This window comes from Natronolimnohabitans sp. A-GB9 (assembly GCF_030848565.1).
Taxonomy (GTDB): Archaea; Halobacteriota; Halobacteria; order Halobacteriales; family Natrialbaceae; genus Natronolimnohabitans.
Genome location: NZ_JAVDDV010000001.1, coordinates 1 through 56,231, shown reverse-complemented (window position 1 = coordinate 56,231; position 56,231 = coordinate 1). Strand labels below are relative to the sequence as shown.

Here is a 56,231-nt window from a genome sequence, read left to right as displayed (position 1 = left end):
CGCGAGAGGTCCCACTCGAGGGCGACGAGAGCTACGCCGACGCCGCCACCGGCGACGTCGACGGCCTGCAGATCGGCGTTCCCACGGAACTGCTCGAGGGTGCCGACGAAGGCGTCGTCGAGACGTTTTGGGACGCCATCGCCGACCTCGAGGACCGCGGCGCGGAGTACCACGAGGTCTCGCTGCCGTCGGTCGAACACGCCGTCGAGGCCTACTACGTGATCGCGATGTCAGAGGCCTCCTCGAACCTCGCCCGGTTCGATGGCGTCCGGTACGGCCTCTCCGCGGGCGAAGCGAGCGGAGACGAGTCTTCCGGTGACTCGGCCGCCGCCGGCAACTGGAACGAGACGTTCGCTCGGACCCGCAAGGAAGGGTTCGGCGACGAGGTCAAACGTCGGATCCTGCTTGGCACCTACGCGCTGTCGGCAGGATACCACGACAAGTACTACAAGAAAGCCCAGGACGCCCGCGCCTGGGTCAAACAGGACTTCGACGAGGCCCTCGAGGAGGCAGACGTCCTGGCCTCGCCGACGATGCCGGTCCCGCCGTTCGAACTCGGTGAGAGTCTGGACGACCCCCTGCAGATGTACCTGGCTGACGCGAACACCGTCCCCGTCAACCTCGCGGATCTGCCCGCGATCTCGGTCCCTGCCGGCGAGACCGACGGTCTCCCCGTCGGTCTTCAGCTCGTCGGCCCTGCCTTCGGAGAGAAACGGCTGATCCGCGCCGCGAGCGCACTAGCCTGATAGCAGGACCTGAAAGCGACGCAACCGCAGTGAGACAGGTTTTTATAATCACTTTTCCAACAATACGGCTAGCACGTTCGGTGATTTTTCCAATGAAGGGCACGCAGAATCAGGACGGCGGATTCGGGGAGTTCGCTCGAGCGTACGATCTCGTCGAGGAGTACTTCGACGAGACGCTCGACGACGTTGCGTTACACACGCCGGTCTCGCGGCGCCAGCTCGTCACTGCCCTCACCCGGGTCCAGCTCTCGGGTCGAGCGCTTGCCGACGAGGCGCTGACCCAACGGGGCGAGATCGTCTATCAGTCCGACGACGAAACGTTGTACTGGCTCGAGAGCGGGGTCTGGGGGTACATGCGCGGCCACCTCGGGTTGACGCCCGACGAGGTCCGGGCCGCACGCGAAGTCCACCGGCGGCTCATCGAGATCCTCGACGACGCACCCACAGACGACGACCACGGACGCGAACCGTTCGTCTGCATCGATCGGGCCGAACCCTATCGGACGGACTAACGCGCCGGCTCCCGTCACCGGTCGCTGCTCGCTTCGTCTCGAAACCGACCGAAAAACTACGTCGCTCGAGTCCGTTCTCGCGGCGATTCCGTTACTCCTCGTAGGCGAGGTTCATGATCCACTGCGAGAAGGCGTCGCTGTTGGGATCGACCTCCTCCTCGCCGATGAACGGCGACAGCATATCGCCGGCCATCAGAAGCGTGAAATCCAGGTCGCGAGCGGTCGGTGTGATGTAGTAGGTGTTGTGACCGTCGTAGATCGTCTCCTCTCGGTCGACGAGTTCCTTCTCGACGAGCGATTCGACGATGCGGCTTCCCTTTCGCGAAGAGACGTCCAGTTCCTTCCAGAAGTCGCTTTGGTGGATCCCACCGGTCTCACGGACGAGTTCGAGGCCGGCGCGCTCGGCCTCGGAGAGTTCGGCTTCGGTTGCAGAAACGCTCACAGTGACCACCTCTCCGTACTCGTCGCTCGGGCCAGGAGTGCGTCCATATACGTATGAGATGCATCGAGGCGCTTAAACTTGCCCTTCGACATCGCAGTCGACATCCGTCGACGCCGCGCCGTCCTCGAGGACGACCGGTTCGTACGCCGTCTTGCAGGGCGGACCGGGCGCGAACCGGTGGCGGACTCCGTCGTCACCGAGCGCGAGCAGCGACGACGAGCGCGTCCCGTAACCGTTCCGGTGGAGACAGACGCCGTACTCGTGGTCGCCGAGGACCTCGCCGGCGCGCTCGAGCCAGTCGTCGACCGACCCACCGCGCTCGGTGGACAGCGCCTCGCGGACCGCCTGCGCGTTGTCGGCCTGCTCGCGGGCGATGTCGGGACGGACCGCGGGGATGTCGACGGTCTCGTCGACGGCGACGTTGACGACGACGTGGACGCCGGGATCGAAGTCGGTCAGCGAGAGCGTCCCGTCCCACCGGTAGCAGTAGGCGTTCGACGCGTCGGCGATCACCAGATAGAAGCCGTCGTACTCGTCGGCCTGGACGGCACGCTCGACGATCGATCCCGCCTCGGAAGCGGTTTCGGCCTCGAGGGCGTCGGCGACGAGCAGCCCGCGCGATCGCTCGGCGGCGAGATCGGCGTCGGTCCACCGGTTCGTGATCCCGACGAAGACGCCATGTTCGTTGTAGCCGATCCACGTCCCGCCGGCCTCGGCATCCCGCGGAGCGACGATCCGGGGGTCCTTACGGTAGACCGACGGTGGCGTCGACGCGCGGTCGACGGACTCGTCGCGGTTCGCGGCGACGGCGACCGGCGCGTCGTCGAAGACCTGCCAAGCGAGCGTCAGTGTACACACGACGTCGGATAGGGACGCCAGGGTCTTAACTTCGGTTCCAATAGAGTAACCACTCTATAGATGCCGGAGATCACCGCAAGTCAGCGACGTCGACCCCTGTCTCCCGAAGCCGCTCTCGAATCGCCTCGCGGTCGACGGTCCCCGACGCGGTGCGGGGCAACGAGTCGGCCACGCCGATCGTCTTCGGTCGCTTGAATCCGGCGAGCCGATCCTCGCAGTGGGCGAGCAGCGACCCGAGGTCGATATCGACGTCGTCGGTCGGGACGACCAGCGCCGCGACGCGTTCGCCCCATTCGGGATCCTCGAGTCCGACGACGGCTCCGTCTTCGACGTCGGGATGTGCTCGCAGGGCCGCGAGCACTGCACCGGGATCGACGTTCTCGCCGCCGGTGACGATCCGGTCGCTCCGGCGGTTGAGCACCCAGAGCCGGCCGTCGTCGTCACGATAGCCGATATCACCCGTCTGCAGGCCGTGTTCGTCGAACGCGGACTCGGTCGCCGCCGCGGAGCAATACCCCGGCGTCACCGTCGGCCCCGAGACGACGAACTCTCCCGTCTCGCCGGCCGGCAGCGGATCGCCGTCCTCGTCGACGACGGTCACGTCGGTGGCGACGAGCGGCCGGCCGACCGTCCCCTCGTGGCTCGCGGTCTCGGCCGGCGTCGCCGTCGCGATCTGGGAGGCCGTCTCGGTCATCCCGTACGTCGGATAGACGGGAACGCCGGCGTCCCGACAGCGCTCGAGTAACTCGGTCGTCGCGGGCGCACCGCCGAGCAGGACGAAGCGCAACGCGTCGGTCGGCTCCCAGCCGGCCTCGAGCAGCCGTTTGCACATCGTCGGGACGAGCGAGACGCCCGTACAGTCGTACTCCGCGAGGACGCGCTTGGTCTCGTGGCGGTCGAACGTCCGCTGGAGGACGACCGTCGTCCCGTACAGTGTCGACCGGACGACGGGCGCGAGCCCGCCCATGTGATACATCGGGAGACAGCAGAGCCAGCGGTCGGCCGGATCGACGCCGAGCCGGAACGCGGAGGCGGTCGCACTCGCGACCAGGTTGCCGACCGTCAGTCGGACGGCCTTTGGCTCACCCGAGGTCCCCGAGGTAAACAGGATCACGAGCGTCTCCGCGGGCTCGAGTGCGACGGGATCGACTGCGACTGCTGTCGACGACTCGCCCGTCGAAGACGCCTCGGTCGGCAGTTCCGCGACCGTGTCCGTCGCGGGTGTATCGACGCTCAGGACGGGAACCGAGTCCGTCGACCGCGAGACCTCGAGGGCGGCCGACTCGGTGTCGCATTCGCAGACGAGAACCGACGGGTCGGTTCGATCGACCTTCTCGGACAGTTCGGCGACCGTCTCGCGGACGTTCAGCGGGACGACGGTAACGCCGGTCCGCATCGCGGCGAAGAAGACGGTGACGAACGCGGGTCTGGTGTCCATGAGGATCCCGATCCGGACCGCCTCCTCGTCGGTCTCGAGAGCTGACTCGAGGTCGGCGGCGGTCCGATCGACCCGCCGATCGAGGTCGCGATACGTCCACGTTCGTCCCGTCTCGTCGTCGATCAAAGCCGTCCGGTCGGGCGTCGTCGCCGTTCGATGCGAGAGGAGGTCCCGCGTCGGCCAGTCGTTCGAGGGGCCGATCACGTGTCCCACACCCCTTCGACGCCGAGGCCCTTCGCCTGCGGGACGACCGCCGCTCCACGCTCGAGGAGCACGGGATCTCGCCCGAGGTCGTCCGCGAGGAGGTCGCCCGTGGCCAGTCCGCAGGCCGGGACGTCGGGGATCGAAGCGGCCAGGTGGACCGCGCCCGTTCTGGCGACGACGCCGTCTATCGTCGTCGTCACGATCGGTGTGATCTCGAGTTCCTGGACCCACGCCGCGATCTTGCGTGCGACGTCGATCCCGCCGAGGGCCATGGGTTTCAACACGAGGGCGTCGGCCGCCTCCGCCTCACAGATCGCGTCGACGCCGTGCTCGAGCAGTCCCTCGTCGAGGGCGATCGAGACGCCGTCGCCTCGCTCGTCGGCCCGCAGGTCGGCGTGGCCCTCGAGAGCGCCCGCGGGCAGCGGTTGCTCTACGACCGCGACGTCGAGGTCGGCAAAAGCCACGAGCGCCGTCGTCGCTTCCTCGTAGGTCCAGGCCTCGTTGGCGTCGACCCGCAGTTCGACGTCGTCGCCGACGGCTTCGCGAACCCGCCGGACGCGATCGATATCGTCGTCGACGCTCCGCCGGCCGGCTTTCAGTTTACAGGTGTCGAAACCGCGGTCGACGGCCTCGCGTGCCGCGTGTGCGGTCTCGGCCGGCGGCCCGTCGCCGATCGTCGCGTTGACCGGGACCCGTCCGACCATCGGACCCTTGCCGACGTAGCGATACAGCGGCGTCGCCTCACGGCCAGCCTGCAGATCCGCGAGCGCGAGCGAGACGGCGTGTCTGGCGGCGACCTGCTCGTCGACGGCCTCGAGCGCCGCAGTGGGTCCCTCCTGGATCGCCTCGCCGGCGCGTGCGAGGGCTGTCTCACAGTCCGCGGGCGACTCCGTCCAGCCCGGCAGCGGCGTGGCTTCGCCGTAGCCGACCTGTCCGTCGGCCGCGGTCAGCCGGACGAGAAAGCCGTCGCGGCTCTCGATCGTCCCGTCGGCCGTCTCCAGTGGCGTCTCGAGTGCCAGCGAGAACGGGCGGTACTCGAGTTCGAGGTCGAGATCGGAGCCGTCGTCACCCCCAGGCATGTTACGCGACCACCCCCACGGCGAACAACACGGCATAGAGCGCGAGAAGTTTCCCGGTCCCCTCGAGTGCCGGGTTGAGCGCCTCGCCGTCGGTCCGGGTCAGAACGGTCTGGGTGACCACCGCGGCGTAGGGCAGCGAGAGCAACGGGAGCAAGACGGTGACTGAGAATCCCTCGCCGAACCAGAGCCACAGCGGGACGAGATAGGCGAGTGCGAGCATCGCGACGTACTCGACGCGGCTCCAGCGGTAGCCCAGTCGTACCGCGAGCGTTCGCTTGCCGGCTTCGGCGTCGGTCTCGAGGTCACGGACGTTGTTCACGACGATGATCGCCGTCGAGATAGCGGCGATCGGGAGACTGGCGAGGAACGCCTCCCAGGTAACCGTCCCCTCGGGGATCGTCGTCGTCAGCGGCTCGGCTACCGTCGCCGCCGCCTGGACGTAGAACGTCCCCATCACGGCGACGATGCCGAAGAAGACGAAGACGAACAGGTCGCCGAGACCGTGATAGCCAAGCGGGTAGGGGCCGCCGGTGTAGGCCCACCCACAGACGACGCTTACGAGCCCGATCACGAGGATCGGCAGCCCGCCGACGTAGACGAGATACGTCCCCGACAGGATCGCGAGCCCGAAGGTCACGATCGTCGCCAGCTTCACCTGTTCGGGCGGGATGATCCCCGCCTGTGTCACTCGGGTGAACCCCTCCCGGTCGTCGGTGTCGGCACCCTTGATCGCGTCGTAGTAGTCGTTCGCGAAGTTCGTTCCGATCTGAATCAGCGCCGCGCCGACGAACGCAAGCAGTGCCTCCAGCGGGGCAAATACCCCTTCGTGGACCGCAAGCCCCGTGCCGACGATCACCGGTGCCGCCGCCGCGGGCAGCGTCTGTGGGCGTGCTGCCATCACCCACGCTTTCGTCCGTGAGATATCGACTTCGGCCGTACTCATTGCTCGAGTATCCAACTCGGGGCCGTGTCAACGTTGGCATTACGATCGACGATCGCACTGGCACAATGGGTGAGCTATGAAAGACGAGAGCAAAGGTCCGTTCGAGGTTACCGGCGATACAACAGCCAGAGCGCCACAGCGAGTCCGACCACCGCGGTCAGCGGGACGAATCCGGGAACGGCGTCGTCGGTACCCTCGATCGAGAGCTCGAGGTCCCGGTCGACAGGCGTCAGCGAGTAGTCGCTTGGGTACGACGCAGACGCGTCGGTGATCTCGAGCGTTTCGGTCGTCGACGGCGCGTCGTCGTCGATCTCGAGAGTAAGCGTTACCACGGTATCGGTCGCTTTCGCACCGCTTCCGGACGGTGTCCGTTCCTGGTCGATCGTCACCGCTCCGGCGTCGTCGTCGATCTCTGCGGTCGCATCGACCGTCGCGTCGTCGTCGCCTGCCGCCAGCATCGGGCCGTGTTCGACGTCGGCGACCGTGATCACGTCCGCGTCGTACTCGATCGTCGCCGAGAGGTCGTCGATTCCGTTGCCGACGGAGTTGCCGTGTGTACTCGCCACGAGGTCGACCGTCACGGTCTCGCCAGCCTCGGCCTCGAGTTCCTCCCGATCGAAGTTCAACAGCATCGAGCCGTCCATCGCCGCCGCCGGTGTCGCTGCGAGTAGTCCGAACGCGAGTGCGAGCGTGAGGGCGGCCGTACGTCTCGTCTCGCCGTTCATTGCTCTTCGGGGACGGTCAGTTCGATCGGCTCCATCTCGAGGAAGGCCGTCTCGTACCCCTGGTGGCGGGCGACCTGTGGGGGCGAGACGACCGTAACTGTCACCGTATCGCCCGGCTGGACGTCCGCGAGCGACGCCCCGTAGTGGTGACCGTACTCGTCGTCGATCGTCTCCTCGAGATCGATCGCATCGGCGACCGACTCCCCGTCGCGTTCGATCACGACCTCGATGTTCATCGCCGGCAACGGGACGCGGTTGTACGGCGTCCGCGGCGAGACGAGCAGGTAGCGGTCGTCGCCGTCGGCGAGCCGGAAGCCCGACTCGAGCAGCGTCGCGAGAACCGCCGCGTCGCCGCTGCGGGGGAGTTCGGCCGTCTCCGCCGGCCGGTCGGCGTCGGGTTCGACGAGGATCGTCCCGGGGAACGCCTCGACTTCGGGGAGCTGTGAGTAGGGAACGTCGTGGCTGTGGTCATGATCGTGGTCGTGGTGATCGTGTCCGTCGCCGTGATGCTCGCCGTGCTCGCCGTGGGAATCGTGATGGCCGTCGTCGGCGTGGTCACCGTGGTCGTGATCGCCGTGTCCCATCGGCTCGAGCGCGCCTCGTTCGCCCCACTCCTCCTCGTCGAGGTAGTCGACGTCGGAGACGCGATCTCGAAACGCCTGGTCGTACTCGAACTCGACGGTCACGGTCTCGGTGTCGGTGAATCGGCCCTCGAGGTCGCCGGTCGTCCGCACCGACAGCGCCGGGAGGGTGACCTCGACCGTGTAGGTGCCGTCGTCCTCGAGAGGGACGTTGTCGCCGAAGTGAAAGCCCATCTCCTGGGAGATCATCGACCAGGCGGACTGCGTGGTAACCGGGTCACCCTCGTACGCGAGTTCGAGTTCGATGCCGTCGTCGACGGGCAAGACGGTGTCAGTTTCGTCGTCCCAGAGGGTAAACATCAGGTGGACGCCGATCATCTGCTCGGGTGTCTGGCGTTCGATCTCGTCCTCGCCGCTCCCGGTGACGAGCCAGAACGGATGGGGATACGACAGCATCGGCGCGAGCGTGTACTCACCGGCCTCGACTGGCTCGAGCATCTCCATCGACTCGCGGTGTGTCGGGAGATACACTGCGTCCGGTGGGTTCTCGACCCGCGTCAGGTCCTCGACGTCCAGTGGCATGCTGGCGTCGGTGTCGTCGTCCGACTCGTCGCCGTCTTCGTCGCTATCGTCACCGAATCCGAGACAGCCCGCAAACGCGAGTGTCCCGGTTGCCGTGCCTGTCCACTTGATAAGCGTCCGTCGATCGAGATCGCTGTCGTTGTCGTCTTCGTGCATGTGTATCTCGTTCCGTAGAGTCGCGTTCAGCTCGGATCTGCCGGCGGCAGCGCTCGTCTCGAGCGGGGCGGAAGCAGGTAGTTCCCGCGTCGGTCGACGAAGATGTAGCCGGTGATGCCGTTGTTCAGGTTCGTGACGTCGAGGTCGTCTCCCTCCATCGCTTTGCGAACGCGGGCGAACTCTTCGATTCCGCGTTGTAACGAGACGAAGTGGACGCCCGGTTGGTCGCCGTCGACGGTGTTGAAATCCCGCCGTAACAGCAGCGGCTGCCCGTCCTCTCTGGCGCGGGCGGCCTTCTGGGCATGGCCGACGACGCCGCTTCTGGCGTCGTCTTCGGTCGCCGCGATGCGCTCGTCGGTGAGCTCGGTCGCGGTGTCGAGTTTCTCACCGACGTCGCCGACCAGCTCCGACTCGGCGTGTTCCGGGCTGAACATCTTCTGGACCCGCATGTAGTGGTTGTCCTGTTCGAACCACTGCCGGAGGTTCGTCCGCATCGAGGAGACGTGTCCAGTCGTCCCACCGGCGAAGGGACCCTCCTCGATCGTCACGCGATCCTCGGTCGCCTGACTCTCCGAAAAGCCCGAGCGAAAGCCCATGAAAAACGGCGCTTCGTCCGGGATCGAGTCGGGGACGCCGTCGACGTCGGTGTGGTCGGCCGGAAGCCCCTCGCCGACGAACCCGGTCCGACGTCGGTCGTCGACGCGTTCGAAGATGCCGGTCAGGTCCGTCCCGACGTCGATCCCGTTGAGTTCGTCGTGGTCGCCGAACAGCCCCTCCTCGGCCTCGAGGACGACCTGTGAGTGGTCGCTGGCCAGGTGGAGCAACGCGTCGAACTCGTCGAACGCATCGGCCTCCCCGACGATCGGCGCCGGTTCCGGAAGGTCGACCGACTCGGACAGTGACCCGTCGAACCGATCGAAGTACGCCGGCGTGTAGCCGAGCGTGAACACGAGCCCCTCGTTGCTCCACTCGTAGGCGTACTCGAGGGTCCGTAGTGCGTCCTCGACCTGCTCTCTTGTGTCGTCGTCGGGCTCGGTCTCGGTCTCGAGTGATAGCGCCACCAGCACGTGGTGTTCCGGTGGCTGGACGTTTCCGTCGTCGTCCCGTGCGAGGAACTCGTTCCACGCGTGCTGTCGCTCCGGGAGCGAGTCGGGGTCGTCGGTCCCGGTGGGGATCTCGACGCCGTCCTCGGAGGTACACGCGCTGAGTGCGGTCGCTCCGCCGACGGCGACCAGTGCCCGGAGGTAGTCCCGGCGGGACAGCGACGAACGGTCGGGGACTGTCACTGGATACGTGTCCGGGCCGGTATCGCCAAAGTGTTACCGTTCTCGCCGATCCTACCGCCACCGTCGACTCGCCGTTGGGCCGGCGAACAGACGATCGATCGGCGGTTCGAACGGTGTCGCTGCCGATCGGTACCGCTCGAGACGATCCTCCCTGACGTAGATAGCGGAAACTGTTGCCGGCGAACGGTCAGTAGTGCCAGGGATAGTCGTCGAACTCGGGCTCGCGACCTTCGACGAAGGCGTCTCGACCCTCTTTTGCCTCGTCGGTCATATATCCCAGCCGGGTCGCCTCGCCGGCGAACACCTGCTGGCCGACCATGCCGTCGTCGGTCATGTTGAACGCGTACTTGAGCATCCGCATCGCCGTCGGACTCTTGGAGTTGATCCGTTCGCCCCACTCCAGTGCCGTCTGCTCTAACTCCTCGTGGGGGACAGCCTCGTTGACCATCCCCATCTCGGCGGCCTCCTCGGCGTCGTAGGTTTTCCCGAGGAAGAACACCTCGCGGGCTTTCTTCTGGCCGATCTGTTTCGCCAGATACGCGGAGCCGAAGCCGGCGTCGTAACTGGCCACGTCGGGATCGGTCTGGAGGAACTTGGCGTGTTCCTTGCTTGCAAGCGTCAAGTCACAGACGACGTGCAGCGAGTGGCCACCGCCGACAGCCCAGCCGGGGACGACACAGACGACGACCTTCGGAATGTGACGGATCAGTCGCTGGACCTCGAGGATGTGGAGTCGCCCTTGCTCTGAGGCACGTTCTTCGTCGCCCTCGTACTGGTAGCCGTCCTCGCCGCGGATCGTCTGGTCGCCGCCCGAACAGAACGCCCAACCGCCGTCTTTCGGCGATGGACCGTTCCCCGTCAGGAGCACGCAGCCGACGTCGGTCTGGCGTTTGGCATGCTCGAGAGCGTCGTATAGCTCGTCGACAGTGCCGGGGCGAAACGCGTTGCGTACTTCTGGCCGGTCGAATGCGATCCGGACCGTCCCGGAGTCGACCGCCCGGTGATACGTGATGTCGTTGAACTCGTCGTGTAACTCCGCGATCGGTTCCCACTGCTCCTCGTCGAAGAGTTCCGAAACCATTGCCCGAATGTGGTCGGCGTCGGGTGAAATAGATTCGCGTCATGGCGCCGTGTCGACTCGAGGCAACCGAGCCAGGCCCTTCTCGTTTCGACCGAGAACTCATACCCGTCGGTGCCGTGTCTTCTCCCGATGGCACCCGACGACGAGGCCACCGACTCGAGCACCGACGCCGACAGCGAAACCGACGCCGAGCGAACGACGATCCGCGCCGGGCGAAACTTCGAACAGGAGTATCGACTGGATGCAAGCGACGCGGGCGAGTTCCTCGTCGCGCTGGGCGAACAGCTCCGTGACGGCGACGAACTCACGATCAGCGACGACGAGTGGGAACTCCCGTTTGCCTTCGGGGAACCGGTCTCTCTCGAGATCGACTTCGAGGGGACCGACGAGCCGGAACTCGAGATCGAACTCGAACTCCCCGGCCGAACCGACGAGACGGGCCCGCGTGTCAAGTAGGCGACCTGGAGACGGGTCGGTATATCTGCGAACGGTTGTCGGAACCGTTCGGACCAGGGACATTCGATATAGCAAAATAGAGTTTAGCAGTGGCAAACCGACCACTATCGGCTTCGACGGTACGAATGGCAACCGATAACGATCGTCACCGTTCCGACTTCGCGGTCTCGAGCAAAATCCGTACCCGTCGGTTTCGTCCGAAAGACGGACCGAAACGAGGTCAGTCCCGATTCGGGACAGCTGCTACCGAGTATCGTCGTCGATCGACTCGCGAACTGCTGTCTCGAGTGTGTCCCGTCGCCGGTGGTTCGCGTCGGAATCGAACTCGAGGGCAAGTACCTGTGTACCGTCGCGCTCGAGCGACCGTCGGTAGGCACTCGCGAAGTCGACGGGATCGACGCGTTCGAACTCGAGGTCGTAGAACTCGGCCAGCGAGTCGAACTCGAGGCCGTGGGGCGTCTTGAACTGGTCGGTAAACGGCGGCTCGAACGCCTCGATCGGGAGTTTGTGGAAGATCCCGCCACCGTCGTTGTTCAACAGGACGATGGTCGCGTCGACGTCGCAGCGATCGACCGCGAGCAGGCCGTTCGAGTCGTGATAGAAGGCCAGATCGCCGGTAACGAGCACGAGCGAGTCGTCGGTCGCGCTGCCGGCACCCAGTGCGGTGCTTGCGATCCCGTCGATACCGCTTGCACCTCGATTGGCTAACACGGTGAGGTCGGCACTGCGAGGGCGGCCAAACCTGTCGGCGTCCCGGATCGGCATGCTATTGGAAACGAAGACGGTCGCCGGATCGGGGGCGTCTTCGAAGATCGTCGCGAGGACGGCACCTTCGAAGGGGTCGGCCTCGAGCGTGTCCGTCTCGAGTGCCTCGTCGCGGACGGCCCAGTGTCGTCGCTCGGCAGCGTCGAACCGGGCTCGCCACGCCGTGGGCGCTTGCGAGTCGTCGGTCGCCTCGAGTCGCTCGCACAGGCCCTCGAAGACGGCAGCAGGTGACGCCGCGAGCAACTCGGTCGCCGTAAAGGTCGCCTCCCGCCAGGCGCCGGCGGGGTCAAAGAGGAACTGACGAGCGTCCGCGTCGCGTAAGGCGTGTCGAAGCGGTTTCGAGGTCGGCGACGCACCGAATCGGAGGACGACGTCGGGATCCGGAAGCTCGTCGATGTAGACGTCGTAGCCGCCGTAGACCGGAGTGCCACCGTCGCTGGCAGCTTCGGCAGCACGCTCGACGTGTGGTCCGAACCGCAGGTTCGAAAGCGGGTCTGCGAGGATCGGCGCGCCGATTCGGTCGGCGATGTCGACGACGGTTCCGGGATCGAGTGCCGACAGATCGGCTGGATCGGCCGGTCCGGCGACGATCAGCGGCCGTTCGGCCTCGGTAAGCGCCTCGAGAAGGGGGTCGTACTGGTCTGCCGTAAGCGTCCGCGTGCCCGAGTCGGTTTCGACGAACGCACCCTCACGGCCGCGGCCAGCGAGCGTCTCCGCGAACGCATCGGGAACGGCGTCGGGAACCTCGAGTGGCTCGAGCGGTTTCCGGAACGGACAGTTCAGGTGGACGGGACCGGGGTCGGTGCCAGTCGTCTCGGCGAGGGCCCGCGCCGCGGTCGTCCGGAGGTTCCGGACCTTTCGCTCGTCGGCCTCGGGGTCGGGGAGTTCGGCGTACCACCGGACCGCATCGCCGTAGAGTTTGACCTGGTCGACAGTCTGGTTCGCGCCGCTGTCCCGGAGTTCGTGGGGCCGGTCGGCGGTGAGCACGAGCAACGGCACCCGGGCCCGATCGGCCTCCATGACGGCGGGATGGAAGTTCGCCGCAGCCGTCCCGGACGTACAGACGAGCGCCGTCGCCTCGCCGGTACGGCGCGCGCGGCCGAGCGCGAAGTACGCCGCCGAGCGCTCGTCGAGATGCGAGTAGACGTCGATCTCCGGATGGGCGGCGAAGGCGACGGTCAACGGAGTCGAACGACTGCCCGGAGCGATACAGACCGCCTCGAGGCCGCCGCTGGCGAGTTCGTCGACGAGAGTGCGTCCCCACAGCGTCGAACGGTTCGGTGCCGACATGGGTCACTCGAGTTCGTCGAGGATCGGTCGGAACTTCAACTGTACTTCGTCCCACTCGTCGTCGGGGTCGCTGTCGGCGACGATACCGCTGCCGGCAAAGAGCGTCACCGTGTCGTCGTTTGCGACTCCGGATCGGAGGCCGACCGCGAACTCGCCGTCGCCGGCGGCATCGAACCAGCCGACGGGGGCCGCATACCAGCCGCGGTCGAAGGCTTCGGTGTCGCGGATCGTCTCCCAGGCCGCAGTCGGCGGGACGCCGCCGACGGCAGGGGTCGGATGGAGCGCTTCGACGAGTTCGAGGACGTGCCGGTCGCCCTCGAGCGTTGCCGCGATCGGCGTCTGCAGGTGTTGGATGTTCGCCAGCCGCCTGATCGTTTGCTCCGCGATCGTCAACTCGTCTGCGAGGGGGTCGAGCTGGTCACGGATCGCGTCGACGACGAGCCCGTGTTCGTGTTGGACCTTCTCGCTGTCGCGCATCTCGTCGGCGTAGGCATCGTCCGTCGCAGGCGTCTCGCCGCGCTGAATCGAGCCCGCGAGTGCCTCCGTCTCGATCCGGTCACCGTGTTTACAGACGAGCCGTTCCGGCGGCGCGCCGAAGAAGGTGCCACCGATTTCGCGATCGATCAGGAACCGATAACAGTTCGGATACTGACGGCGCAGTCGCTCGAGCGTGGCAGGAACGTCGACCGGCTCCTCGAGATCGACGGACAGCGACTGTGCGAGGACGACCTTCGTGAGTTCGCCCCGTTCGATCCGCGCGATGGCGGTCTCGACCTGGTCCCGCCAGGCCGCAGGCGACGTGGTTCGACGGGTCGATTCGACGCCGGGACCCGTTCCGCTCGGCTGCATCGAGGGGAGATCCTCGATGTGATCGTACCAGTCCGCGAGGCGCTTGGCGGTCTCGTCGGCCGTCTCCCCGACGGCCGTCAGCCAGGTCTTCGCGTCGCTGCGGACGACGAGCACTTGCGGGACGACGAACGAGGCCGCGTCGAACCCGGTCCAGGGACTGTCGGGCTCGTGACCGTCGTGAAACGAGACCCCGCCGAACGCTCGCGGCCGGGCGACGTGTGGGCCGTCGTACTCGAGTCCGTCGAACACCCGTGTCGTCCGTTCCCGAATTCGGTCGAACCGATCCGGTCCGCTGGCGGTCACGTTGGCTGCGACGCCCAGTCCGACGATCTCCAGTCCGTCGGGTGGCGCCCAGAGAATCCGCGACTCGCTGGCGCTGTCGACTACTGCGCCGAACGAGACGTCCTCGAGTTCGCGGCTGCGGCCGACGAGATCGGGCGTCTCGTCGACTGGCCGTACGGTCGAATCAGCTGCCAGTCGATGCTCCCCCGACGATCGATCCATTGAGCGCAGTTCAGGACCGGCGTGCCTTCAGCCTAACTATCCCGGCCCCGATACCGTGGCGTCGGCACGACTAACTGTACCGCTCTTCCTGCCACGGATCCGCCGTCCGCGAATAGCCACGCTGTTCCCAGTAGCCGCGTTCGGGCTCGGTACAGAACTCGACGCCGTCGACCCACTTCGCGCCCTTGTAGGCGTACTTGTGGGGCGTGACGACGCGGAGCGGGCCGCCGTGGTCCTCGGGGAGGGGTTCGCCATCGTATCCCCACGCGAACAACACCGCTTCGTGCATACAGTCGGAAAGCGGGAGGTCGGTGGTGTAGCCGTCGAGCGCGGAGAACACGACGTGGACGGCGTCGTCCTCGACGCCCGCGCGCTCGGCGAGTTCGGGGAACGGAACGCCCGTAAACTGACAGTCGAACCTGCTCCAGCCGGTCACACAGTGGAAGTCCTGGCGCTGGGTCTCGCTTGGCAGGTCGCGAAACTCCTCCCAGTCGAAGGTGAGTTCCTCCTCGACGGCGCCGGTAACGGTAAACGCCCACGTTTCGGGATCCCAATCCGGTGTCGGACCCTTCGAGAGGACCGGAAATTCGTCGGTCTCACGCTGGCCCGGCGGCAGTCGGTCGTCGCCGAACTCACGGTAGAGGTCCGTAACGTCGGTTGCGTCGTCGCTCATACTCGTTTCCTCTGTGTCGACTGACGTAGGCCTGGCGTCTCGAGTGCGGTCGGCCGCGTCGTCTAGGCCGTTCGAGGAGGCACTCGCGATCGCCTGCCAGAGAACCAGACAGTGCTGCCGGTACTCTACTCGAGTGAGACGAGTCGCGTCCCACAATCAGGAATTACCGGAACGGGGCGTCGACCGAAACGATCCGTAATAGTCGGATCAGCATCACAAGTCGCGGAATTCCCGTCGAAACCCTCGCCAGCCATTAGTACGGTCTCGGCGATTCCCATACCGTATGGCGAGTAGACAGCAGATGCAGGAACGAGAAATGTCCGGACAGGCAGCGGAAGAAGTCAGCGAACAAGCCCTTGGCCCAGCCTTGATGGCGTCGGCCGCGTCGGTCGGGCTCTCGTGGTACTACTTCTTCGTGCGCGGCGATCGACAGCGAGGACTGTTCGTCGGCCTCTGGCCGCCGACTATCCTCGCGTTCGCGAGTTACTTCAACCAGCGCAAGATGCGCCAGCAGCTCAACTCGCTCACCCAGCCCGGGACGACGCTGAAGAACGCGCTCGACTCGATGATGGGCAATAAGTAACACGGAACGCAGGCCACGATTTTACGCTCTCGCGCTGGTCCGGCCGGCCACAGCCGATTTTCGCATCGGTCGGATCGGCGACGTGCGACCGTTCCCACAGGTATGACACGCAGTCACAACAAAAGTACCGGATCCGTTTTCGAGTCAGCAGAGTCCCCGTCAAACCTAAATACCCCCTCGCCGAAAGCCGAATCAGATGCCGAAAGTAGAGATCACCATCCCGGAACACCTCGAGATGCAGATCGCTCAGATGGTCGAACGCGGCGAGTTCGTCAATCGTGAGGAAGCGATCGAAGACCTCCTCTCGACCGGGATCAAGGCCTACAAAACGAGTGGACCGATGGACGAAGAGGAAGGCGGAACGACCGGCGGAACCGGCCTCGAAGACGACGGGATGATGGGCCACGACGACGAGTACGTCTTCTAACTCCCGATTTCCTTATCGCGCGCCTACAGCGCTAGCAGCGGGATTCCGAACGCGAGGACGGCACCGATCAGCATCACGACGATTCCGATCCCGACGTCGCGAGCGGTGTACTCGCTCATCGGCGCGGTCGTCCGTTCTGCCTCGAGGTCGTGTCCGACGTCGGCTGCCGAGCCGTGATCTGCCGCTGGTTCCGTATCGTCTGCCATAGTCGTACGTTTCCGGCTACAGACCTTAAAGACACCTGCAACGGCTCCGGATCGTGGAGACACTCGGCACGACAGATCGTACCGGTCGTGTGACCGGTCAGTTGCCGGAAAATATTTGTCGATCGGTTGGATTATACTGTGCAATGCCCTCCATCGACCGCTCCAGACGGCGACTGTTAGCCGCCGGTGGTTCTCTCTCCGCAGTGATCGCGGGCTGTACGGGGTTCAGCGAGTCGGAAAGTATCGAGCACAACGTCACCGAGGGCGGCGAGCCGATGCCGTCCGACGAGTACGAGTCGCTGACGCTGCGGGCCGACGGCGCGGAGCCGTTCGTCTATCCCGACGGCGAGCCTCCGGAGGACGGCGAAAAGACGGGTTCGAGACCGTACGAGCGATCGGTCGAGTTCGTCCTGAGCGACGACGAGGCGTCGGCCATACGGATCGACGCCGACGACGAGGACGTCGACGACGCACGGACCTTCCTCGAGGCGACCGACTTCGAGACCGAGTCGGTCGTAATCGACCAGCGGGAGATCGAAGACTGCTATCGTCGCCACCTCCTGAGTGTTCAGGCCAATCCAGACGAGTTTCGAACGCAGTTCTGCCAGTCGCTGAAAGCACCGACGACGCCCTGTGAGGCCGACGTGACGGTCATGGAAGCGGTCTTCGTTCGCGTCCAGCGTGCGTACGAGGCGGCCCCGTCGAGTCGTGCAAGCAGCGAGAGCAGGTCGTGTCCGCCGTCAGAACGCGCCGTCACCGACGGCGAGCGGACGTCGACCAACGACACCGCTACCGACGAGGAGGGTGGTCGATGACGGGGGAACGTCCCCGTTTCGATCGGCGACGACTCCTCGTGGGACTCGCAGGCGGCGCCGCCGTCGCTGTCGCCGGCTGTAGCGCTCCCGGAAACGACGACGTGACGACGGCGACGACGTTCACCCGGGCGGAAGCCGAGTCGATCCTGACCGAGAGCCCATCGGCGCCGACGGTCGATCGGCCAGTGCCGATCGAGCCGGCAAAGACCGCCCTCGAGGCCGAACGGTATCGCGTAGACGACCTCCTCGCGGCCGTCCCGGAGCCGATCACCGCCGACGAGGTCCCAAACGGCGTCGTTCGAAACGCGATCGCCGACCGACGCGACGGCGCGATCGAGTCACTCGAGGAGACGGTCGACGCGACCGGCCCCGAGCGATACCACGCGCTGCGAACGACGCGGGACGCTCGCGACGACGCCCGGACGGCGACCGTGACCTGGTCCGCGATCGACGCCGATCGCGAGACCCTCCTCGACGATCTCGGTGACGAGCGTCGGTCCGCTCGGTCGACGCTTGCAGACCGACTCGACGGGGTCGCGTATCGCGGCGAAGACGGCGAAGACGGCCGGCTCCGTGCGGCGCTGTTCTACGCCGAACTCGAGGACGACCTGGAGACGGCGACTCGACGACTCGACCGCTGGAACGTCGACGAGGCGTCGGCCGTCGTCGACCTCGGTGAGGCCGCCGGCGACCTCGAGTTCGCCACGGCGACGACGGCCGTCTGGGACCACTGTCGCGGACGGTACGCCGACGAAACGGGCGACCGCGCCGACCTCGAACCCGTCTTCGCCGACGCGCTCGAGGCGTCACGCGATCGAGTCGCCGACGTCGACCTGCCCGACCAGGACGGGGACGACTGGCTCGCCGACCTCGTCGCGAGCGAGGTCGAACAGGGGTTCGACCAGACGCTCCTCTGGGACGCTGTCAGACCGGTCTATCGTGCCGCGGACGGACTGGAAGACGCCCTCGAGGACGGTCGCTACGGACCCGGGCTGTCCGCAGCGCTCCGGTTCGAACACGAGTATCGGGCCTTCGAGGACGTCCGCGAGCGATTCGAATCGGGAGCGGTTACGGCCCCCGAGTCGATCGACGAGATCCGAGCCCAGCGAACGGCGACGGTCGAAGCGGCCGAATCGGCGATCGAGTCGGTCACGCGGCCGTCGCTCGGGATGGCTCGTCTCGCAGACACCGTTCGCGACCTCGGCTGGACCGACGACGCGATACGCCGCAGTGCCGACGGCGACCCCGAGATGAACGTCACGCTTGGCGACGAGTACAGCGAGTACGTCTGCCTCGAGGCCCGGTTTACGGTCCTCCCGGACGCGCTCGCGGCGTTCCGGAGTCGGCTGCTCGAGGCGTAACCGGAAATCGCCCGATCCAGACGCCTTTATACTGTCGGACAGCAGGCAGTGAGACGTCGGTCGCGAACTCGCGGCCGTCACCCGCGGGACGGCCGCAGTCGCGCGACCGATCGTCGAACAGTGCTGTCCAACAGTATTACTATCCTCGGTGCGAACGGTCGGACAGTAAATGGCACTGACCAAGCGAATCATCCCGTGTATCGACGTGGATTTAGACGAGGACGGGAACCCGGCCGTCTACACCGGCGTTCACTTCGAGGACCTCGAGTACACCGGTGATCCGGTCGAGATGGCCAAGGCGTACAACGAATCCGGCGCCGACGAGTTCGTCTTCCTCGACATCACCGCCTCCGCGGAAGGACGCGAGACGATGCTCGACGTCGTCCGCGACGTCGCCGACGAGGTCTTCATCCCCCTCACGGTAGGCGGGGGTATCCGCACCACCGAGGACATCAAGGAGACGCTGCGGGCCGGCGCTGACAAGGTGTCGATCACCACCGGTGCCCTAGAGCGACCCGAACTGATCAACGACGGCGCGGCGGCCTTTGGCAGCCAGTGTATCGTCATCAGCGTCGACGCCCGCCGACGGTTCGACGAGGGCGGCGAACACTACGTCGAGGTCGACGGCGAGTCCTGCTGGTTCGAGTGTACGAAGAAAGGCGGCCGTGAAGGAACCGGGATCGACGTCCTCGAGTGGGCCCAGGAGGCCGAACAGCGGGGCGCCGGCGAACTGTTCGTCAACTCGATCGACAAGGACGGTACCAAAGATGGCTACGACGTCCCGCTGACCGCGGCGGTCTGTGACGTCGTCGACACGCCGGTTATCGCCTCTTCGGGCTGTGGCGGCCCCGAGCACATGCACGAGGTGTTCACCGAGGCCGACGCCGACGCCGGGCTCGCGGCGTCGATCTTCCACTTCGACGAGTACTCGATCGCGGACGTCAAGGAGTATCTCGACGAGCGGGACGTGCCGGTCCGGCTGTAAGCTGCTGCACTGGCGCTTCCAATACGCTTATACTGCCGCGGTCGCGCACTTCTACCAGTGAAGTGGCGGTGTACGTGGTGTGGAAAACCACACGCGGAGAACGACCCTCCCTGTGACAACTGCGGGCACAACACCTTCGAGAAGGCTATCGTCCGCGAGGGGGACGACGAGCCGACGTCGTCGACCGGAACGGTCGACACCGGAACGACCTACGTCTGGCGCTGTCGCAACTGCGGCCGGGACCACGTCAAGAACAACCCGCCGTGTGCCCGCTGTGGCAACCACGACCTAGAGAAAGTCGAACAGACCTACGACGACGTCGAGCGCGACCTCGAGACGCCGAGTTGGCTCGAGGTAGCCAGACCGTATCTCCCGATTTTCGTCGTCTTCGCCGTGGTCGTCGCGCTGTTTGCCACCGGGATCGTCCCGCTCTCGATCGTTCCCGGCCTCGGGGAGCCGTCGCCGCCCGACGCACCCGGCGAGGGGACGGAAGCCGGCGGCATCGACCTCGAGGCGACCGAAGGCGAGATCCACGACCGCCTCGAGGCCGAACGCGACGCCGAGCGGTCGTACGATAGCGGGCTCGCAGCCTTCGCCGAGTACAACAATCGCGCACACGTCGCGATCGAGTACGACGACGCACAACCCGAACGGGTAACGCCGACCGACTTCGACGTCGACTGTCGAAACGACGCGATCGGCGGCCCGTTCCCGGCGGTGCTGTCGATCGACGACTACGACGACGAGGCAGCGCTCGCCGACGACGTCGCCGCCACGCTCGAGACGACCGACGAGGTGACAGACGGCGACTTCGACGCGGAAGGGATCGATCTTCACGTCGTCGACGGCTCGGTCTACGTCTACTACGTGACGTGTTGACCGACCGGGCGATCACAGCATCCGCTTTTCGGAGAACGAACGACAGAAGAGACGAGACGCCGGCTTCGACGCCGCGATTCATACGGTCTCCCGTAGTCAGTTCCCGCCGATCGCCACACGGGGTCGGCAAGCGGCGGGAAATCGACACAGCAGTCCGTATCAGGCGGCCGCCTCGAACGCCTCGCGGAAGGAAACCGCCTTCTCGCGGACGTTGACGGCAGCGTCCTCGAGCGCCTCGAGGGGGTCGACGCCGCCTTCGGTCTTGATCGTCAGAATCGGTTCGGTCTGGCCGCCCGACTGTTCGGGATTGACGTCGTAAGTGGCGGCGCTGACGGCTTCGTGCTCGAGCAGTGCGCCCTTGAGGACGTTCATAAACGTGTGGTCCTCGCCGGCGATCTCGATCGAGAGTTCGTCCTCGGTGCTCTCGGTGACCCGCAGTTCCATGTCCACTGCTCCGGTCGTCGGCCGCTTGTACCTTTCTGTTCGACCGCGAGGTCCGACTCGAGTGACGCGACGTGAGGTATCGGTCGCACTCGAGGGCCAGGAGACTCGATAGCGGGAACGGAAATCCATATACAGTCACGCTCGAACCACAGGATATGCGCCCGACTGTGAGCCCCCTGACGTTTCTCGAGACGGTCGTCCTCCCGCTGGTGATAGCGGCGACGATACTCGTCTCCGTCGCCGTCGTCAGGCGTCTCCACCGGGCCGATGACGGACGGCGCTGGGTCGAGATCGCCCGGTCGCGGCTCGTCATGGGCGTGCCCTGGGGCTCGCTGCTCGTGATCGCGCTGGTCTTCTGTGTCTATCTGTTCGTCCAGGACGGTATCACCGACTTCGAGAATCCGGTGACGCTTCCCTACCGTGCGTACTCCTACTTCTACCCGCTGGGGATGCTGACGGCGTCGTTCTCGCATGCCGGCCCGGGACATCTCCTCGGAAACCTCGCCGGGACTGCCGTCGTCGCACCGATCGCGGAGTACGCGTGGGGACACTACCCCGACGGCCGAGACGAAGGGACTGTCTCCTCGTGGCGGGCGAACCCGTGGGTCCGTGCGCTGGTCGTGTTCCCGGCGATCGTCGTCGCGATTACGATCGCGACGAGCCTGTTCGCGCTGGGGCCCGTCATCGGCTTTTCCGGCGTCGTCTTCGCCTTCGCCGGCTTCGCCCTGGTCCACTACCCGATCGTCACGATCGTCGGCGTCCTCGGCGTCCAGAGTGCGCTTCTGACGGTCTACCGAGCCATGCAGACGCCGATCGCCGTCTACGTTGCCCAGCCGAGTCCACCGTCGGCACCCTCCTGGGCCGGCATCGCCATCCAGGGCCACGCGCTTGGGTTTTTCATCGGGCTCGGTCTCGGCGTCGCACTCCTTCGCAGACGCGGTCACCGTCCCGACCCGTTCCACCTCTGGATCGCGCTTCTCCTATATGGCTTCGCACAGGGGCTGTGGCAGATCTACTGGTTCGGCAGCGAGAATACCTACTTCCTCTTCCAGGGACCCGGTGTGTTGATCGTCACGGCGCTTGCACTCGTCGTCACGGTCGCGATCACCGCCAGCGACCGCCCTCTTCTCCCGCGGCGAGTCGGTCGACGTCTTGCCCGGCTCTGGTCTCGGCTTGGCGTCACGGATCCCACCGGTGAGTCGCCGGTCGACCGCCCCCTCGAGATCGCACGGGCGAGTGCCGCTACGACTGATTCCGGGACGTCGACGTCCCGACTCGAGCGAATCGCGACGCTCGCAGCGGAGCGGCGACGATCGACGCGGCTGGCGGGAGTCGGCCGACGGCAGGCGGCGATGGCCGTCGTCCTCGTGGTCTTTGCGATCGTCGCGGGGATGGCAATCCCCGTCAACCTCTTCGTGCTCGACGACGCGAGTGGGTCCGCCGAGACGGCCGTCGAAATCGAGGATTACACGGTACAGTACGCCGAGGACGTCGAGAACGAGATGGTCTCGCCGGTCCAGATCGGACCGCTCGCCGACGCTGTCTCACTCGAGTCAAGCGGCGTGATCGTCGAAAGCGAGCAGCGACAGCTCTGGTCGGAAGTGGTTCCGGCCGACAGACTCGCGTTTACGGGCGAGGAAGAGATCACCGTCGGTGGCCCCGGCTGGCGCGAGACCGTCCACGTCGAACGAACCGGTTGGGAACCGGTCGACAACGACACCGTCTACCAGGTCGAGATCTGGGCCGACGGCGAGGATCGACAGCTGACCCACGAGTCGAACGCCTCGAGTGCCGACGTTCGGATCGACGACCGGACCGTAACGGTCGACTCCCGAAATGGGACGTTCGTCCTCGCAGTCGAGTCCCCCGACGGCGTCGTCGAGACGGCGGCGGTCCCCGAGGAAAACGAGTCGGCGACGGCGAACGGACTCGCCTTCGAGCGGGACGACGAGACCGTCTACGCTACGTCGGACGGTACCGAGGTCGCCGTCGCGAGCGCGGAGACCTACAATTAGCACGTCGTATCGAGTCAGTAAGGAGTCCCTTTTGGGGCCGAAACGGCTCCGTACACGGTACTCCCGTCCGATGAAACGCTTCCGGACACGGAAATCGTCGCGTTTTATCCCCTCGAGCGGCCGGCAGACGGCACACGCGATTTCGATGGCCGTCAGTTCATCGAATACGTATTCGAATCGCTGACTGTCAGCTGTAGCACGACGTTTCGCCGGGCCCTCGCTCCGGATTCGGCTCGATTCATCAGTGTTGGGGACCGTCGGCTTCGAACTACAGTAATCGAGAATAACAGGTCCGTTGTCGAGTGGCCAACCGATTAACGGCTTCATGGCCGCCGGGAAGCCGGAGAGAAACAATGGCCGGCTGTGTCGATCGTTCGACCGAGTTGAGACCGGACCGATGAGTTCCCATCCACTGCGACGAACGACCGCCCGGGACGGCCAGACGAGTACCGACGGCGAACCACGGACGGCCGTTCGACTCACGGACGTCACCCACGAGTACGGCTCGAGCGGCCGTCACGATCGAACGGTGACGGCGCTTCGTGACGTCTCCATCGACGTTCGCATGGGCGAGATCGTTGGCCTCGAGGGGCCGAGCGGGAGCGGCAAGTCGACGATCCTCCATGCAGTCAGCGGGCTGTTGGTGCCGACCGAGGGGATGATCGAACTGCTCGATACGGACCTCACCGATCGCTCGGATCGGGAACGAACGCGCCTGCGGCGGCGCCACGTCGGGATCGTCTTCCAGCGGTTTCATCTGTTGCCGTCGCTGTCCGCGCGAGCGAACGTCGCCCTGCCGCTCGTCCAGGCCGGCGTCTCCAGATCGACGCGTCGCGAGCGGGCCGAATCGCTGCTCGAGCAGGTCGGGCTCGGCGATCGTATCGGCCATCTGCCGGGCGAACTCAGCGGCGGGGAACGCCAGCGTGTCGCGATCGCGCGGGCGCTCGTGACCGATCCGGACGTCATCGTCGCCGACGAACCGACCGGCGAACTCGACACGGCGACCGGCGCGGACGTCCTCGAGTTGCTGACCGACGTCGGCCGCGAGCGGGCCATGGTGGTCGCGTCACACGACGAGTCGACGCTCGCCGTCGCCGACCGCGTGGTGACGCTTCGCGACGGACGGGTGGTCGACGATGGGGGATAACGGTGACGAGCCATCAGAACGGCGCCGGAGCCGCTGGCGCGGCCTCGTCGGCATCTCGATCGTCCGGCTCTGGAGACGGGCCACGGGGACCCAGTCACGACGCCTCGCGGCGACGGTCGGTGCCGTTGCGCTGACGATCGCCCTGCTTGTCGTCGTGACGGGGGTCGCACTGGGGCTTGCCGACGGCGGCGTCGTCGACGACCACGACGCCGACGTTCGGATCGCCCCCGAAGACAGTACCTCACTGTCAGCCGTCGACGACGTCGAGGAGCCGCGACTCGGCGCGAGCCACGAGCGCACGGCGGAGATCCGCGACGCAGACGGCGTCGATCACGCCTCGCCGACCCTCGTCGAGCTAGTCGAACTCGAGGCCGACGACGGAGACGGCTCGGAACGGGTTCTGCTCGTCGGCGTCGTCCCTGACGACGAGTCGCGGACCGTCGGCGGGCTCCCGACGGACAGCCTCGAGACCGGCGATTCACACTACGCCGACGGGAGCTACGACGGCCCCCGACGGGGAGAGCTGGTTCTCTCGACGGCTGCTGCGGACCGGCTCGACGCCGAACCCGGCGACGAACTCGCTCCGACGGGGCCGACGATCCCGGAGGACGATCCGGTGCCGGCGACGACCGTGACCGCTGTCGAGGACGCCGGCGACGGTGCAGACGAGACGCCCATCGCGCTCGTTCATCTGAGCGAGCTCCAGACCCTCTCGGGAGCCGACGACGGCGAACTGGCCGACCAGGTGCTGGTGTGGGGTGAGACCGAGACGGCGGAGTCGGCTGCCGACGAGGCGTACCCCGCGGCGTCGGTCGAGTCGATCGACCGAACCAACCCGTCGTCGCTGTTCGATGACGGTCTGGCGTTTGCGACGAGTCTGCTCGCATTGCTCGTTGGCGTGGTCGTCTGTACCTCCTTCGTCGCGACGACCGCAGGAATGACCGTCAACGAGGACCGGCGGACGCTCGCCGTTCTCGAGTCGGTCGGCTATCCCACACACAGTCGGCTCACGATCATCGCGGTCTCGACGCTGTTGACGACGCTCGTGGGCGCCCTCGTCGGCGTCGTCCTCGGCGTCGGCGGCATCTACACAGTCAACGCGGTCGCGAGCGCGACCGTCGCGACGGGGGCCGTCGCAGCCGTCCACCCGGTGTTCGTCCCGTACGCTGTCGCCGTCGCGCTCGTCTCGGGAGTGGTCGCGACGCCCTATCCGCTGGTCGTCGCGGCTCGTACGTCCGTCCTCGAGGAGGTGGGTCGATGATCGCTGGACTGTGGCGCTGGGGTGTCAGACTGCGGGCCGTCGTCGGGCTTGCACTCGCTCAACTCCGGCGCACGCCGGGCCGGACCGTCCTGACCATACTCGCGGTGGCGCTTGCGGTACTGTCTGTGACGCTACTCGCGAGTCTCGGCGTCGGCGTCGTCGAGACCGGCGAGGACGGCCTCGAGAACGCCGGACGAGACATCTGGGTCTCGGGCGATCCGAGCGATCCCGTAGCCGGCGACACCGAGAATCCGATCGTCGGTTCACACGGCATCTCGGCCGAAATGACCGAACGCGACGACGTCAGTTCCGCCTCACCGATCGCGATACACGACGTGTACGTCACTACCGAGGACGGCGACCCCGAGCGGACGTCGGCCGTCGGCGTCCACGAGACCCACGACGAGTTCGGCTTCGAGGCCGGGAGCGGCTTCGAGACCGAACTGAACTACTCGAGCGACAACTACTCCGTCGCCGATCGGCCGACCGAACCGACGGAACAGGAGATCGTCCTCGAGCCCGAGACGGCCGAGACGCTCGACGTCTCGGTCGGGGATACGGTCACCGTCGGGGCCAGCCGCGAGACGGTCGACGACCACGAGTTCACCGTCGTCGGTATCGCGTCGTACTACTCGCAGTTCCTGGGGACGAACGTGGAGACGGTTCCGCTGACCGACCTGCAGGCAGTCGCCGGAACGACCGGAACCGATCGGGCGACGTTCATCACGGCGAGTGTCGAGGACGACGCCGACACCGACGCCGTCGCCACACAGTTAGACGAGGAGTACGCGGCCTACGACGTTCGGCCCAGCGACGAGCAGGTCGGCGCGATGGTCGAAGAGCGGCCGCTCGTACTGGCAAGCGGTGCGACGCTGATCGGCCTCGCCCTCATCGGCGGGGTCGTGCTGACCGTCAACCTGTTCGCGCTCGTGGCCTACCAGCAGCGGGACGAACTCGCCGCGCTCCGGGCGATCGGCCTCTCGCGATGGGTCCTCGCGGGTACCATCGGTGTCCAGGGGTTGCTCATCGGACTGGTCGGCGGACTCGTCGGACTCGCCGCGACGCCGCTGCTGACGGCGGCGCTTAACTACGTCGCGGTGACGGTCGTCGGCTTCGAGTCGCTGTTGAAAACGCCGGTCGAGATCTATCTCGTCGGCTTCGCGCTGGCGCTGGTCGTCGGGACGGTCGTCGCGGTCCTTACCGGCTGGCGGGCCGGCCGATACGCACGCCTCGATCGATTCGAGGCCTGATACGGACCGCTATCCGTCAGTTCCGACGCGGTCGTCGGACCACTCGATCCGGAACACTTCCGCCTCGAGTGTCCGCTGTGCGTCGGTGTGAAACTCGAAGCGCTTCGCGATCGGAAACTCCGCCCGGAACGCGTGTGTCACGTCGGCGCCGGCGTCGGCCGCGAACGACTCGACGAACTCCTGGCTTCCCTCGTTGTGGATCGTATAGGAGACGTCCGCGACCTCCCGGACGGTCTCGAGAAACGCACGGTCGGCGTGGCGGTTGCCCCGCTGGGCGCCAAACGGTGGGTTCGAGAGCACCGTCACGGCCGCGTCGTCGGGCGTCGAAAACGGCGGCCGGGTGACGTCGCCCTGGACCCACTCGAGGACGCCGCGGCCGCCCGCCTCGTCGATGCGTGCGGCGTTGGCTCGAGCCAGTTCGAGGGCGTCGGCGTCGATATCGATCCCCACGACGCGGTCGGCGCCGGCCAGCGAGGCCGCGATGGCAAACATCCCGGTGCCAGTACCGAGGTCGACGACCCACCCCTCGAGGTCGGCCTGCAGGCGGGCCTGGTGACAGATGTGGGCGGCGATCTCCGGCGGCGTGAGGTACTGCTCGAGTTCGGGCGACGGATCGGCGAAGTCCTCGAGCGTCTCCAGCGCTCGGGCCAGCGTGCGACGCGACGGACCGGACATAGGGCCGGATTCGGTACCGAGGCCCATATACTGTTGGAAAGAACTAGTGGCGTCCCCAGCCTGCAGTGATGGGTACAACCGATAGCGGTCGGCTGTGTGTACGCATCACTCGACGCTGGGGACGGTACTAGTGTGAGAATTCGCCGCTTCCGTCCGGCGAGTTCGCTTCAGCAACTGCTGTCCGACAGTGTAGCTCCCACGAGTTCGGGTTCGAACGGACGCTCTGGGTCCGTCGGCTCGCGGTCGCGTACACTCCTCTCGCCGAGCGGCGACCCGATCCCCCGTTCCGTGATATTTTCAGGTAGAGTTAAGGAGAATCCGTATAAGAGAGTCGAGTATGGAGTGTCCACGGTGCCAGGGCGAACTCGAGGAGCTCTCGCTTGGCGACGTCTCGACGATCGCCTGTCCGCACTGTGGATTCGCGGACGTCCCCGTCGAACACGTCCGTGAATCCGAACAGCCGGAGTCCTGGCGGGAGGCGTTCAACCGGTTTTACGAACAGTAATCGGGTCGTGGACCTGAAAGGGGAAGACGAGTTCGGGACGCTATTGTACGGAGACGTGAGCGCAGAAGAGAGCGCGAAGCGAGTTACTCGGCTTCGGCTTCCGGTTCTCGTTCCCGTTCCGGTTCGGCGCCCGATTCGCTGTCGTGGTCGACGTCTTCGTCGGAGCGGGCGGCGACGAGGCCACCGCGGGCGACGCTGTAAAGCGGCTCGTTGGCGTGGCTGACGCTGCTGATCGAGAACGGGATGTTGGCGTCCTCGAGATGGTCGCGGAACAGCGCCTCGAAGCCGTCCGGACTCGAGGTACCGCCGGTGACGACGACGGGGACGTCCAGGCCTTCCTCGACGTCCTCTTCGTCGACTTCCTTGACGATGTTCTCGATGACGTAGTCGAGCAGGTTCTCGTAGTAGATCGACAGCGCACCCTCGACGCCGCCGACGTCGGTCGTGAAGTCGAGTTCGAAGTCGTCTTCCTTGATCGAGGTGACCTTGTCGACCGGCGTACCGGTCGCCCGGGCGGCCTGTTCGTCGACCCAGTCGCCACCGCGGGCGACGGAGAACTTCATGACCGGCACCGCGTAGTAGGCCAGACAGACGTTCGTCATCCCGGCACCGAAGGAGATACCGAGACCGGTGAAGTTGTTGTCGGCGAGTTCACTATAGATGACCGACATCCCCTCGTTGATGGGCTCTGCGTCGTAACCCATGTCATTGAGGAAGGACTCGATCGTCTTCTGGTGGTACAGCGTCGAGAGCTCCGAGTCGATCGGATCGGCGGGCGTCGAGAAGTAGAGCTTCTCGTCGGGGTAGGCGGGCTCGCCGACGACCTGTTCGATGATGAGTTTCATCATCGGGATCGCGCTCTTCTCGTCGTTCGAGAGGATCCCGTGTTTCATCGGTCGACGGGTCTCCTTGTTGAAGATGTTCGCGAAGTTGAGTGCGTCGTCGCCGACGACGTACACCTTGTCCCCTTTGCGGATATGGAGGACCTCGCTTCGCGAGAGCATCTGCTCTGCCATGTCAGAGTACTCGATCTCTACGAAGGAGTTACGCTGCTGCACGAACACCGTGTCGTTCCCATCCTGTTGTGCTGACAGGATGTTCATCGTTCCAACGTCTAGGCCTTTCGCCATAGTTGGGGAAGGCGACCGACGGACTATAAATCTATATGAAATTCCTACACCTCAACTAATAGACTTTATGAAAATTTTAACGGGACGCAAGGAGTGATTACTCCCGTCGGAAGAGCCGACGGAACCGGTCTAACAGCCCCGATAGCCCCGACTCGTCGTCATCGGCCGTCTCCTGCTCTTCGGCGCGCTGTTTTTCGCGCAGTTCTTTCAGTTTCGCCGTCTGATCGTCGACCGTCGATTTCGAGGTCGTTTTCTTCGTTTCCTCGCCTTTCAGACCCTTGAGACCGGCGACCTGTGCGTCGACACCCGACGAGCGCGTCGTCTTCGTTCCTGCCGCGGCGTCGATCGATACCTCGTCGAACTCGTCCTCCGAGAACCGCAACTGTGTGTGCTCGGTCTTTTCGACGCCACCCCAAGAGAGTTCGACGTCCTCCATCGCCTCGTCGATGTCCGCACGGACGTCGGCGTCGGAGAGGTCATCGTCGTCCTCCTCGTCCTCGTCGTCGACCTCGACGGTCTCGACGCGTCTGGCCATGTCGAGATAGTGAGCGATCAGGGCTGCACCCGTCGAAGCCGTGATCCCGGCGAGGCCGACCGCATAGACCGCGACGACCTCCGTCGTGTAATCGGCACCGTACCCGTTCCAGTCGTCGGGGTAGGCATAGAGGAACCCGACGACGGCTGCAGCCGTAATGACGACGCCTGCGACCGACGTATACAGGACCCGACGCTCGGCGGGTAACAGAACGACGATCCCGAGCATGAGAAGTGGGAGTGCGATCATCACGATCGCGTACGCGGGTTCGGCCCACGTTACGTGGGCCGCGCTGCGGGCCTCGAACGTGCTGCTCCAGAGGAAAAGCACCAACGCGACGATCGCGAGGCCGATGCCGCCGAGAAACAGACCGAACCCGACGTAGACGTCGGTTCGATCCTCCGGCTCGCCGATATACCGACGGTAGAGGTCGAAAAGATACCCGTCTGCGGGCTGTTCCGCTGCCATTGGCACCCCCTTTATACTCCAGTACTATGACTGTTGGGTCAAGTTACCAGTCGGAAATAACGTCAGTCACTGCAGCCGACAGGCGCGAGGCGAGTCGAACACGGCTGGGGTGACAGACAGCGACACCGGGTCTCGAGACAGCGTGCAGTATATACGTCCGTGGTCGCTAGAGCGGCCAATGAGTCAGGAGCCGGAGTACACCGAGGGGGACCTCCGCAACACCGGAATGCAGCTGAAACACGATCGCGAATGGGACTACGAACTCGAGCGGATCGTCGACGCGATCGACGAGCGCGACGCGACGAAAGTCGGGCTGCAGTTCCCCGAGGGGCTCAAGCGACGGGGGCCGTCGGTCGCCGACGATCTGCGGGAGCTCACCGGCGACGACGTCACCATCATGCTCTCGGGGCAGCCGTGTTACGGCGCCTGTGACCTCGACACCTATCTGATGAAACGCACCGACGTGTTCGTCCACTTCGGCCACTCGCCGATGAAGAACACGGACAAGGTGATTTACGTACCCCTGTTCTCGAATGTCGAGGTCGAGCCGATCATCGAGGAGGCGCTCGACACCTTAGAGCCTCCCGAGGAGACCGAAGACGTCGGGCTGGTCACCACCGCCCAGCACATGAACCGCTACGAGGAGATGGCCGCGTTCTTAGAGGAGCGAGGCTACGAGGTCCACAGCCGACGCGGCGACGAGCGTCTGACCCACGAGGGCCAGGTGCTGGGTTGTAACTACGCGAGCGCGGACGTACCCGCCGATCAGGTGCTGTACGTCGGCGGCGGGAAGTTCCACCCGCTTGGCCTGGCGATGGAGTACCCCGACAAACACGTCGTCATCGCCGACCCCGTCAACAACGTCGTCACCGTCGCTGACACCGAGAAGTTCATGAAACAGCGCTACGGCGCCGTCCACCGCGCGATGGACGCCGAAAAGTGGGGCGTCATCTTCTGTACCAAGATCGGGCAGGGTCGCTGGGAAGTCGCCCAGGACATCCTAGACGACAACGACGACGCCTACCTCATCACGATGGACGAGGTGACACCCGACCGACTGCGCAACTTCGATATGGACGCCTTCGTCAACACCGGCTGTCCACGGATCACTACCGACGACGGACCACAGTTCCACAAGCCGATGCTTACCCCCGGCGAGTACGAGATTGCCGTCGGTAACAAGCCACTCGAGGAGCTCTCTTTCGACACCTTCCACGGGACCTGGTAGTCGGATTCGACGACTCGGGGCGAAGACTCGGGGCGAAGACTCGAGCGACCCAGACGGCTCGCTCGAGGCGTGATACGTGTTGTTGTCATATGACCTACGGCAAACCGTATCAGTTCTGTTCTGGGCCCATCGGACCGCCGTCGCCTTCGGGTCCCATCGGACCATCGCCCGGGCCACCGTTCCCTGGTTCGCCGTTCGGTCCGGGCTCACCGGGCTCGCCAGGCTCTCCAGGCGGCTCGTCGGCCTCCGGTTCGTCTTCGTCCGGATCGGCCGGTGTTTCGTCCTCGAGGTCGGGCGCGTCGACGTCGGTCAGCAGTTCGTACCGTCGTTCGACGTCCGCCCAGTCGACGACGTTCCACCACTCGTCGACGTACGCTCCGCGGTCGTTCTCGTACTGCAGATAGTAGGCGTGTTCCCAGACGTCGAGCGTGAGGATCGGGATCGCCCGCTGGTGGGCCAGCTCGTTTTGGCCCTCGACCTGCCCGATCACGAGCGCGTCCGCGAGCGGTTCGTAGAACACCATCGCCCAGCCGTCGCCCTCGACGTTGTTCGCGGTCGCGGTGAACTCGGCCTGAAAGTCGGCAAACGAGCCGAAGTTCTCGTCGATCGCGGTCGCGAGGGTGCCTTCGGGCTCGCCCCCGCCATCGGGACTCATGTTCTCCCAGAAGATCGTGTGATTGACGTGCCCCGAGAGATTGAAGGAGAAGTCGCGTTTGGCAGCTCGGACGTCGTCGAACTCTCCGGCGTCGCGCATCGCCTCGAACTCCTCGAGTGCGTCGTTGGCGCCGTCGACGTACGCCTGGTGGTGTTCGGTGTGGTGTAACTCCATGATGCGCTCGTCGATGTGGGGCTCGAGCGCGTCGTACTCGTAGGGAAGTTCGGGCAGTTGATAGCGAGGCTGGCCGTTCTCTGTGCCGTCCTGGGCCACGGCCGCGGTCGTTCCGGCCGCACCTAAGAGCGCGATACCGGCCGCACCGCCGACCGTCTGGAGGACGCTCCGTCGTCGAACCCCCGTCTCGGATCGATCGTCTGACATACGTGAGGTTTTGCCACCGTACAACCGCGTTAACGTTGGCCCAGCGATCGAAGGCAAATAGCACGGATATCTCGGATGTCGGTCGTGAGCCACCACGATGACCACTCGTGTGGGCCGATGTCCGTTAAGTGACACCAACCGAGAACCGTTCAACAGCCACGAAATACAGTAGATATCGAAATACGTTCGGTTCGGTTCGAAATATGTCGTTACTATCCGAAGGAGTATATTCTATTACTGAATACATTCAACGAATAATGGGTAATAACGGGATGAAGCCAAATGTGTTTGGGCGAGCCCTTTAGCCCGAACGGCACAGACGAGTAGTCGATGAGTAATCCAGACGTCAGCGACCGATCGGCCGCCTCCCGAGACGACCTCTTCGACGTCCTTGCGACCCGCGACCGACGCGAACTTCTCCGCATCGTCCGCAACCAAACGCCAGCCGGCATCGGGAAAGCAGATCTCGCACTCGAGTTGGCCGCGGTAATCGACGATAAACCGGCCGCTGCGGTCACCGAGGACGACCGCCGGCGCGTGCTCGTCGACTGCCACCACCGAGTGCTGCCGGCGCTTTTCGAAGCCGGACTGCTCACGGAGACCGACGACGATCGAGTCGTGACGACCGATCACTGGGCCTTCGACGACGACGAACTCATGGCCGTCGTCGACGGCCGATCGGACACGTCCGAGACCGACCTCGACGCCCTCTTCGAGGGACTTTCCGACTCCCGGCGGCGAACGGTCCTGACCGTCCTCGCAAACGAGTCCGAGCCGATCACGACCGAATCGCTCGCTCGAGCCGTCACTGCTTGCGAGGACGGCGTCACCGAACGGAACGTCGGCGAGGACCGTATCCTCGAGGTTCGGACCGCGCTCGTCCACGTCCACCTCCCGCTGCTGGACGACGCCGGGCTCGTCGGCTACGACGCCGAAACCGGCAGCGTCTCCGTCGTGGACCATCCGCTGTTGTGCGTCGAGTGGCTCGAGGACGAAGCGGACGCCGACGTCGACGACGATCGGTTCGTCCCATCCGACGACGATTCGGTTTCGGGCGCCTCGAGCGACGAGAGTGATGCCGAAGCCAGGGAGCGGCTTCAGGGCCGAGTCATCGTTTCACCGACCGCTCAGTCGCGTCGTCCGGTGGCCGAAGACGACTAATACGGACTGCTGTCCCGATCACCCGCCGATCGCCGACGCTCTCCTGGCGATCGGCGGGACGTGACGACAGGAGACCGTATGAGAGACTGTCGGACACCAGTCAGCACGACGGTCGTCGGTACGCCGAGAGACCGGTACTGGGTTCCGTACGGCGGTCACGACGACGAGAGTCCCCGGGTGTTAGCTACCGAACGTCTGGACACTCGATCGGCACGTTCACTGGATTACTCGTTCTGCCCGCGTCGATGTCGGCCGATTCGAGTCCGATACTCGACGCGGACTCGAGTCGATCGGACGACGGAGACAACAACACTTACGCAGTCGCTCCTCCCACGCTCACGTATGGTTCACAGCGACTGGGAAGACTGGCTCGTTCGCGACGTCGAAGACGCCTCGCCCGAGGGGGTAGCGGTCTGGTATCTCGGCTGTAACGGCTTCGTCCTCAAGGGCTCGGACGGGACGACGATCTACATCGATCCGTACCTCGGCCTGGGTGATCCGCCACGGACCGTCCGGATGATCCCCGTCCCCTTCGATCCCGAGGACGTCACCGACGCCGACGCCGTCCTCGCGACCCACGAACACACCGACCACGTCCACGACGAGAGTCAGGCCCCGATCCTCGAGTCCACGGGTGCGACCTTCTATGCCCCCGACGACAGCCTCGCCGTGGCTCGCGAGGAGGAAGCGTGGACCGACAGCTGGGAGGTAGACGACGAACAGTTCGCCGAAGTGAGCGAGGGTGACGTCGTCGAGATCGGTGAGTTCACGGTCCACGTCGAGGCAGCGAACGACCCCGACGCGACCCATCCAGTGAGCTACGTCTTCGAACACGACGCCGGTACCTTCTTCCACGGCGGCGACACGAAGCCAAGCGACGAGTTCGAACGCATCGGCGACGAGTACGACATCGATCTCGGCGTTCTCGCGTTCGGAACCGTCGGCCAAATTCCGGACAAGGAGACCCGTGAGCCAAAACGCACACGCTGGTACAACGACGAGAATCAGATCGTCGAGGCCGCGTCGGCACTCGGCCTCGAGCGACTCCTGCCGAGCCACTGGGACATGTGGAAGGGGCTGACGTCGGATCCGAAAGTCCTCCACCACCACGCCAAGAGCTTCGCGTATCCGCGACGACTGGAACTCGTCGAGATCGGCGACCGGGTCGACCTGTAACCGTTTCGGGCTCGAGCGGCGCTCTTACGGTGGTTCGTCTTTATTATATCTGATACTGTCCGTATCATTTATAGTAATGGTGTGGCAACGTTGGCCTCATGAGTAATACCGCCGACACGGACGACGTTGTCGAGGTCAGTGCTGACGGGTTGAGCGTCCGAAAGACGTTCGCGGCGGACGAGTTTCCCGTACCTGCGATCCGGTTCGAGATCGAATCGGATCGCGACGAGCAGGTGACGTTTCGACTCTCCGAGGAGATTCCCGAATCGTTCCCGATGGATAAGGTCGGGTTCCATCCCGACTACCACAGCGACGACTGGACGGCATTCCAGGACAATCACGTGGAGTTTACCGGTACGCTCGAGCCCGACGAGCGGCTCATGACGGTGTATGGAATCCGTATCGACGACGAAGACGACGCCGACCAGTTCCTGACCGAACCCGAACTCGTCGAGGTCAATGCTGAGGACGACGGCGGTTCCGGGGCCGAAGCGATCGACGACGACGTCATCGGGAGCATTCTCTCCGAAGACCGCAATCAGCCGGTCAAGGACATGATCGCCGGCGAGTCCGACAGCGTTCCCGGACTCGAGGACGACGCGGCCGCAGACGACGATACCGGGGCCGACGACGAGAGCGAGACCGACGCGGACGACGAAGCGGGGCTCGATCTCGACCTCGGTGACGTCGACCCCGAGCCCGAACCGGTCGACGACGAGGACGAATCGGACACGGACGACACGCCGGATATCGATCTCGGCTTCGAGGAGGAGGAGATCCCGGATCCGGACGACGCCGAGACAGACGACGAAACTGATGGGGGCGACGTCGATATCGATCTCGAGACTGACGACGATACCGAAGCTGACGAAACAGAGGCCGACGACGGTCCCGAGATCGAGCTCGATCTCGACGATTCTACCGAGTCCGACGAGGCGGAAGTCGAAGACGACTCTCCCGAATCGGACGAGGCCGACCCACTCACCGACGACGAGTCGGAAGACGCCCTCGAGAACGACGACGCCGACACTGACGATGGGTCCGCGGAGACCGACGGCGAGGACGAATCGACCGACGACGTTGATACGGACGACAGCGAGGACGCGGATATCGACGAGAACGAAGACGAAAGCGAGGACGAGGCCACCGTCGACGACACGGACAGTGGAACCGACGAGGAGGCTGTCACGGACGAGACGCCTCCCGTCTCCGTAGACTCCTTCGACGGCTCTGTCGTCGACCAGTTCCTGACGGAGCTCCGCGAGGAGGAATTCGACGACGACGATCTCGAGGTTCTCCGAACCGAACTCGACCTCGAGCCGGCGGGCCCGGACATCGCGAAAGTCGAACACCTCCAGTCCCGCGTCGAGGAGGTCGCGGCCTACGCCGACGCCCTCGAGGAGTTCCTCGCCGACAACGGTACTGGCAAGCAACTCATCGAGGATCTCAAAAGCGACCTCGAGGCCCTCGAATCGGATGTCGACGCGATCGACGAGCGCGTCGGTGACACTGAAGATCGACTCGACGAGTCCGACGACCGATTCGACGACCTCGAGGATGAGCTCTCCGATCTCGAAGCCGACGTCGAGGATCTCGAGGACGACACTGACGCCATCGCAGACTCGGTCGACGACCTTGAGGACGACCTCGAAGACGTCGAAGACGAGTTAGAAGACGTCCGCGCCGACGTGACGGAGATCCAGGACTGGCGCGATCAGCTCGGATCGATGTTCTCGAACTGACGCCGCTACGGACCGGACTGGCGAACTCACGAATCGTCTCGCTCCGGAAACGCAACTCGTTTATCCGTCGCCGGCAGAGAACGGGTCGATGGGCGAGACGATTCCGATCGCAGTTCCACGAAAGGGGCGACCGCTCGAGTCGGTGCTCGATCGACTCGCGGGTCGACTCGGCGTGTCGGAACTGGCGGACGACATCACCTCGACGCTTCGTCACGAGAAAGCACTTACGAAGGGAACGGTCGATTCCGCCGAGGAGCACGTCTACCATCGTCTCGCCGACTACAGCACCGTCGACGACCCGACCGAACCGGAGTATACCCTGTTGCGCGACGACCGTGCCGGCAAACCCCGACGGATCGTCTTCGACAGTGTCACGATTCCGCTCGAGGACGTCCCTGGCGTCCCCGACGACGCGGCGATCCAACTGGTCGGCCGCGAAGAGCCGTTTCGGGCGCTCCGAACCCACGAATTCGCGCTCGGATTCGACAGCGCCGATCTCGTACTAGAGGAGGTCGTCGAACTCCGTCCGGAGCCACTCGACCGAATCGCCGACATCAACGCCCGGATCGATCCCGCTGACACCGACGTCCGCGTGATCACCGGCCTCGGCGATACCGTCTACCACACGTTGATGGCGACCCCCGAGGTCGCACCATCGTCGAGATCGATCGATCGGACGTTTCTCGAGTCCTACGAGGGGCCGCTGTGTATCGAACCGCGGTACGAACGGCTCGTCCAGGCCGTCCTCGGAACCCGGACACTCGAGGGCGTTCACTTCGAGTATCCCGACGACGGTCGCGAAGAGGAAGCCGCGATCGCCGACACCGGGCTGGGCGTCTACCTGACGGTGACCGGCTCGACGGCACGCGAACACGGGCTCCTGCTGGGCGAGCAACTGTTCCCGAGCGAAACCGTTCTACTCGAGAGCACGCCGGAAGTCAGCGACACGACCGCAGCCGTTCGCTCGCTGTTGAACGGCGCCGATCTCGAGACTGAACTGGCAGTCGAAGGGTAACGCGGTTTTCCACACGCTCGTTTTGATCGGCATGCTCGCCGAGGTTTGGACGTCCTACTACTATAGCGACGGCTACGCCTTCTAACGCGGAACACCTCGCATAGCGATTCGTCCCTGAGACTGATTTTGATATAGCAATATAGGATTTACTAGACTGGTTTCGGACGTTTTGATTGGGTATTAGAGTAGTAAATATCAGTAGTGATTGCGATGACGGCGGCAATTTTCGGCGTTTCGACCGCGCCTGCTATGCGGTGATCGAATAGATGTGCTCGAGGTAGGTCTGGCGCACTCGATCGCCCCAGTTGTGGGTGTAGGTATCGATCACATCCCCGGCTACGTCGCCCCGGAGGTACTGGACGATACCCCGATCGCCCGTTCGGTCCCGGAGGTGCGTCGTGAAGAAGTGCCGGAAGTAGTGGGGCGTGACGTTCTCGGTCGTGCCGCCGCCCGTGCGATACCAACCGCGGTCGCGAGCGTGCTTCTCGACGATATAGCGGACGTCCGACGGCTCTAAGCGCTCTCCCCACGCGTCTCGTGTGTCCAAAAAGAGTGGCCGGGCCGACGAAACCGCGTCGGGACGGATCGCCAGCCACTCGAGGAGCACCCGCCGGAGTTCGTCGTCGACGGGGACGACGGTGTCGCGCTTGCGCTTGTTCGAGGCCGTCCGTTCCTCGCCGTTGGCCGTCGTGCCGCGGGCCAGCGCAGACGAGACGAACAGCGACGACGAACGCCGATCGAGTTCGACACGTGGCGTCCACTCGAGGTCGACGGCGTCCGTTTCGAGGTGTAGATCCCGGCAATCGAGATTACAGAGTTCCCCGACGCGCATCCCCGTCTTCAGTAGCGTGACGACGACGGCCCGCTCGAGGGGGTGGGCGATCGTGGCGACGAACTCGCGCATCTCCGGGACCGAGATGTCTCGCCGCGTCGGGTCGGTGTCGATCGACTCCGACAGCTCCTCCATGACCAGCGCCATCGGGTTGTCGTCGAAGACCCCGACGCGGGTCATATAATCGTAAAAGCGGTTGAGATAGGAGGCGTAGGTCGCGATCGTGCTCGATTCGAACTCGCCCCGCAGGGAGTGAATCCAGGCCATACACTCCCGGCGGCCGGCCTCTCGGGGCCGGCCGATGTCGAACCGCTCGGTGACAAACGCCTCGAACTGCCGGAGGACCCGCTCGTAGGCCTCGAGGGTGCGCTCGCTTTTGCCGTGGTAGCGCTGGTCGTCGAGGAAGTAAGCGATCGGGTCAGTGACGTCTTCGGGAGCTTCAGCTCCGGGTTCAGTCGCCATCCCGATCACCGACCAGGGTGTAGCCGCCGTGGCGGCCGCTGTATCGAATCCGGTTGTCCGCCTGCAGCTCCTCGAGGGCGTCGTCGAGTCGTGATTCGATGTCGTCGCTGACCGCCTCGAGGAGTTCGTCCCACGAATACGTGTCAGACTCGAGTAACTCGAGGACCCGTGTTTCGAGGCCGTTACCCCCAGGGTCAGAGCCCTCGGAATCGGGTTCCTCGTCACGGGGTTCGAACCCCTTCCGCCCGGCCTGGACCATCGTCCGAACGAACTCACTCTGGCTCATGTCGAGTTCGTCGGCGTGGTCTTGCCACGCTTTTTTCTGATAGGCTGGAACATACGTCTTGACATATTTCTTCTCTGTATCAGCCGGATCGCTCATACATCATCTATCAAAGCCAGTGATTATCAATCTATCCGACTTTCTAAGATAAAGGCCCTTATCATAGACTGCCGGCCCAATATCGATTGGAGAGCTGGCCTATAGTTTGAGATTAAACTGCTAATAGGCCTACAGATTTAGATATACTTCTGTGGCTTGCCGGCCCACAATTCAAGATATAATATGGGTAGCTGACGCCACCCCGGCCACGTCGTCACGAGACCGACCATGTGAGAAGAGCATCTGATGTATCTCCGTGAGGATCTGATCGACTGATATCGAATACCTCAGCACTGTGTCGACCCCTCGAGTCAACAATCCTATCGAATTCGAGTGTACTCCGAGGGGTGTTGTGGATACGTAACTATTATCATATGCTGATATTTAAACACTTTTAGTATTATACAGTAGTGTATGAACGAGACGAGTAGCGAACAAGCGTCTTCACACTGTCCACAGTGTGATTTCAACCAGTTAGCGGCACTGTATCAACTCAACGTGGAGGCAAAGCGATACGCCGAATCCGCTAAAGACGCATACACTGCAGGGCTCAAAGCAAACGCCCGCGTTTACAGTCTCAGGAAAAAAGCACTCTATCGGCTGAAACGAGTAATTCTTGAAAATCTAGTTCAAGGTGGTTGTGTTGATGCTGTTCGTACCCACGAAATTGACGGAAAGGCGTATTACTGTCTCTACGTGGGCGAGTTTTCTTTCCATACGCCGACGGACGAGTGGGATGAACCGCCACTAAATGCACCCACATCACCCTCAAAATCACTTGATGCCTTCGACACAGACCCCGATAACCGCACAGACTGCCTCTCTGAGAGGGAAGCACTGAAACAACTCTCTGAGGTGTTTGAAACGCCAAATAATCACCTCGAAACACCTTTCGTAGACCGTGAATATGGATCGGAGTTTGCCGGCTGGTCGTACCTTCCCGGTGCTATCGAAGAAGGCGATGAAGTTGACGAGCGATTCAAGCACGAACGTCTGCAGTCTGATTTCCTGTTTAACGTAGGTGATACGTTTCAGACGAATGAGGGAGAGTGTGAGATTTTCAAACGATATCATGCATGGCTGACGCCATACCTGGATCGCTCACCGATACTGCAACGAGAAGCGTACGATGTTCGGCTTGATGGAGAAGAAAAAGAAACTATCGGACAGAGACAGATCATCGATGATTGGTGGGTGTTGGCAGAACGTATCGATGATCCTGTTCCGAACGTAGACGGAAAACTCAGTGAGTTAGCTCGAGGGCATATTGAAAAGTTGGTTGACGATCCGATTGACTTCGAGATCGGGGACATCATCGAATTAGAACCGAGACAAGATCGTGGAGATCCGATCTACTGTCGATTAACTGAGGCACACGTCTCGGGTACCCTCCTCATAGGCCAATATGAGCCTGTGCCGCCGAGTGATGAAGCACCGTTGGGGTTGTCTATCCACGAAATTGCAGATGATGTGGTTGCGGTCCACGATGAACCGCCAACAAAGGAATGATACTGACGGACAGCAGTCAGTGAGACGCCGGCCGCGAACTCGCGGCCGTCCCGCGGGTGACGGCCACGAGTTCGCGACCAGTCCTCGAGTAGTTCTGTCCGATAGTATGACTATCAAAATGCCACGCTCATACTCTGTTGGCGAGTTTGCCGACGAACGTGGTGTGTACGTCAAACGGTCAAACGGTGGTGTCGAGAGGACGAGAGCTCATACTCGGACACTGGGCGGCTATCGTCGCGTCTCCCACCGTGAACTCTGCCGGTGATGTTCACCCCACAGACCGTGTTGCACTATCGAACGCTCGTTCAGCACTCATATATCACATGTCGCTATATACAATGCGGCGTGTAGAACATCACTTTTTCCGGGCTACGTCGACACGTCGTTGACGACAGGGCTGAAACGCGAGGGCGTCTGCCGCGATCTTCTCCGACGTGACAGGATCTTCGAGACGTTCTCGAGACCGACATGGACGAGTCGGTCGTTCTCGGCGTCGAATCCGAGAGTACACTGGTCCGGGAGACCATCGAGGCGTACCGCGACGTGCTCGCTGAGGAGACTCGAGCCGAACAGGTCGTCACCGACACGCGCGGAATGGACGCGACGAACGAGTGGTCTCTCGGTGATACATCAGTGCTCGTCGGCGTCCGTCGTCTTCGCCAGGCGCAAACGACCTAAGCACCATACTACCGGACGGCAGTCAGTACCTACCCGATCACGGGTCTCGTACGCAGCGGTCGCCACGAGAAGTCGCCCTGAACCCAACGCTGACTGTGGTGTTCCCGACGAAACGAATCGCCTTGCCGGCACGACTATCCCCGAACTCGCCGGAGGAGCCGCAAGGCACGCGACACGAGACCGAGATCGTCGGGGACGGCGTCCTCGTCGCTCCAGATCAGGATCGCCGTCGTCACCGCAGAGAGGGCGAGTGGAACCCAGAACGTAACGACTCGAGCGAGCAACGCGACCGAGAGTCCTTCGGCGAAGGAGGCACCGCCGGCGAGAAAGACGAGGGCAAGCGTGCCTTCGAACGTCCCGGTTCCACCGGGCGAAATCGGGGCGAGACCGACGAGATACGCGAGGTAGGTCCCGACGAACGCGATCGTCAGGGTCGTCTCGACACCCAGCGTGAGTGCGACGACGTAGATCTTCAGCGGGTAGACGAACCAGAGAAGCACGGCGATCGCGTACAACCAGTACCGGCCGCGTCGATCGAGGAGTTCGCCCGCGCCACTGACGACGGATCGGAGTGTGGACTGCGCTCGATCGACGTAGCCGGCCGCCGAGTTCGGAACGATGGTGGCGATCGACCAGTGGCCGTCCCGTGTCGTCTCCCGACGTGACACGGTAAGTACTGCGCCGACCGCGACGACGACGGCGACGAACCCACCGACCAGTCCGTAGACGTCACTCGAGACGGCCCCGTCCTCGAGGCTGGAGGCCCCAACACCGAGGGCGCCGACACAGAGTACGGCAAACGGCGGCAGAGAGACGTACTTCTGGGCGAGCAACACCGACGAGATCGTCCCGTAGGTCGCGTTCGTCGTCCGCTCGAAGAGATACACCTTCGCCGCCATCCCACCCAGTTTCGAGGAAGGGGTCGCGCTCTCGACGAACAGCCCGGCGAGAGTCACCTCGAATACGCGTCGAAACGAGATGGAGACGCCGGCGCGGTCGAACAGGAACTGCCACTGGTAGGCGATCAGCCCGAGCGTTCCGAACTGGACCAGACAGAGCGCGGCGATGACGAGCGGGTTCCCCTGCTGGAGTGCCGACCAGAGTTCGCGCCAGCCAGCGAGAAACGCTAGTCCAGCGAGCAAACAGATACCGACGATCCACAGGAGGAGTTTCCGGTTCATGAGGAGGGCCTACGTTTCGAACAACACCGATCGACCGAAGGTGAGCATCCGGTGGCTGGTCGCGTCGTCGGGATCGAACGACTCCGAGAGAGCGCCGTACTCTCCGGCGAACGGCGGCCGTGGCTGGCGAACGACGATCCGTTCCGGCCCGTTCTCGAGCGCCCGTAAGTGACGGACGATCTCGTCTTTGGGTTCCGCTTGCACTGCTACCACCGCCACATCGATCTCCTCGAGTGGCACGGTCGTGTCCGTGTCGACGCTCGTTCCGTCGCCGAAGACGACCTCGACGCTGTTTGCCACGCCCGCTCGATCGAGGTTGCGCTGTGTGCGTGGCTGGACGCTCTCGTCGCGATCGAGTGCGTAGACGTACGCGCCGGTCTCGCGGGCGATCAGCGCGGCTGTAAACGGCATGGCGCCACAGCCGACGTTGAGCACGCGATCGGTCGCGTCGATCTCGCCGAGGGCGATCTCCCGTCTCACCACCGTTCGATAGAGACGGACGTACAGGTCGAAGAGCAACGGCGTCGACGTACAGGTTTTCTCGAGGGACGCGACGAGGTGTTTCATCGGTGACCGACCTCCTCCCCTTCGAGACGTCGTCGATGCGGTCGCGTACCGTCGGTGGACACGCCGACGCTGCCGACCGCCGCTGGGCGATGCTGCTCTATCATGGGTGGAACTACTCGAGAACCGCTGCGTCGATTGCTTCCGAGGTCTCCCACTCGACGTGGTCGTCGTGTCGCAACTGGAAGTCGACCTCCTCGCCGTTTTCGTCTTCGACGACGGCACCGAGGGAGACGTTGTCCTCGAGGGGGATCGACGGGAGTTCGCCGTGCCAGTGACCGTGGTAGTCCGCGACCTCCTCGTCGGTGCGTCGGTCGATGACGTCGAGTTCGTACTCGCTGTCGCCGCCACTGCCGAGACAGCCAGCGGTGAGCATAGCCAGACCGCCTGCAACGCTTGCACTCAACTTCCGTCGTGTCAACTGTAGCCGCCTCATGGAACGTTCTGTCGTCCACTCTCAACCAATCGAACATAAACCTTGCCAACTGAAATTGCGTTAATACAATCTGAGTTGTTTTTACCAATGGGGGAGTCGGCGTTCAGAACGGTCCGAAAAGCGAGATGGTCATACTGTCGGACAGCAGTCAGTAAGACGTCGGTCGCGAACTCGCGGCCGTCACCCGTGGGACGGCCGCAGTCCCGCGACCGATCGTCGAATCGTGCTGTCCAACAGTATCAGGATTCCGAGTATTCATGGCAGAAGCGGCCGCCTCGCCGACCCCTGTAGTGACGTTCGACTAAACTTATGGCGTGTGACACCCTGCGCGAGCTATCGTAGCCACCGAAGGGTTGCAACGGAAGTAGTCCGCGAGAGCGTGGCTCCGTACGCCGGCACTCGAGCGTTCGACGGTCGACTACCGTTTGCACTGCTGTCGAATGTTTTACTGCCTACCGTATACAACCTAGGTTGATCTAGTGCAAAATGTTTTTATTAGATGGCGCTGTCTTGTCGTGTGATGGGTGACCAACTGAAACGGAGACCTGTGATCGCGGCTGGCGGGACAGGGGTGATCGGTGCGCTTGCAGGCTGTGTCTCCAGTCTTCGTGATCCATCCGGCGACGACACTGGATCCGGGAGCGTGTACACAGTCTCACTGGAGCCGGTGGGCAACACCGTTTACGGGAAGGGAATCGAATGAGCGGACTCGAGACCGAGAAGGCGCTGGCCGAAGAGTTCGTTCTCGCCGCGTTCGAGAAGGACGATCAACAGACGGTTCACCGAATGCTCGCGTCGGACGCCATCGTTCACACGCCGAACGTTCCCGGAACGGGACTCGATGCCGACGAATTCGAGACGCAGGTTCTCGATGTCTTCCACGGCGCGTTCCCGGATCTGTCGATAGCGATCGAGTCACTGATCGCGGAGGAGGCGACCGTAGTCTGTCGGTACACGATGAACGGCACACACGAGGGCGTCTTTCACGGGATCGAGCCGAGCGGAGAGACGATCGTCGTCACAGGGGTCGTCGAACTTCGACTCACCGGATCGGGAATCTCGGAGCTGTGGCATACGACCGACAGTCTCGAGTTACTCGAACAGGTCACAGACGACAGCCACGGAGACGATTGCCGTGAGCGTGACAGCTAATTCGACCCGATGAGCGAAAAGATCGGCGAGTGTAGGTGTCAGCAGACGGCCGTCTCGAGACGGGAGCTTCGCGTGTGGCGCTCGGCGACTCCCTTAGCTGTACTGCTGGTCGGCCGTTACTGGCCCGCTGAACAGCGAGTACAGGAACAGGAAGTAGCCGACGATGATCGGCACGAAGATCGCCGCGAAGATGGTCGTCATATTGAGCGCGAGGGGGGAGACGACCGCGTCGGCGATCGTCAACCCGGCAGCGGGATCGATCGACGGGTACAGCAGCGTCGCGAGGAAGACGACGAGTGCCGCTGCCAGGCCGGACGCCGAAAGCACCGACGCGTGATACCGCTCCCGCGACGCCGCGACGACGTTTCCGACCGCGAACACCAGCGTCGCGACGACGAGTGCCACGGTCGACCCGGACAGCAGTACCGACCGTAGCTCGGGGTACTGACTGTACACTACGGCTGCCGTGACGACGAACAGGAGGACGTAGGCGCCCGTCGCTAACTGTCCTCGCTGGACGACTCGAGTGCGGAGTTCACCTCTCGTCTTGACGCCGAGGAACGCGCCGCCGAGAACGACCGTGAGCGCGACGACGGTGAACCCGACGACGAGTGGACCGATCGCAAGCGCCGACGGCTCACCGAGGATCCAGCTGGCGACGAAGACGCCGAGGAGGTACGGCGAGAGTGTACTCCCGACGATGAAGCAGGCATCCCAGAACCGGACCCACTGCTCGTCGTCGCGTTCCTCCCGGAGTTTCGACCCCAGTCCGCGCAGCGACATGGTAAACAGGATCGCGAACACGAGTAGATAGTACCGTCCAAGGATGTTGGCGTAGACGGCCGGGAAGCCGGCGAACAACACGGTACCGAACAGGACGAGCCACACCTCGTTGGCCTTCCACAGCGGACCGAACGCGGCGAGCATGAGTTCTCGCTCCGAGTCGTCGGCTTCGGCGAACAGAATCCCGAGGCCGAAGTCGAACCCGTCGAGCAGGAGGTAGACGCCCAGTGCGAAGACGACGAGTCCGAACCACAGCTCCGGAAGCGACTCGAGCATGTACGCCGAGTCCGACAACACGCTAGTCATCTGCGGGCACCCCCGGCGAATCGGGTCGGTCGTCTTCCTCGATTCCGACTTCGTGTCGCTGGGCCTCCTCGTCGATGATCCGTTTCAGGACGTAGAGGAAGACGCTGAATAGCAAGATGTACCCGACCACGAACGCGACCAGCGTCAGCGTCGCCTCGGTCCCGGTCACCGGCGGGGAGACGCCGTCGGACGTCTTGAGGACGTCCTGAATGATCCAGGGCTGGCGCCCGATCTCGGCGACGTACCAGCCGGTGATCAGCGCAACGAAGCCAAGCGGCGAGGAGACCATAAGCGCCTTCAGCAGCCGCTCGTCGTCGGCGAGCCCGCCCTTCCAGAGGCGGTAGGTCCCCCAGGCGCCGAGCGCGATGAACCAAAAGCCTAGCCCGACCATGATCCGGAACGACCAGAAGACCCACGCGACGGGCGGTGAGTCGTACTCGAAGTCGTTGAGGCCGGTTACCTCGGCGTTCGGATCACCCCCGCTGGCGAGGAACGACGCGAAGTGTGGAATGCTTATCGTATAGAGGTTGTCCGCACGCGGATCGGTGATCGACTCGAGATCGGTCGGTATGGCGACGACGTGTAAGTCGGCCGATCCAGTCTCGTAGTGGGCCTCCATCGCGGCGAACTTGTGTGGCTGCGTTTCGGCGACGTGACGGCCGTACATGTCGCCGTGGATGGCCTGAAACATCGACGTCAGGAGGAGGACGACGACGCCCACCCGGAGCGCGGTTTTCCAGACGTCGCTGTCACGGTTCTTCCAGACGAAGTACGCGGCGATACCCACGATCAGCAGCGTCACCGAGATGATCGCCGCGTTCTGCATGTGGACGTACATCCACGGGAAACGTGGGTTGAAAAACGCCGCGAGCGGATCGGTAAGCTGTGCGATCTGCACACCGTCTTCCATGACGATCTCGTAGCCACGTGGCGTCTGCATCCAGGAGTTGACGACCAGGATCCAGAACGCCGACAGCCACGCGCCGAGTGCGACCATAACCGACGAGAGCGCGTAGAACCAATCAGAGACGCGGTCACGCCCGAACAGCAAGATCCCGAGGAAGACGGCCTCGAGGAAGAAGGCCATCTTCGCTTCGAAGGACAGCGGGCCCCCGATCAGTTCGCCGGCGACGGTCGAGAACGCCCCGAAGTTCGTCCCGAACATAAAGCCCATCGGGATGCCGGTGACGGTCCCCATGATGAACCCGACCGCGAAGATTTTCGTCCAGAACTTCCGGAGCCGGACGTAGCGTTCCTTCCCAGTTCTGACCTCCTGGACGGTAAAGTAGACCAGAAACGGCGCCAGCCCGACCGAAAGCGCCGCGAAGATGATGTGAATCGTAATCGCCCAGCCGAACTGGATTCGGCTGGCTAACTCCGGCGTAAGAAACGCCAGCCACGGCCCGAGTTCGGTCATCACCGTCGTGACGGTTGGATCGGTCATCGATATTGCTCGACTAGCGGACATATCATGCTCACCAAGTAGCTACGAATAGGTGTTCAACACCGGTAAGCTACACTTCGTACATTTCCAAAATTCGATGGATAGACCAGAAATACGCCCCCAGTATTCGACTTTCGATTCACAAACCAAAGTTATTCTGGCTATTCGATTCCGGCGTTTGAACGACGGAGTTACTGATTCAACGGTACAGGATTAGCCGACTCGAGATTGTTAGACAAATACCACTTCCCCGTGATCGGATCGCTTCGGGAGTGTTGCTTTCATGGTTCTAATGGAGATCTAATCCAGACTCGAACAACTACTCCGACGGTGGCTCGGAACCGGGTCTCGAGGCGGTCGTCGTCCCGTGGTCGGCTGCGGACACGAACCAGGCACCGAATACGACGAACAGACCCACGATGGCCAGAATAACCCCGATGGGCGGATTGAGGAAAAACAGTGGTATTCCAGCGACGAAGACGAGGGCACCGTTTTTCCGCACTGCTCGTTTCGGTGCGTTTCCACATTCGGGACATGTAGCTGCTCCCCGATCGAGGGGGCTACCACAGGACGCACACGTATCGGTCGTGTTTGCCGAATCAGTTGCTTCCGCTTTCATGTGCCGCTCGACGACCGAGAACGGCTTAACCCTTGTTGTCGGCAGAAATAACTGTATCTCTCGGCGGTACGTTATCGTTGCGATAGATATGTATCGTCGAGACGACTAGTCTGGTTACCATACGATAGGGGCACAAGGTGCTTTGGATACGGTCCGTACCGGTTTCAGTATCAATTTCTATTACAAGACCTGAAATATATGTAAGCACGAATTACTGAACACCTATGGGTTAGGTGACTGTTTTATCCCCATCCAGGTCGGAGGTGGAGCATGAACCGCAGGCGGCGCCGGGTCGGTCAGGCAGGTCGGAGCCCACACACTGTTCGGGTTCGAGCCACGCGCCGCAGGAAAACGAGACGACGCGACACTAACGACACATGATTGATCCCCTCCTAATCGATCCCGAACTCGGAAGTCGTGTACAGTTCGGTGGGACGCTCACCGTTCATATCGTCTTCGCGGCGCTCTCGGTCGGCCTCGCACCGTACATCGTCTACTTCACCTGGAAGGATGTATCGACAGGAGAAGCGAAGTACGAACGGTTGCGCTCGTTCTGGACGAAGATCTTCGCGGTCGGATTCGTTATGGGGACTGCAACGGGAATCCCGATGAGTTTCCAGTTCGGAACGAATTTCCCCGCGTTTTCGGAGGCAGCCGGCGAGTTGATCGGTGGTCCACTCGCGTTCGAGTCGACGATGGCGTTTTTCCTCGAGGCGGTGTTTCTGGGCGTATTGTTGTTTGGCCGTGAGCGGGTAAGCGATCGGGTGTACGTGCTCTCGTCGGTACTGGTGATGATCGGTGCGTGGCTGTCGGCGTTCTGGATCCTGGTCGTCAACTCCTGGATGCAGACTCCCCAGGGGTACGAACTGATCGAAGAAAACGGCGTGACAGGGATCGTGCTTACGGATCCGGTCGCGGCCTACTTTACGCCACGGCTGTTCTGGATGTACGTCCACATGCAGAACGCGGCGATCATCTCGGTGACGCTGCTGGTCGCAGGCGTCGCCGCCTACTTCGTCTGGACGAACCCGAACAGTGAACCGTGGCGCGGAACGCTCAAACTCTCGGTCATCGTGCTCGCAGTCACGTCGATCTTTCAGGTGATCCACGGCGACATGTATACCCGACACGTCGTCGCGACCCAGCCGATGAAGTTCGCCGCGATGGAAGCGATCTACGAGACCAAAGAGGGTGCACCCCTGCATCTCCTCGCGTTCCCACAGAGCCTCGAGGATATCACCAATCCGCGGGCCGAAGAACTGTATACGGTCAGCATTCCGTATCTGGCGTCGTTGCTCGCAGAGGCCGATCCAGCCGGGATCGTCTACGGGCTCGAGGAGTTCGACGTACAGAACCCGCCAGTCGCGTACGTCTTCTGGTCGTTTCGTACGATGGTCATGCTCGGATTCTGGTTCATTGCGCTCGGTCTCTGGAGCCTGTACCGACTACGGTCGGGAACGCTTTTCGAGCGTAGCCTCCACCTGAAAGCGCTCATGGCGTCGATTCCGCTCGGATTCGTCGCGACGATCACTGGTTGGTACGTCACCGAGATCGGCCGCCAGCCCTGGATCGTTCAGGACGTCCAGCTTACCAGTGAGGGAGTCTCACAGACACTTACGTCGACACAGATAACGATCTCGCTGACCGCGTTTGCAGTCGTGTACGCGGTGCTCGTCGTCGTCTTCCTTCGCGTCGTCAAGTGGATCGTCGACGACGAACTCGAACACGTACGAGACGACGCGCCCGAACGACTGAGCCGGGATCGAGACCAGTCCGACGAGTCGACACCGGCCGGGTCAGGGGAGGTGTAATCGGATGATCGGAGAGATCAGTCTCGCTCCGATCGCAGATCGGGTGTCGACACCCGCGTCGTTCGGCCCCGTCGTTCCCGCCGACGAGTATCTGGTTCCGTGGCTACCGGAGTTCTGGTTCGGGCTGTTGCTATTTACGCTCGCAATGTACGTCTTCCTGGACGGATTCGACTTCGGAATCGGCATGTTGTACGCCACGCGTGACGACGAAGAAGAGCGCGAGCTGTTGTTGGCCGCGTTCGGACCCGTCTGGGACGCCAACGAGGTGTGGCTCGTGGCGTTTGGAACGGTGTTGCTCGCCGCGTTTCCGCCGGTGTACGCGTCGCTGCTGAGCGACAACTACCTGCTGATATTCGCGATCGTGTTCGCATTGTTACTCCGTGGCGTTACTCCCGAACTTCGCGAGCAGCGTGACGACCCGACATGGCAACGGCGGTGTGACCGTGGCTTCGTCCGTCGGTAGCGTCCTCTCACCGCTTTTTATCGGTATGCTTGCAGGGAGCTGGGTGTTTGCGACCGGTGCGATCAGCCTCCCGAGCGTCCTGACCGGTATCGCGTTCGTCGCGCTTTCGGCGGCGAGTGGTGCCGCGTATCTCGCAGTGAAAACGACCGGCTCTTTGCGAACCGAGATGGCGACCGACGGAATGTACGCGAGTGTCGGTGCCCTCGTCGCGATCGTGCTGTTGCTCGTCGTCGTCTTCGTCTCGAATCCGCTTGGGATCCGTGCGACGCTGCGTAGCGTCCCGGTTGGAGCAGTCGTCCTCGCAGCGGTCGTGCTTGCGGTGTTCGGACTGCTCTCTGCCATGCGATCGGCATACACCCGCTGGTTCTACGCAATGGGTGGCGTCTCGATCGCGTTCGTCGTCCTCGTCGCTGTCCTCCTCTATCCGGAGCTTTATCCACGTACCGAAACGACAGTCCGAGAAGCCGTCGTGTCACCGCTCTCGTTGAACGTCCTCACGATCGTCGTCGTTCCGGTGTTGGCGCTCGTACTCGCGTACTTCCGGTATCTCTACGGAGTCTTTTCGGGGCCAGTCGAACCCGAAGATGGATACGGTATGTCAGACTGAGATAAACCGCTGTCCGTCGGTCCCGACACGATCCGGCCTGACCACGTCGGTCCCCGGTCGCGCGGGATCGGTCGGGATGGGTGCGTACCGCGGGTCGCGTGGTCGGTTGGCAGTCCGTGTCAGTTGCTACTATACCGGCAATGACTGTCGGTAGCTACACCCGTCCCGTTTCAATCGATAATATTGGGTGCCAGCCGGCCGCTTAACCGAACCTGCCCGCTACACGCGGGCAGCGTCGATGGAGATCACCTACACGCCAATCGGACACGTTCGATCGCCGTACGATTCCCCTGCCGATGTTTCCCGCGAGGAAACCGACGAGACGACCAGCGAGATCGTCCTCGAGGAGGAGTACGAACGCGGACTCGACGGGTTGGCCGAGTTCTCTCACGCCGTCGTCCTCGCACACCTAGACGAAGTCGAGGAGGCGCTGCTTACGTCTCGACCACCTCACGCCGACGACGTCGAAGTCGGCGTGTTCGCGACCCGGAGTCCGTTCCGACCGAACCCGATCGCCCAGACCGTCGTCGAGTTACACGACCACGATGGAACGGCGCTTCGGGTTACGGGACTCGACCTTCTCGACGGGACCCCCGTACTGGATATAAAGCCGTACGTCCCGGCAGTCGATCGGGACGAACTGGCCACCGGCTGGCTCGAGGAGTAATACTGCCGGCCGATACGAGTCACGCAGCGATCATACGCGACCGGTCGTGAGAGACGATCGGACGGATACTGACTGTTGTCCGCGGTAGAACGGCGTTTCCGATCGGGTATGAAACGGCATCGAACAGTCAAACACCACACGACGATACGCTATAGTTGCACTCATACGGTCTCCTGTCGTCACTGACCGCCGATCGCCAGGACGGGATCGGCGATCTGCGGGACATCGGGACAGCAGTCCGTATCAGGCGTGCACCCCGGGCTCGGTCTCGGAGTACCGATCCAGGTATCGTTTCACGAGCCTCGATTCGGCCATTCGAAGGCGGTAGGAGAGCGTCGACTTTGGAACGTCGAGTTCGTCTGCGAGTTCTTCGATCGTCACCTGACGCGGACGTTCGTAGTAGCCGTTCGCAGCGGCGTGTGCAAGCGCCCGCCGCTGTGAGCCCGTCAAGTCGGCGTCGACGAACGCATCACCGTGCCACTCCGTTGCTTCTCCGAGGTGTCCGATCTCGACTGTCACACCCGGTCGACAGGCAGCCTCGACGTGATCGAACAGCTCGCCGACCGCCGCATCGGAGCGCATCAGCAGTCGCCACCGTTCTCGACCGGCGCGATGTCTGTGCTCGAAGATCGTCCCCGGCTCGAGATACGTCGAAGCGATGTTGTGGATCGAGTGGCAGTCACAGATGTCCTCTACGTATGCATAGACCAGCCGCTGTCTCGGGGCACACTCGAGTCGGTACGCCGTGCTCGTACCACAACACCGTTCCGTTCCGATCGCACGCGGGAGATAGTCACGATCCTCGAGGGCAGTCTGGAGGTGGTCGGTCGCAGTCGGTGGACCAGTGAGCTGGACGAGACGGACGTACGACGTTCGTCCGACCGCGACGTCGATCGTCGCTGCCCGGAGATTCGGATACTCGTGGAAGACGTCGGCGACCGGGTCTTCCCCGGGCTCGTAGGTCAGCGTGAAGGTGAACTCGCGGAGGCGATCGGTCGTCGTGCTCATCGTTCTGGATTGGATGACGCGGGCGGGACGCGGTTCGATACGGGCGGTGACGTCGGGGTCGTTCGACTGGGGAACGTAGCGGTGGCCATCCCGTTCGGAACTAGCCGGTTCCGACGCCTAAATGAGTCGAACCGGACGATTTTCGATGCGTCACGACCTCACATCGACCACCTCCCGGAAAATATTGCTCGAACCGGGTCAGTCGAGAACGCGGCCAGCCGGAAGCTGGGTCGTACTGTCGGACAGAGCTATTGTACGGTTGCCGATACGTTGGTACAAAGAACCGTATCGCTCGGCAGCTGATCCGACAGCGGACTAGGTAACCGAACCACCAGGGATAATATTCGTCCACCTAGAACGACCAGTATGAAAGCCGTCTACGCGACGGACCTGTCAGCAGCCAGTGAAGTGGCTATCGAGACCGAAACCTGTCTCGACTGTCTCGAACGGATCGGCGTCGACGAACTCCACCTCGTGACGGTCGTCCCGGCGAACGTCCACGGCGGGACGATCGGGATCGACCACGAGAAACGGCGAAGGCGCGCACTTCGACGCTATCGCAACTCGATCGAGGACGTCGGACTCGACGTCGAGACACACGTGGTTCGAGGCACGCCACACCGCCGAATCAACGGGATCGCCGAGACCGTCGGCGCGGATCTCTCGATCGTCGGCTCGCGCGGGAAGAGTCCGCTCGAGAACCGACTCATCGGGTCGACGACGCGGAACCTCGCTCGAACGACGGTCGTGCCGTTGCTCGTCAACCGAATCGAGCGTGAAACCGAGTCACCCGACCTCGTCGAGAAACACCTGTTCGAACGACTGCTGTACGCGACTGACTTCTCGGCGAACGCAGACCGGGCGTTCGAGGCGTTTTCCTATCTCCGCCACGCGGCCCAGGAGGCGACGCTGGTCCACGTGGAGACGGAGACCAGCCCCGGCCCCGACGGAGACCGCGCGCCCGAAAAGCGACTCGAGGAGCTAACCGACCGACTCGAGGAGTGGGATATCGACGCGACGATCGACGTCCGGACGGGCGACCCCGCCGACGAGATTCTCGCCGCGGAAGCGACCCACGAGCCGACGACGACGCTGGTTGGTTCGCGCGGTCAAAGCAAACTTCGCCGACTGCTGCTTGGTAGCGTCTCCGAATCGATCGTCGCCAACGCGGCCGGCAACGTCTTCCTCGTTCCGCCGCGTCGAACCGCCTGATACGGTCTACTCTATGTCCCGCCGATCGCCACGACGGGACCGGCGACCGACGTAATCGATACTGTCTGACAAAACGATACACACACCGATCGCACTCGAGACGCGATCGGGCGTGTACTGACTGTTGTCCGGTAGTATAGAAACGGATTCGTGACGGATAGCCGTGGGACGGTCGGCAGCCGTCAGTTGAACAGGTAGTTCATCAACAGCCGCTGGAGCCGTCCTGGCTGCCGGCCGTCGTGGGTCTGGACCATGACGGCGGTCGTCTCGACGCGCTCGACGAGCTGGTTGCCCGGCCGGCCGAGGAGTCGTGCACTTACCCCGGTTCGATCGACACCGGTCACGAGCAGGTCGGCATCGCCCACGAATCGCGTCAGTCCCGTGATCTCGTCGTCGGCCTCGATGATCGTCGATCTGGCTGGCACCGTCAGAATCGACAACAGCTCCTCGTGGTAGCGCTCGATCGTCTCGCGTTGGCTCTCCGGAGCGTCTTCCGGAATCGCCTGGAGGAGGTTGATCTCGGCGCCGGTCTCCTCGGCGACCGCGTCGGCAAACAGCAGCTTCAGCGGGTCGTACGCCCCGCGGTTGGCGACGACCGCGATCTCGTCGGCACCGTCGAAGTCGTCGTCCTCGACGAGCAACACGTCACAGGGGGCGTTCTCGAGCAGCCAATCGGTACCGCCGCCGAACAGTCGCTGGTGGAACTGTGCCCGATCGCGTTCGGCGACGATCAAGTCGTAGTCGCCGTAGGTCGCGCAGTCGACGATCGCGCGGTTGTGATCTTCGCTGTCGATCTCACGGTACTCGATGCGCGTGTCCGTCACCGGCGATCGACCGACAGGCGTGGCACCCCCGGACGTACGTGTCGGTCGATGGACGTCGTGATTCTCGGGGAACCACGAGGGGGCGTCGTCGCCGTCGGTCGGCAGCCACTCGGGTGGATCGTCCGCGAGCACGTCGGCGTGGTCCCCGGCGAACAGCCGGTGGGGAACGTCGACGAACTCGACGACCGAAACCGTCGTCGACCGGAGCCGGCCCATATCGGTCGCCATCCGAAGCATATCGCGTCTGGCGTCGGAGGACGTGTTTTCCGTGATCGCGACGAGGACGTCGTACTCCGCATCGGCCTCGAACAGGCCACGGGTCCGATCGGTGGCACGTTGACTGACGTTCTCGCGGACGCCAGCACGGGCCGCCCCCTCACGGTCGATTCGCTTTCGGGCGTAGACGTAGTACCACGCCATCGCGCCGATCGTAATGACGATCGCACCGACGAGCGGGACGGTCCCCATCGTCGTCAACACGACGAGTCCGCCGACGATACCGGCCAGTTGCGTCCACGGGTACAGCGGCGAGACGAAGTCGGGATCGTATCCATCGACGGCCCCCTCACGGAACCCGATCACCGCGAGGTTGACGAGTACGAATACGAGCACCTGAAATGCGGAGGCGAGTTTCGCGATCTGGAGGATCGGGACGAACGCGATCAACACCAGGATCACGGCCCCCGTGAGCGTGATTGCTCGCAACGGCGTATTGAATCGGGGGTGGAGATCCTCGAGCGACGACGGGACCAGATCGTCACGTGCCATCGCAAACGGGTACCGCGACGCCGAGAGAACCCCCGCGTTCGCCGTGCTTACAAGCGCCAGCAACGCTGCGACGACGACCGCGACGACACCGACTGTGCCGAGTGTCTGTTCTGCCGCGACGGCGACAGGTGCGTCAGTCGCTGTGAGCATGTCCGGCGGGGTCACCCCGACGAGGACGGCGACGATGAGGACGTACAGCAGCGTCGTGAACGCGAGTGAAACGAGCATCCCGATCGGAATGTTTCGCGACGGGTTCTCGATCTCCTCGGCGACGCTCGCGATCTTCGTGACGCCCGCGTAGGAGACGAACACGGCACCCGTCGCTACGAGCAGGCCGGAAGAGCCAGGATCGAGCGCGCCATCGAGGCGCGCACCCTCGATCGAGACGCCGCTGCCGACCACGAACCAGATCATCGCTACTAGCATGATCGCGACGATCCCGACCTGAAATCTGCCGGTGACGTCGGAACCGACGATGTTGAGCAGGATCAACAGAGCAGCGATCGACAACGCGATAGCGGTGACGGTTCCGGAGCCGAGATCGCGGTCCAGCAGGTAGACGAGATACGGCACTCCACCGACGAGCGCCAACGCGCCCTTGAACGAAAGGGAGAACCAGGTTCCGATCCCTGCCACCGTTCCGAGCAGCGGACCCATGCCGCGCTCGATGTAGACGTAGGATCCACCGTCTTCGGGCATCGCTGTCGCCATCTCCGACTTCGATAGCGCCGCAGGAATCACTAACAGACCAGCCAGAATGTACGCTAACACGACCGTCGAGCCGGCGATCTCGTAGGCCAGTGCCGGTAGGATGAAGATTCCCGACCCGACCATCGCGCCGATACTGATCGCGACGACTTCTGGAAGTCCAAGATCGCGGTTTAGACTGGACGTCATCGACCGCTCACCTCGTGGATCGACGGTGCACCGAGACCCCTCGCCCGTCGGTAACGAGCGCGACGGAGCCAGCGGAACCCGACCCTGCCGTGGGTAGAGAGGAGTGTTACCAGTGGGTATGATAGCGGTCCACTGAGATCGATTCGCCGACCGTCCCACGCTCGAGTGGCGGTCGGGAGCGGTTCGACACCGATCGGACGACGAGCGTCGTCCGATCGGGTGGTCGTATCGGAAGCGAACGCGTTCGAGTAATACCGTGGAAGGGCTGTTCTCATATGTTACTTGTCTATTTTACAATAATACTATTCATCCATCAAACGGGCCGACCGGGCTGTCTGTCGTCGACCGATCGGAAGTGGACGGTCAGTCGTGGGGATGGAACCGCTTGACAGCACGGTCGACGGCCGCCGTC

At 63.6% G+C, this 56,231-nt stretch carries 53 protein-coding genes and 2 pseudogenes (1 of these 55 running past the window's edge); 28 read left to right on the top strand and 27 right to left on the bottom strand.

Annotated elements, in window-relative coordinates; genetic code table 11:
• Positions 1–746: the 3' portion of an Asp-tRNA(Asn)/Glu-tRNA(Gln) amidotransferase subunit GatA gene (gene gatA, locus RBH26_RS00280; RefSeq protein ID WP_306755808.1), read on the top strand. It extends 565 nt beyond the left edge of the window; 746 of the gene's 1,311 nt are visible here — the last part of the coding sequence; its start codon lies off the left edge, out of view; it ends in the stop codon at positions 744–746.
• Between the two features lie 92 nt (positions 747–838).
• Positions 839–1,258, top strand: a complete 420-nt coding sequence (locus RBH26_RS00275; RefSeq protein ID WP_306755807.1) for a hypothetical protein — start codon at positions 839–841, stop codon at positions 1,256–1,258.
• Positions 1,259–1,349: 91 nt separating this feature from the next.
• Here the strand turns inward: RBH26_RS00275 and RBH26_RS00270 are convergent, their stop codons facing one another.
• The 9 genes from RBH26_RS00270 to RBH26_RS00230 form a co-directional block, all read right to left on the bottom strand.
• On the bottom strand, positions 1,350–1,700 hold the full coding sequence (locus tag RBH26_RS00270) for a MarR family transcriptional regulator (protein ID WP_306755806.1): 351 nt from the start codon (positions 1,698–1,700) through the stop codon (positions 1,350–1,352).
• A gap of 72 nt (positions 1,701–1,772) precedes the next feature.
• Positions 1,773–2,558: an NRDE family protein gene (locus RBH26_RS00265; RefSeq protein ID WP_306755804.1), complete on the bottom strand. Its 786-nt coding sequence runs from the start codon at positions 2,556–2,558 to the stop codon at positions 1,773–1,775.
• A gap of 70 nt (positions 2,559–2,628) precedes the next feature.
• Positions 2,629–4,200: a class I adenylate-forming enzyme family protein gene (locus RBH26_RS00260; RefSeq protein WP_306756301.1), complete on the bottom strand. Its 1,572-nt coding sequence runs from the start codon at positions 4,198–4,200 to the stop codon at positions 2,629–2,631.
• Positions 4,197–5,279 (bottom strand): o-succinylbenzoate synthase, encoded by a 1,083-nt coding sequence (menC, locus tag RBH26_RS00255; RefSeq protein ID WP_306755803.1) that lies wholly within the window; start codon positions 5,277–5,279, stop codon positions 4,197–4,199. The genes RBH26_RS00260 and menC overlap by 4 nt, the downstream gene beginning before the upstream one ends.
• A gap of 1 nt (position 5,280) precedes the next feature.
• Complete coding sequence (locus RBH26_RS00250) at positions 5,281–6,222, bottom strand: 1,4-dihydroxy-2-naphthoate polyprenyltransferase (protein WP_306755801.1); 942 nt, start codon at positions 6,220–6,222, stop codon at positions 5,281–5,283.
• 107 nt (positions 6,223–6,329) lie between these two features.
• Positions 6,330–6,947: a cohesin domain-containing protein gene (locus tag RBH26_RS00245; RefSeq protein ID WP_306755800.1), complete on the bottom strand. Its 618-nt coding sequence runs from the start codon at positions 6,945–6,947 to the stop codon at positions 6,330–6,332.
• Positions 6,944–8,266 (bottom strand): hypothetical protein, encoded by a 1,323-nt coding sequence (locus RBH26_RS00240; RefSeq protein WP_306755799.1) that lies wholly within the window; start codon positions 8,264–8,266, stop codon positions 6,944–6,946. The genes RBH26_RS00245 and RBH26_RS00240 overlap by 4 nt, the downstream gene beginning before the upstream one ends.
• A 26-nt stretch (positions 8,267–8,292) precedes the next feature.
• Positions 8,293–9,552 (bottom strand): Tat pathway signal protein, encoded by a 1,260-nt coding sequence (locus RBH26_RS00235; protein ID WP_306755798.1) that lies wholly within the window; start codon positions 9,550–9,552, stop codon positions 8,293–8,295.
• A gap of 187 nt (positions 9,553–9,739) precedes the next feature.
• The gene (locus RBH26_RS00230; protein ID WP_306755797.1) at positions 9,740–10,633 is read right to left on the bottom strand and encodes a 1,4-dihydroxy-2-naphthoyl-CoA synthase; all 894 of its coding nucleotides are present in this window, start codon (positions 10,631–10,633) and stop codon (positions 9,740–9,742) included.
• Positions 10,634–10,762: 129 nt separating this feature from the next.
• Between RBH26_RS00230 and RBH26_RS00225 the strand changes: the two genes are divergently transcribed.
• The gene (locus tag RBH26_RS00225; RefSeq protein ID WP_306755795.1) at positions 10,763–11,089 is read left to right on the top strand and encodes an amphi-Trp domain-containing protein; all 327 of its coding nucleotides are present in this window, start codon (positions 10,763–10,765) and stop codon (positions 11,087–11,089) included.
• Positions 11,090–11,332: 243 nt separating this feature from the next.
• Here RBH26_RS00225 and menD read toward each other — a convergent pair whose 3' ends face one another.
• From menD to RBH26_RS00210, 3 genes are all read right to left on the bottom strand, one after another.
• On the bottom strand, positions 11,333–13,144 hold the full coding sequence (gene menD, locus RBH26_RS00220; protein ID WP_306755794.1) for a 2-succinyl-5-enolpyruvyl-6-hydroxy-3-cyclohexene-1-carboxylic-acid synthase: 1,812 nt from the start codon (positions 13,142–13,144) through the stop codon (positions 11,333–11,335).
• Between the two features lie 3 nt (positions 13,145–13,147).
• The gene (locus RBH26_RS00215; protein WP_306755793.1) at positions 13,148–14,497 is read right to left on the bottom strand and encodes an isochorismate synthase; all 1,350 of its coding nucleotides are present in this window, start codon (positions 14,495–14,497) and stop codon (positions 13,148–13,150) included.
• Positions 14,498–14,567: 70 nt separating this feature from the next.
• Positions 14,568–15,170 carry a sulfite oxidase-like oxidoreductase gene (locus RBH26_RS00210; RefSeq protein ID WP_306755792.1) on the bottom strand — a complete coding sequence of 201 codons (603 nt, stop codon included), beginning with the start codon at positions 15,168–15,170 and terminating at the stop codon, positions 14,568–14,570.
• Positions 15,171–15,453: 283 nt separating this feature from the next.
• Here RBH26_RS00210 and RBH26_RS00205 point away from each other — a divergent pair, with 283 nt between their 5' ends.
• Together RBH26_RS00205 and RBH26_RS00200 are read left to right on the top strand one after the other, a co-directional pair.
• Entirely contained in the window at positions 15,454–15,753 is a 300-nt protein-coding gene (locus RBH26_RS00205) for a hypothetical protein (RefSeq protein ID WP_306755791.1), read from the top strand.
• A gap of 196 nt (positions 15,754–15,949) precedes the next feature.
• Complete coding sequence (locus tag RBH26_RS00200) at positions 15,950–16,180, top strand: ribbon-helix-helix domain-containing protein (protein WP_306755790.1); 231 nt, start codon at positions 15,950–15,952, stop codon at positions 16,178–16,180.
• Positions 16,181–16,203: 23 nt separating this feature from the next.
• On the opposite strand, the gene RBH26_RS00195 is transcribed toward RBH26_RS00200, so the two are convergent.
• A complete protein-coding gene (locus RBH26_RS00195) occupies positions 16,204–16,386 on the bottom strand; it encodes a hypothetical protein (RefSeq protein ID WP_306755789.1) in 183 nt (60 codons plus the stop codon).
• 143 nt (positions 16,387–16,529) lie between these two features.
• Between RBH26_RS00195 and RBH26_RS00190 the strand changes: the two genes are divergently transcribed.
• The 4 genes from RBH26_RS00190 to RBH26_RS00175 all read left to right on the top strand — a co-directional run bounded on the left by RBH26_RS00190 (position 16,530) and on the right by RBH26_RS00175 (position 20,426).
• Positions 16,530–17,201, top strand: a complete 672-nt coding sequence (locus RBH26_RS00190) for a hypothetical protein (RefSeq protein ID WP_306755788.1) — start codon at positions 16,530–16,532, stop codon at positions 17,199–17,201.
• The gene (locus RBH26_RS00185; RefSeq protein ID WP_306755787.1) at positions 17,198–18,562 is read left to right on the top strand and encodes a hypothetical protein; all 1,365 of its coding nucleotides are present in this window, start codon (positions 17,198–17,200) and stop codon (positions 18,560–18,562) included. Before RBH26_RS00190 ends, RBH26_RS00185 begins: the two co-directional genes overlap by 4 nt.
• A gap of 169 nt (positions 18,563–18,731) precedes the next feature.
• The gene (gene hisF / locus RBH26_RS00180) at positions 18,732–19,547 is read left to right on the top strand and encodes an imidazole glycerol phosphate synthase subunit HisF (RefSeq protein WP_306755786.1); all 816 of its coding nucleotides are present in this window, start codon (positions 18,732–18,734) and stop codon (positions 19,545–19,547) included.
• Between the two features lie 57 nt (positions 19,548–19,604).
• Complete coding sequence (locus RBH26_RS00175; RefSeq protein ID WP_306755785.1) at positions 19,605–20,426, top strand: hypothetical protein; 822 nt, start codon at positions 19,605–19,607, stop codon at positions 20,424–20,426.
• Between the two features lie 159 nt (positions 20,427–20,585).
• Here the strand turns inward: RBH26_RS00175 and RBH26_RS00170 are convergent, their stop codons facing one another.
• Positions 20,586–20,870, bottom strand: a complete 285-nt coding sequence (locus RBH26_RS00170) for a DNA-directed RNA polymerase subunit L (RefSeq protein WP_306755783.1) — start codon at positions 20,868–20,870, stop codon at positions 20,586–20,588.
• A 155-nt stretch (positions 20,871–21,025) separates the two neighbouring features.
• On the opposite strand from RBH26_RS00170, the gene RBH26_RS00165 reads away from it, so the two are divergent.
• The 4 genes from RBH26_RS00165 (at position 21,026) to RBH26_RS00150 (ending at position 26,543) form a co-directional block, all read left to right on the top strand.
• Positions 21,026–22,885, top strand: coding sequence for a rhomboid family intramembrane serine protease (locus RBH26_RS00165; protein WP_306755782.1), 1,860 nt, complete (start codon positions 21,026–21,028; stop codon positions 22,883–22,885).
• A 397-nt stretch (positions 22,886–23,282) separates the two neighbouring features.
• Entirely contained in the window at positions 23,283–24,032 is a 750-nt protein-coding gene (locus tag RBH26_RS00160; RefSeq protein ID WP_306755781.1) for an ABC transporter ATP-binding protein, read from the top strand.
• Positions 24,022–25,293 carry an FtsX-like permease family protein gene (locus RBH26_RS00155; protein ID WP_306755779.1) on the top strand — a complete coding sequence of 424 codons (1,272 nt, stop codon included), beginning with the start codon at positions 24,022–24,024 and terminating at the stop codon, positions 25,291–25,293. Before RBH26_RS00160 ends, RBH26_RS00155 begins: the two co-directional genes overlap by 11 nt.
• Positions 25,290–26,543, top strand: a complete 1,254-nt coding sequence (locus RBH26_RS00150; RefSeq protein WP_306755778.1) for an ABC transporter permease — start codon at positions 25,290–25,292, stop codon at positions 26,541–26,543. Before RBH26_RS00155 ends, RBH26_RS00150 begins: the two co-directional genes overlap by 4 nt.
• Before the next feature lie 9 nt (positions 26,544–26,552).
• Here RBH26_RS00150 and RBH26_RS00145 read toward each other — a convergent pair whose 3' ends face one another.
• Positions 26,553–27,218, bottom strand: a complete 666-nt coding sequence (locus RBH26_RS00145) for an METTL5 family protein (RefSeq protein ID WP_306755777.1) — start codon at positions 27,216–27,218, stop codon at positions 26,553–26,555.
• Between the two features lie 337 nt (positions 27,219–27,555).
• Between RBH26_RS00145 and RBH26_RS00140 the strand changes: the two genes are divergently transcribed.
• Positions 27,556–27,723 (top strand): zf-TFIIB domain-containing protein, encoded by a 168-nt coding sequence (locus tag RBH26_RS00140; RefSeq protein ID WP_306755776.1) that lies wholly within the window; start codon positions 27,556–27,558, stop codon positions 27,721–27,723.
• 83 nt (positions 27,724–27,806) lie between these two features.
• Here RBH26_RS00140 and RBH26_RS00135 read toward each other — a convergent pair whose 3' ends face one another.
• Both RBH26_RS00135 and RBH26_RS00130 read right to left on the bottom strand, forming a co-directional pair.
• Positions 27,807–28,853 (bottom strand): hypothetical protein, encoded by a 1,047-nt coding sequence (locus tag RBH26_RS00135; protein ID WP_306755775.1) that lies wholly within the window; start codon positions 28,851–28,853, stop codon positions 27,807–27,809.
• 97 nt (positions 28,854–28,950) lie between these two features.
• Complete coding sequence (locus tag RBH26_RS00130) at positions 28,951–29,856, bottom strand: permease (RefSeq protein ID WP_306755774.1); 906 nt, start codon at positions 29,854–29,856, stop codon at positions 28,951–28,953.
• Between the two features lie 178 nt (positions 29,857–30,034).
• Here RBH26_RS00130 and dph2 point away from each other — a divergent pair, with 178 nt between their 5' ends.
• Positions 30,035–31,084, top strand: a complete 1,050-nt coding sequence (dph2, locus tag RBH26_RS00125) for a diphthamide biosynthesis enzyme Dph2 (RefSeq protein WP_306755773.1) — start codon at positions 30,035–30,037, stop codon at positions 31,082–31,084.
• Between the two features lie 109 nt (positions 31,085–31,193).
• Here the strand turns inward: dph2 and RBH26_RS00120 are convergent, their stop codons facing one another.
• Positions 31,194–32,120 carry a superoxide dismutase gene (locus RBH26_RS00120; RefSeq protein ID WP_306755771.1) on the bottom strand — a complete coding sequence of 309 codons (927 nt, stop codon included), beginning with the start codon at positions 32,118–32,120 and terminating at the stop codon, positions 31,194–31,196.
• Between the two features lie 330 nt (positions 32,121–32,450).
• Between RBH26_RS00120 and RBH26_RS00115 the strand changes: the two genes are divergently transcribed.
• From RBH26_RS00115 to RBH26_RS00100, 4 genes are all read left to right on the top strand, one after another.
• Positions 32,451–33,281 (top strand): hypothetical protein, encoded by an 831-nt coding sequence (locus tag RBH26_RS00115; protein WP_306755770.1) that lies wholly within the window; start codon positions 32,451–32,453, stop codon positions 33,279–33,281.
• Between the two features lie 342 nt (positions 33,282–33,623).
• Positions 33,624–34,457: an MBL fold metallo-hydrolase gene (locus RBH26_RS00110; RefSeq protein ID WP_306755769.1), complete on the top strand. Its 834-nt coding sequence runs from the start codon at positions 33,624–33,626 to the stop codon at positions 34,455–34,457.
• A gap of 98 nt (positions 34,458–34,555) precedes the next feature.
• The gene (locus RBH26_RS00105) at positions 34,556–36,199 is read left to right on the top strand and encodes an AAA family ATPase (protein WP_306755767.1); all 1,644 of its coding nucleotides are present in this window, start codon (positions 34,556–34,558) and stop codon (positions 36,197–36,199) included.
• An 88-nt stretch (positions 36,200–36,287) separates the two neighbouring features.
• Positions 36,288–37,214 (top strand): hypothetical protein, encoded by a 927-nt coding sequence (locus tag RBH26_RS00100; protein ID WP_306755766.1) that lies wholly within the window; start codon positions 36,288–36,290, stop codon positions 37,212–37,214.
• Positions 37,215–37,461: 247 nt separating this feature from the next.
• On the opposite strand, the gene RBH26_RS00095 is transcribed toward RBH26_RS00100, so the two are convergent.
• On the bottom strand, positions 37,462–38,508 hold the full coding sequence (locus RBH26_RS00095; protein WP_306755765.1) for a tyrosine-type recombinase/integrase: 1,047 nt from the start codon (positions 38,506–38,508) through the stop codon (positions 37,462–37,464).
• The gene (locus RBH26_RS00090) at positions 38,498–38,890 is read right to left on the bottom strand and encodes a DUF5805 domain-containing protein (protein WP_306755763.1); all 393 of its coding nucleotides are present in this window, start codon (positions 38,888–38,890) and stop codon (positions 38,498–38,500) included. The genes RBH26_RS00095 and RBH26_RS00090 overlap by 11 nt, the downstream gene beginning before the upstream one ends.
• A gap of 414 nt (positions 38,891–39,304) precedes the next feature.
• Between RBH26_RS00090 and RBH26_RS00085 the strand changes: the two genes are divergently transcribed.
• The 3 genes and pseudogenes from RBH26_RS00085 to RBH26_RS00075 all read left to right on the top strand — a co-directional run bounded on the left by RBH26_RS00085 (position 39,305) and on the right by RBH26_RS00075 (position 41,077).
• Complete coding sequence (locus RBH26_RS00085) at positions 39,305–40,399, top strand: hypothetical protein (RefSeq protein ID WP_306755762.1); 1,095 nt, start codon at positions 39,305–39,307, stop codon at positions 40,397–40,399.
• 118 nt (positions 40,400–40,517) lie between these two features.
• Positions 40,518–40,692 (top strand): annotated as a pseudogene (locus RBH26_RS00080) (IS607 family transposase); the annotation flags it as partial.
• Positions 40,693–40,867: 175 nt separating this feature from the next.
• Positions 40,868–41,077, top strand: coding sequence for a hypothetical protein (locus RBH26_RS00075; RefSeq protein ID WP_306755761.1), 210 nt, complete (start codon positions 40,868–40,870; stop codon positions 41,075–41,077).
• 134 nt (positions 41,078–41,211) lie between these two features.
• On the opposite strand, the gene RBH26_RS00070 is transcribed toward RBH26_RS00075, so the two are convergent.
• From RBH26_RS00070 to RBH26_RS00060, 3 genes are all read right to left on the bottom strand, one after another.
• Positions 41,212–42,258, bottom strand: coding sequence for a lysylphosphatidylglycerol synthase transmembrane domain-containing protein (locus tag RBH26_RS00070; RefSeq protein ID WP_306755760.1), 1,047 nt, complete (start codon positions 42,256–42,258; stop codon positions 41,212–41,214).
• Positions 42,259–42,267: 9 nt separating this feature from the next.
• Positions 42,268–42,825, bottom strand: a complete 558-nt coding sequence (locus RBH26_RS00065; protein ID WP_306755759.1) for a hypothetical protein — start codon at positions 42,823–42,825, stop codon at positions 42,268–42,270.
• A 112-nt stretch (positions 42,826–42,937) separates the two neighbouring features.
• Entirely contained in the window at positions 42,938–43,198 is a 261-nt protein-coding gene (locus RBH26_RS00060; RefSeq protein ID WP_306755758.1) for a hypothetical protein, read from the bottom strand.
• A gap of 580 nt (positions 43,199–43,778) precedes the next feature.
• Between RBH26_RS00060 and RBH26_RS00055 the strand changes: the two genes are divergently transcribed.
• Together RBH26_RS00055 and RBH26_RS00050 are read left to right on the top strand one after the other, a co-directional pair.
• Positions 43,779–43,961 carry a hypothetical protein gene (locus RBH26_RS00055; RefSeq protein WP_306755757.1) on the top strand — a complete coding sequence of 61 codons (183 nt, stop codon included), beginning with the start codon at positions 43,779–43,781 and terminating at the stop codon, positions 43,959–43,961.
• A complete protein-coding gene (locus RBH26_RS00050; RefSeq protein ID WP_306755756.1) occupies positions 43,958–44,410 on the top strand; it encodes an ester cyclase in 453 nt (150 codons plus the stop codon). The genes RBH26_RS00055 and RBH26_RS00050 overlap by 4 nt, the downstream gene beginning before the upstream one ends.
• Positions 44,411–44,503: 93 nt before the next feature.
• Here the strand turns inward: RBH26_RS00050 and RBH26_RS00045 are convergent, their stop codons facing one another.
• The gene (locus tag RBH26_RS00045) at positions 44,504–45,499 is read right to left on the bottom strand and encodes a cytochrome d ubiquinol oxidase subunit II (protein WP_306755755.1); all 996 of its coding nucleotides are present in this window, start codon (positions 45,497–45,499) and stop codon (positions 44,504–44,506) included.
• A complete protein-coding gene (locus RBH26_RS00040; protein WP_306755754.1) occupies positions 45,492–46,943 on the bottom strand; it encodes a cytochrome ubiquinol oxidase subunit I in 1,452 nt (483 codons plus the stop codon). The genes RBH26_RS00045 and RBH26_RS00040 overlap by 8 nt, the downstream gene beginning before the upstream one ends.
• A 996-nt stretch (positions 46,944–47,939) precedes the next feature.
• Here RBH26_RS00040 and RBH26_RS00035 point away from each other — a divergent pair.
• The 3 genes and pseudogenes from RBH26_RS00035 (at position 47,940) to tsaA (ending at position 51,110) form a co-directional block, all read left to right on the top strand.
• Positions 47,940–49,373, top strand: a complete 1,434-nt coding sequence (locus tag RBH26_RS00035; RefSeq protein WP_306755753.1) for a cytochrome ubiquinol oxidase subunit I — start codon at positions 47,940–47,942, stop codon at positions 49,371–49,373.
• Between the two features lie 4 nt (positions 49,374–49,377).
• A pseudogene (locus RBH26_RS21335) lies at positions 49,378–50,443 on the top strand (cytochrome d ubiquinol oxidase subunit II).
• Positions 50,444–50,681: 238 nt separating this feature from the next.
• Entirely contained in the window at positions 50,682–51,110 is a 429-nt protein-coding gene (gene tsaA / locus RBH26_RS00020) for a tRNA (N6-threonylcarbamoyladenosine(37)-N6)-methyltransferase TrmO (protein WP_306755750.1), read from the top strand.
• Positions 51,111–51,353: 243 nt separating this feature from the next.
• Here tsaA and RBH26_RS00015 read toward each other — a convergent pair whose 3' ends face one another.
• Positions 51,354–52,118: a helix-turn-helix domain-containing protein gene (locus RBH26_RS00015; RefSeq protein WP_306755749.1), complete on the bottom strand. Its 765-nt coding sequence runs from the start codon at positions 52,116–52,118 to the stop codon at positions 51,354–51,356.
• A 366-nt stretch (positions 52,119–52,484) separates the two neighbouring features.
• On the opposite strand from RBH26_RS00015, the gene RBH26_RS00010 reads away from it, so the two are divergent.
• Positions 52,485–53,330: a universal stress protein gene (locus RBH26_RS00010; protein ID WP_306755748.1), complete on the top strand. Its 846-nt coding sequence runs from the start codon at positions 52,485–52,487 to the stop codon at positions 53,328–53,330.
• Between the two features lie 182 nt (positions 53,331–53,512).
• On the opposite strand, the gene RBH26_RS00005 is transcribed toward RBH26_RS00010, so the two are convergent.
• Positions 53,513–55,819 (bottom strand): amino acid permease, encoded by a 2,307-nt coding sequence (locus tag RBH26_RS00005; RefSeq protein WP_306755746.1) that lies wholly within the window; start codon positions 55,817–55,819, stop codon positions 53,513–53,515.
• Between the last annotated feature and the right edge of the window lie 412 nt (positions 55,820–56,231).

Coding starts and splice junctions, on each gene's coding strand:
- RBH26_RS00205 (WP_306755791.1), top strand. CDS start 15,454: ATGGCGAGTAGACAGCAGATGCAGGAACGAGAAATGTCCGGACAGGCA.
- RBH26_RS00130 (WP_306755774.1), bottom strand. CDS start 29,856: ATGGCAGCGGAACAGCCCGCAGACGGGTATCTTTTCGACCTCTACCGT.
- tsaA (WP_306755750.1), top strand. CDS start 50,682: ATGGAGATCACCTACACGCCAATCGGACACGTTCGATCGCCGTACGAT.
- RBH26_RS00095 (WP_306755765.1), bottom strand. CDS start 38,508: ATGGCGACTGAACCCGGAGCTGAAGCTCCCGAAGACGTCACTGACCCG.
- RBH26_RS00050 (WP_306755756.1), top strand. CDS start 43,958: ATGAGCGGACTCGAGACCGAGAAGGCGCTGGCCGAAGAGTTCGTTCTC.
- RBH26_RS00035 (WP_306755753.1), top strand. CDS start 47,940: ATGATTGATCCCCTCCTAATCGATCCCGAACTCGGAAGTCGTGTACAG.
- RBH26_RS00245 (WP_306755800.1), bottom strand. CDS start 6,947: ATGAACGGCGAGACGAGACGTACGGCCGCCCTCACGCTCGCACTCGCG.
- RBH26_RS00240 (WP_306755799.1), bottom strand. CDS start 8,266: ATGCACGAAGACGACAACGACAGCGATCTCGATCGACGGACGCTTATC.
- RBH26_RS00040 (WP_306755754.1), bottom strand. CDS start 46,943: ATGACCGATCCAACCGTCACGACGGTGATGACCGAACTCGGGCCGTGG.
- RBH26_RS00165 (WP_306755782.1), top strand. CDS start 21,026: ATGCGCCCGACTGTGAGCCCCCTGACGTTTCTCGAGACGGTCGTCCTC.
- RBH26_RS00055 (WP_306755757.1), top strand. CDS start 43,779: ATGGGTGACCAACTGAAACGGAGACCTGTGATCGCGGCTGGCGGGACA.
- RBH26_RS00090 (WP_306755763.1), bottom strand. CDS start 38,890: ATGAGCGATCCGGCTGATACAGAGAAGAAATATGTCAAGACGTATGTT.
- RBH26_RS00185 (WP_306755787.1), top strand. CDS start 17,198: ATGACGGGGGAACGTCCCCGTTTCGATCGGCGACGACTCCTCGTGGGA.
- RBH26_RS00200 (WP_306755790.1), top strand. CDS start 15,950: ATGCCGAAAGTAGAGATCACCATCCCGGAACACCTCGAGATGCAGATC.
- menC (WP_306755803.1), bottom strand. CDS start 5,279: ATGCCTGGGGGTGACGACGGCTCCGATCTCGACCTCGAACTCGAGTAC.
- RBH26_RS00155 (WP_306755779.1), top strand. CDS start 24,022: ATGGGGGATAACGGTGACGAGCCATCAGAACGGCGCCGGAGCCGCTGG.
- RBH26_RS00190 (WP_306755788.1), top strand. CDS start 16,530: ATGCCCTCCATCGACCGCTCCAGACGGCGACTGTTAGCCGCCGGTGGT.
- RBH26_RS00275 (WP_306755807.1), top strand. CDS start 839: ATGAAGGGCACGCAGAATCAGGACGGCGGATTCGGGGAGTTCGCTCGA.
- RBH26_RS00065 (WP_306755759.1), bottom strand. CDS start 42,825: ATGAAACACCTCGTCGCGTCCCTCGAGAAAACCTGTACGTCGACGCCG.
- RBH26_RS00010 (WP_306755748.1), top strand. CDS start 52,485: ATGAAAGCCGTCTACGCGACGGACCTGTCAGCAGCCAGTGAAGTGGCT.
- RBH26_RS00225 (WP_306755795.1), top strand. CDS start 10,763: ATGGCACCCGACGACGAGGCCACCGACTCGAGCACCGACGCCGACAGC.
- RBH26_RS00145 (WP_306755777.1), bottom strand. CDS start 27,218: ATGTCCGGTCCGTCGCGTCGCACGCTGGCCCGAGCGCTGGAGACGCTC.
- RBH26_RS00135 (WP_306755775.1), bottom strand. CDS start 28,853: ATGGCGAAAGGCCTAGACGTTGGAACGATGAACATCCTGTCAGCACAA.
- RBH26_RS00140 (WP_306755776.1), top strand. CDS start 27,556: ATGGAGTGTCCACGGTGCCAGGGCGAACTCGAGGAGCTCTCGCTTGGC.
- RBH26_RS00210 (WP_306755792.1), bottom strand. CDS start 15,170: ATGAGCGACGACGCAACCGACGTTACGGACCTCTACCGTGAGTTCGGC.
- RBH26_RS00100 (WP_306755766.1), top strand. CDS start 36,288: ATGGGCGAGACGATTCCGATCGCAGTTCCACGAAAGGGGCGACCGCTC.
- RBH26_RS00060 (WP_306755758.1), bottom strand. CDS start 43,198: ATGCTCACCGCTGGCTGTCTCGGCAGTGGCGGCGACAGCGAGTACGAA.
- menD (WP_306755794.1), bottom strand. CDS start 13,144: ATGTCGGCACCGAACCGTTCGACGCTGTGGGGACGCACTCTCGTCGAC.
- RBH26_RS00195 (WP_306755789.1), bottom strand. CDS start 16,386: ATGGCAGACGATACGGAACCAGCGGCAGATCACGGCTCGGCAGCCGAC.
- RBH26_RS00160 (WP_306755781.1), top strand. CDS start 23,283: ATGAGTTCCCATCCACTGCGACGAACGACCGCCCGGGACGGCCAGACG.
- RBH26_RS00115 (WP_306755770.1), top strand. CDS start 32,451: ATGAGTAATCCAGACGTCAGCGACCGATCGGCCGCCTCCCGAGACGAC.
- RBH26_RS00110 (WP_306755769.1), top strand. CDS start 33,624: ATGGTTCACAGCGACTGGGAAGACTGGCTCGTTCGCGACGTCGAAGAC.
- RBH26_RS00120 (WP_306755771.1), bottom strand. CDS start 32,120: ATGTCAGACGATCGATCCGAGACGGGGGTTCGACGACGGAGCGTCCTC.
- RBH26_RS00215 (WP_306755793.1), bottom strand. CDS start 14,497: ATGGATCGATCGTCGGGGGAGCATCGACTGGCAGCTGATTCGACCGTA.
- RBH26_RS00045 (WP_306755755.1), bottom strand. CDS start 45,499: ATGACTAGCGTGTTGTCGGACTCGGCGTACATGCTCGAGTCGCTTCCG.
- hisF (WP_306755786.1), top strand. CDS start 18,732: ATGGCACTGACCAAGCGAATCATCCCGTGTATCGACGTGGATTTAGAC.
- RBH26_RS00070 (WP_306755760.1), bottom strand. CDS start 42,258: ATGAACCGGAAACTCCTCCTGTGGATCGTCGGTATCTGTTTGCTCGCT.
- dph2 (WP_306755773.1), top strand. CDS start 30,035: ATGAGTCAGGAGCCGGAGTACACCGAGGGGGACCTCCGCAACACCGGA.
- RBH26_RS00075 (WP_306755761.1), top strand. CDS start 40,868: ATGGACGAGTCGGTCGTTCTCGGCGTCGAATCCGAGAGTACACTGGTC.
- RBH26_RS00005 (WP_306755746.1), bottom strand. CDS start 55,819: ATGACGTCCAGTCTAAACCGCGATCTTGGACTTCCAGAAGTCGTCGCG.
- RBH26_RS00015 (WP_306755749.1), bottom strand. CDS start 52,118: ATGAGCACGACGACCGATCGCCTCCGCGAGTTCACCTTCACGCTGACC.
- RBH26_RS00230 (WP_306755797.1), bottom strand. CDS start 10,633: ATGGTTTCGGAACTCTTCGACGAGGAGCAGTGGGAACCGATCGCGGAG.
- RBH26_RS00085 (WP_306755762.1), top strand. CDS start 39,305: ATGAACGAGACGAGTAGCGAACAAGCGTCTTCACACTGTCCACAGTGT.
- RBH26_RS00250 (WP_306755801.1), bottom strand. CDS start 6,222: ATGAGTACGGCCGAAGTCGATATCTCACGGACGAAAGCGTGGGTGATG.
- RBH26_RS00150 (WP_306755778.1), top strand. CDS start 25,290: ATGATCGCTGGACTGTGGCGCTGGGGTGTCAGACTGCGGGCCGTCGTC.
- RBH26_RS00170 (WP_306755783.1), bottom strand. CDS start 20,870: ATGGAACTGCGGGTCACCGAGAGCACCGAGGACGAACTCTCGATCGAG.
- RBH26_RS00105 (WP_306755767.1), top strand. CDS start 34,556: ATGAGTAATACCGCCGACACGGACGACGTTGTCGAGGTCAGTGCTGAC.